Origin of the sequence: Microcella flavibacter (assembly GCF_012530535.1) — a bacterium.
Taxonomy (GTDB): Bacteria; Actinomycetota; Actinomycetes; order Actinomycetales; family Microbacteriaceae; genus Microcella; species Microcella flavibacter.
This window is the reverse complement of sequence record NZ_CP051299.1, coordinates 2,533,863-2,589,895: the sequence shown is the minus strand read 5'-3', so window position 1 is coordinate 2,589,895 and position 56,033 is coordinate 2,533,863. Positions and strand designations below refer to the sequence as shown.

At 72.4% G+C, this 56,033-nt stretch carries 55 protein-coding genes and 1 tRNA gene (2 of these 56 cut by a window edge); 34 read left to right on the top strand and 22 right to left on the bottom strand.

Annotation, left to right across the window (positions count from 1 at the left end; translation table 11 throughout):
* The 7 genes from HGB54_RS12360 to HGB54_RS12330 all read left to right on the top strand — a co-directional run.
* On the top strand, positions 1 to 357 hold the final stretch of the coding sequence (locus HGB54_RS12360) for a metal ABC transporter permease (RefSeq protein WP_168916678.1). The gene continues 510 nt to the left of window position 1, outside the view; 357 of the gene's 867 nt are visible here — the last part of the coding sequence; the start codon falls outside the window, past its left edge; it ends in the stop codon at positions 355 to 357.
* Positions 354 to 758 carry a Fur family transcriptional regulator gene (locus tag HGB54_RS12355; RefSeq protein WP_168916677.1) on the top strand — a complete coding sequence of 135 codons (405 nt, stop codon included), beginning with the start codon at positions 354 to 356 and terminating at the stop codon, positions 756 to 758. Before HGB54_RS12360 ends, HGB54_RS12355 begins: the two co-directional genes overlap by 4 nt.
* A 155-nt stretch (positions 759 to 913) precedes the next feature.
* Positions 914 to 1,150 carry a 50S ribosomal protein L28 gene (gene rpmB, locus HGB54_RS12350; protein WP_055857759.1) on the top strand — a complete coding sequence of 79 codons (237 nt, stop codon included), beginning with the start codon at positions 914 to 916 and terminating at the stop codon, positions 1,148 to 1,150.
* Positions 1,150 to 1,317, top strand: a complete 168-nt coding sequence (rpmG, locus tag HGB54_RS12345; protein WP_168916676.1) for a 50S ribosomal protein L33 — start codon at positions 1,150 to 1,152, stop codon at positions 1,315 to 1,317. Before rpmB ends, rpmG begins: the two co-directional genes overlap by 1 nt.
* A gap of 2 nt (positions 1,318 to 1,319) precedes the next feature.
* The gene (gene rpsN, locus HGB54_RS12340; RefSeq protein ID WP_168916675.1) at positions 1,320 to 1,625 is read left to right on the top strand and encodes a 30S ribosomal protein S14; all 306 of its coding nucleotides are present in this window, start codon (positions 1,320 to 1,322) and stop codon (positions 1,623 to 1,625) included.
* A gap of 212 nt (positions 1,626 to 1,837) precedes the next feature.
* Positions 1,838 to 2,125, top strand: coding sequence for an HU family DNA-binding protein (locus tag HGB54_RS12335; protein WP_168916674.1), 288 nt, complete (start codon positions 1,838 to 1,840; stop codon positions 2,123 to 2,125).
* Between the two features lie 235 nt (positions 2,126 to 2,360).
* Positions 2,361 to 4,403 (top strand): cytochrome c oxidase assembly protein, encoded by a 2,043-nt coding sequence (locus HGB54_RS12330; protein ID WP_228546038.1) that lies wholly within the window; start codon positions 2,361 to 2,363, stop codon positions 4,401 to 4,403.
* Here the strand turns inward: HGB54_RS12330 and HGB54_RS12325 are convergent.
* The gene (locus HGB54_RS12325; protein WP_168916672.1) at positions 4,384 to 5,334 is read right to left on the bottom strand and encodes a hypothetical protein; all 951 of its coding nucleotides are present in this window, start codon (positions 5,332 to 5,334) and stop codon (positions 4,384 to 4,386) included. The two genes, HGB54_RS12330 and HGB54_RS12325, sit on opposite strands and share 20 nt — an antisense overlap.
* Before the next feature lie 58 nt (positions 5,335 to 5,392).
* Here HGB54_RS12325 and HGB54_RS12320 point away from each other — a divergent pair, with 58 nt between their 5' ends.
* On the top strand, positions 5,393 to 6,718 hold the full coding sequence (locus tag HGB54_RS12320; RefSeq protein WP_168916671.1) for an ATP-dependent DNA helicase: 1,326 nt from the start codon (positions 5,393 to 5,395) through the stop codon (positions 6,716 to 6,718).
* A 28-nt stretch (positions 6,719 to 6,746) separates the two neighbouring features.
* Here the strand turns inward: HGB54_RS12320 and HGB54_RS12315 are convergent, their stop codons facing one another.
* Together HGB54_RS12315 and HGB54_RS12310 are read right to left on the bottom strand one after the other, a co-directional pair.
* On the bottom strand, positions 6,747 to 7,160 hold the full coding sequence (locus HGB54_RS12315) for a DUF4383 domain-containing protein (protein ID WP_168916670.1): 414 nt from the start codon (positions 7,158 to 7,160) through the stop codon (positions 6,747 to 6,749).
* A 58-nt stretch (positions 7,161 to 7,218) separates the two neighbouring features.
* Positions 7,219 to 7,292, bottom strand: a tRNA-Gly gene (locus tag HGB54_RS12310).
* Between the two features lie 171 nt (positions 7,293 to 7,463).
* On the opposite strand from HGB54_RS12310, the gene dcd reads away from it, so the two are divergent.
* Positions 7,464 to 8,048 (top strand): dCTP deaminase, encoded by a 585-nt coding sequence (dcd, locus tag HGB54_RS12305; protein ID WP_168916669.1) that lies wholly within the window; start codon positions 7,464 to 7,466, stop codon positions 8,046 to 8,048.
* Positions 8,049 to 8,105: 57 nt separating this feature from the next.
* Here dcd and HGB54_RS12300 read toward each other — a convergent pair whose 3' ends face one another.
* Positions 8,106 to 8,501 carry a response regulator transcription factor gene (locus HGB54_RS12300; protein WP_168916668.1) on the bottom strand — a complete coding sequence of 132 codons (396 nt, stop codon included), beginning with the start codon at positions 8,499 to 8,501 and terminating at the stop codon, positions 8,106 to 8,108.
* 86 nt (positions 8,502 to 8,587) lie between these two features.
* Between HGB54_RS12300 and HGB54_RS12295 the strand changes: the two genes are divergently transcribed.
* On the top strand, positions 8,588 to 10,627 hold the full coding sequence (locus HGB54_RS12295) for a sensor histidine kinase (protein WP_168916667.1): 2,040 nt from the start codon (positions 8,588 to 8,590) through the stop codon (positions 10,625 to 10,627).
* A gap of 41 nt (positions 10,628 to 10,668) precedes the next feature.
* Here the strand turns inward: HGB54_RS12295 and idi are convergent, their stop codons facing one another.
* A complete protein-coding gene (idi, locus tag HGB54_RS12290) occupies positions 10,669 to 11,223 on the bottom strand; it encodes an isopentenyl-diphosphate Delta-isomerase (RefSeq protein WP_168916666.1) in 555 nt (184 codons plus the stop codon).
* A gap of 22 nt (positions 11,224 to 11,245) precedes the next feature.
* Here idi and HGB54_RS12285 point away from each other — a divergent pair, with 22 nt between their 5' ends.
* From HGB54_RS12285 to treZ, 9 genes are all read left to right on the top strand, one after another.
* Positions 11,246 to 12,316 (top strand): polyprenyl synthetase family protein, encoded by a 1,071-nt coding sequence (locus HGB54_RS12285; protein WP_228545843.1) that lies wholly within the window; start codon positions 11,246 to 11,248, stop codon positions 12,314 to 12,316.
* On the top strand, positions 12,313 to 13,203 hold the full coding sequence (locus tag HGB54_RS12280; protein WP_168916664.1) for a phytoene/squalene synthase family protein: 891 nt from the start codon (positions 12,313 to 12,315) through the stop codon (positions 13,201 to 13,203). Before HGB54_RS12285 ends, HGB54_RS12280 begins: the two co-directional genes overlap by 4 nt.
* A complete protein-coding gene (gene crtI, locus HGB54_RS12275) occupies positions 13,200 to 14,774 on the top strand; it encodes a phytoene desaturase family protein (RefSeq protein ID WP_168916663.1) in 1,575 nt (524 codons plus the stop codon). The genes HGB54_RS12280 and crtI overlap by 4 nt, the downstream gene beginning before the upstream one ends.
* Entirely contained in the window at positions 14,771 to 15,127 is a 357-nt protein-coding gene (locus tag HGB54_RS12270) for a lycopene cyclase domain-containing protein (RefSeq protein WP_407663492.1), read from the top strand. Before crtI ends, HGB54_RS12270 begins: the two co-directional genes overlap by 4 nt.
* Entirely contained in the window at positions 15,124 to 15,441 is a 318-nt protein-coding gene (locus HGB54_RS12265) for a lycopene cyclase domain-containing protein (RefSeq protein WP_168916662.1), read from the top strand. Before HGB54_RS12270 ends, HGB54_RS12265 begins: the two co-directional genes overlap by 4 nt.
* Positions 15,438 to 16,301, top strand: coding sequence for a prenyltransferase (locus tag HGB54_RS12260; protein WP_168916661.1), 864 nt, complete (start codon positions 15,438 to 15,440; stop codon positions 16,299 to 16,301). The genes HGB54_RS12265 and HGB54_RS12260 overlap by 4 nt, the downstream gene beginning before the upstream one ends.
* A gap of 119 nt (positions 16,302 to 16,420) precedes the next feature.
* Positions 16,421 to 18,634, top strand: coding sequence for a glycogen debranching protein GlgX (gene glgX, locus HGB54_RS12255; protein ID WP_168916660.1), 2,214 nt, complete (start codon positions 16,421 to 16,423; stop codon positions 18,632 to 18,634).
* A complete protein-coding gene (gene treY, locus HGB54_RS12250; RefSeq protein WP_228545842.1) occupies positions 18,631 to 21,015 on the top strand; it encodes a malto-oligosyltrehalose synthase in 2,385 nt (794 codons plus the stop codon). Before glgX ends, treY begins: the two co-directional genes overlap by 4 nt.
* Positions 21,012 to 22,862: a malto-oligosyltrehalose trehalohydrolase gene (gene treZ, locus HGB54_RS12245; RefSeq protein ID WP_168916659.1), complete on the top strand. Its 1,851-nt coding sequence runs from the start codon at positions 21,012 to 21,014 to the stop codon at positions 22,860 to 22,862. Before treY ends, treZ begins: the two co-directional genes overlap by 4 nt.
* Before the next feature lie 22 nt (positions 22,863 to 22,884).
* On the opposite strand, the gene HGB54_RS12240 is transcribed toward treZ, so the two are convergent.
* Together HGB54_RS12240 and HGB54_RS12235 are read right to left on the bottom strand one after the other, a co-directional pair.
* Positions 22,885 to 23,385 carry a DUF2510 domain-containing protein gene (locus HGB54_RS12240; RefSeq protein ID WP_168916658.1) on the bottom strand — a complete coding sequence of 167 codons (501 nt, stop codon included), beginning with the start codon at positions 23,383 to 23,385 and terminating at the stop codon, positions 22,885 to 22,887.
* A gap of 46 nt (positions 23,386 to 23,431) precedes the next feature.
* The gene (locus tag HGB54_RS12235; protein WP_168914635.1) at positions 23,432 to 23,641 is read right to left on the bottom strand and encodes a hypothetical protein; all 210 of its coding nucleotides are present in this window, start codon (positions 23,639 to 23,641) and stop codon (positions 23,432 to 23,434) included.
* A gap of 8 nt (positions 23,642 to 23,649) precedes the next feature.
* Between HGB54_RS12235 and HGB54_RS12230 the strand changes: the two genes are divergently transcribed.
* Complete coding sequence (locus tag HGB54_RS12230) at positions 23,650 to 24,957, top strand: ATP-binding protein (protein WP_168916657.1); 1,308 nt, start codon at positions 23,650 to 23,652, stop codon at positions 24,955 to 24,957.
* A gap of 398 nt (positions 24,958 to 25,355) precedes the next feature.
* Here the strand turns inward: HGB54_RS12230 and HGB54_RS12225 are convergent, their stop codons facing one another.
* Complete coding sequence (locus HGB54_RS12225; protein WP_168916656.1) at positions 25,356 to 26,813, bottom strand: MFS transporter; 1,458 nt, start codon at positions 26,811 to 26,813, stop codon at positions 25,356 to 25,358.
* Between the two features lie 173 nt (positions 26,814 to 26,986).
* Here HGB54_RS12225 and dnaK point away from each other — a divergent pair, with 173 nt between their 5' ends.
* From dnaK to HGB54_RS12195, 6 genes are read left to right on the top strand one after another with little or no spacing between them, the layout of a single operon-like run.
* Positions 26,987 to 28,855 (top strand): molecular chaperone DnaK, encoded by a 1,869-nt coding sequence (gene dnaK, locus HGB54_RS12220; protein ID WP_168916655.1) that lies wholly within the window; start codon positions 26,987 to 26,989, stop codon positions 28,853 to 28,855.
* A 2-nt stretch (positions 28,856 to 28,857) separates the two neighbouring features.
* Positions 28,858 to 29,607: a nucleotide exchange factor GrpE gene (locus tag HGB54_RS12215; protein ID WP_168916654.1), complete on the top strand. Its 750-nt coding sequence runs from the start codon at positions 28,858 to 28,860 to the stop codon at positions 29,605 to 29,607.
* 8 nt (positions 29,608 to 29,615) lie between these two features.
* Positions 29,616 to 30,605, top strand: coding sequence for a DnaJ C-terminal domain-containing protein (locus HGB54_RS12210; protein WP_168916653.1), 990 nt, complete (start codon positions 29,616 to 29,618; stop codon positions 30,603 to 30,605).
* A 39-nt stretch (positions 30,606 to 30,644) separates the two neighbouring features.
* A complete protein-coding gene (locus HGB54_RS12205) occupies positions 30,645 to 31,061 on the top strand; it encodes a heat shock protein transcriptional repressor HspR (protein ID WP_168916652.1) in 417 nt (138 codons plus the stop codon).
* Positions 31,058 to 32,209 (top strand): class I SAM-dependent methyltransferase, encoded by a 1,152-nt coding sequence (locus HGB54_RS12200; protein WP_168916651.1) that lies wholly within the window; start codon positions 31,058 to 31,060, stop codon positions 32,207 to 32,209. The genes HGB54_RS12205 and HGB54_RS12200 overlap by 4 nt, the downstream gene beginning before the upstream one ends.
* Before the next feature lie 36 nt (positions 32,210 to 32,245).
* Positions 32,246 to 33,712, top strand: a complete 1,467-nt coding sequence (locus HGB54_RS12195; RefSeq protein WP_168916650.1) for a glycosyltransferase — start codon at positions 32,246 to 32,248, stop codon at positions 33,710 to 33,712.
* Positions 33,713 to 33,739: 27 nt separating this feature from the next.
* Here the strand turns inward: HGB54_RS12195 and HGB54_RS12190 are convergent, their stop codons facing one another.
* Entirely contained in the window at positions 33,740 to 34,414 is a 675-nt protein-coding gene (locus HGB54_RS12190) for an NADPH-dependent F420 reductase (protein ID WP_168916649.1), read from the bottom strand.
* A 91-nt stretch (positions 34,415 to 34,505) separates the two neighbouring features.
* Here HGB54_RS12190 and HGB54_RS12185 point away from each other — a divergent pair, with 91 nt between their 5' ends.
* The 5 genes from HGB54_RS12185 to HGB54_RS12165 all read left to right on the top strand — a co-directional run bounded on the left by HGB54_RS12185 (position 34,506) and on the right by HGB54_RS12165 (position 39,380).
* Entirely contained in the window at positions 34,506 to 35,210 is a 705-nt protein-coding gene (locus HGB54_RS12185) for a hypothetical protein (protein WP_168916648.1), read from the top strand.
* 141 nt (positions 35,211 to 35,351) lie between these two features.
* On the top strand, positions 35,352 to 37,520 hold the full coding sequence (locus HGB54_RS12180; protein ID WP_168916647.1) for an ATP-dependent Clp protease ATP-binding subunit: 2,169 nt from the start codon (positions 35,352 to 35,354) through the stop codon (positions 37,518 to 37,520).
* Between the two features lie 66 nt (positions 37,521 to 37,586).
* Positions 37,587 to 37,832, top strand: coding sequence for a hypothetical protein (locus HGB54_RS12175; RefSeq protein WP_168916646.1), 246 nt, complete (start codon positions 37,587 to 37,589; stop codon positions 37,830 to 37,832).
* Positions 37,829 to 38,242, top strand: a complete 414-nt coding sequence (locus tag HGB54_RS12170) for a type II toxin-antitoxin system VapC family toxin (protein WP_168916645.1) — start codon at positions 37,829 to 37,831, stop codon at positions 38,240 to 38,242. Before HGB54_RS12175 ends, HGB54_RS12170 begins: the two co-directional genes overlap by 4 nt.
* 58 nt (positions 38,243 to 38,300) lie before the next feature.
* On the top strand, positions 38,301 to 39,380 hold the full coding sequence (locus HGB54_RS12165; RefSeq protein WP_168916644.1) for a zinc-dependent alcohol dehydrogenase family protein: 1,080 nt from the start codon (positions 38,301 to 38,303) through the stop codon (positions 39,378 to 39,380).
* Between the two features lie 196 nt (positions 39,381 to 39,576).
* On the opposite strand, the gene HGB54_RS12160 is transcribed toward HGB54_RS12165, so the two are convergent.
* The 4 genes from HGB54_RS12160 to HGB54_RS12145 are packed head-to-tail and all read right to left on the bottom strand — an operon-like array spanning position 39,577 to position 43,587.
* Entirely contained in the window at positions 39,577 to 40,398 is an 822-nt protein-coding gene (locus HGB54_RS12160) for a fumarylacetoacetate hydrolase family protein (protein WP_168916643.1), read from the bottom strand.
* A 5-nt stretch (positions 40,399 to 40,403) separates the two neighbouring features.
* The gene (locus tag HGB54_RS12155) at positions 40,404 to 41,414 is read right to left on the bottom strand and encodes an LLM class F420-dependent oxidoreductase (protein ID WP_168916642.1); all 1,011 of its coding nucleotides are present in this window, start codon (positions 41,412 to 41,414) and stop codon (positions 40,404 to 40,406) included.
* A gap of 9 nt (positions 41,415 to 41,423) precedes the next feature.
* Positions 41,424 to 41,846 (bottom strand): PGPGW domain-containing protein, encoded by a 423-nt coding sequence (locus HGB54_RS12150; RefSeq protein ID WP_228545841.1) that lies wholly within the window; start codon positions 41,844 to 41,846, stop codon positions 41,424 to 41,426.
* Positions 41,847 to 41,880: 34 nt separating this feature from the next.
* On the bottom strand, positions 41,881 to 43,587 hold the full coding sequence (locus tag HGB54_RS12145) for a long-chain-fatty-acid--CoA ligase (RefSeq protein WP_168916640.1): 1,707 nt from the start codon (positions 43,585 to 43,587) through the stop codon (positions 41,881 to 41,883).
* A gap of 323 nt (positions 43,588 to 43,910) precedes the next feature.
* Between HGB54_RS12145 and erm the strand changes: the two genes are divergently transcribed.
* Both erm and HGB54_RS12135 read left to right on the top strand, forming a co-directional pair.
* Entirely contained in the window at positions 43,911 to 44,684 is a 774-nt protein-coding gene (gene erm / locus HGB54_RS12140; protein WP_407663505.1) for a 23S ribosomal RNA methyltransferase Erm, read from the top strand.
* 95 nt (positions 44,685 to 44,779) lie between these two features.
* A complete protein-coding gene (locus HGB54_RS12135) occupies positions 44,780 to 45,955 on the top strand; it encodes an AAA family ATPase (RefSeq protein WP_168916638.1) in 1,176 nt (391 codons plus the stop codon).
* A 4-nt stretch (positions 45,956 to 45,959) separates the two neighbouring features.
* Here HGB54_RS12135 and HGB54_RS12130 read toward each other — a convergent pair whose 3' ends face one another.
* From HGB54_RS12130 to HGB54_RS12100, 8 genes are all read right to left on the bottom strand, one after another.
* Positions 45,960 to 47,033 (bottom strand): threonine aldolase family protein, encoded by a 1,074-nt coding sequence (locus tag HGB54_RS12130; RefSeq protein ID WP_168916637.1) that lies wholly within the window; start codon positions 47,031 to 47,033, stop codon positions 45,960 to 45,962.
* 63 nt (positions 47,034 to 47,096) lie between these two features.
* Positions 47,097 to 47,684, bottom strand: coding sequence for a nitroreductase family protein (locus HGB54_RS12125; RefSeq protein ID WP_168916636.1), 588 nt, complete (start codon positions 47,682 to 47,684; stop codon positions 47,097 to 47,099).
* Positions 47,685 to 47,851: 167 nt separating this feature from the next.
* The gene (locus HGB54_RS12120; RefSeq protein WP_168916635.1) at positions 47,852 to 49,027 is read right to left on the bottom strand and encodes an ABC transporter permease; all 1,176 of its coding nucleotides are present in this window, start codon (positions 49,025 to 49,027) and stop codon (positions 47,852 to 47,854) included.
* The gene (locus tag HGB54_RS12115) at positions 49,027 to 49,908 is read right to left on the bottom strand and encodes an ABC transporter ATP-binding protein (protein WP_168916634.1); all 882 of its coding nucleotides are present in this window, start codon (positions 49,906 to 49,908) and stop codon (positions 49,027 to 49,029) included. Before HGB54_RS12115 ends, HGB54_RS12120 begins: the two co-directional genes overlap by 1 nt.
* Before the next feature lie 323 nt (positions 49,909 to 50,231).
* Positions 50,232 to 50,939 (bottom strand): response regulator, encoded by a 708-nt coding sequence (locus HGB54_RS12110; RefSeq protein WP_228545840.1) that lies wholly within the window; start codon positions 50,937 to 50,939, stop codon positions 50,232 to 50,234.
* Complete coding sequence (locus HGB54_RS12720; protein ID WP_228545839.1) at positions 50,936 to 52,330, bottom strand: sensor histidine kinase; 1,395 nt, start codon at positions 52,328 to 52,330, stop codon at positions 50,936 to 50,938. The genes HGB54_RS12110 and HGB54_RS12720 overlap by 4 nt, the downstream gene beginning before the upstream one ends.
* Positions 52,331 to 52,426: 96 nt before the next feature.
* Positions 52,427 to 53,077, bottom strand: coding sequence for an SDR family NAD(P)-dependent oxidoreductase (locus tag HGB54_RS12105; protein WP_168916633.1), 651 nt, complete (start codon positions 53,075 to 53,077; stop codon positions 52,427 to 52,429).
* Positions 53,074 to 54,531 carry a DUF6421 family protein gene (locus HGB54_RS12100; RefSeq protein WP_168916632.1) on the bottom strand — a complete coding sequence of 486 codons (1,458 nt, stop codon included), beginning with the start codon at positions 54,529 to 54,531 and terminating at the stop codon, positions 53,074 to 53,076. The genes HGB54_RS12105 and HGB54_RS12100 overlap by 4 nt, the downstream gene beginning before the upstream one ends.
* 190 nt (positions 54,532 to 54,721) lie before the next feature.
* Here HGB54_RS12100 and HGB54_RS12095 point away from each other — a divergent pair, with 190 nt between their 5' ends.
* Entirely contained in the window at positions 54,722 to 55,648 is a 927-nt protein-coding gene (locus HGB54_RS12095) for an AEC family transporter (protein WP_168916631.1), read from the top strand.
* A gap of 27 nt (positions 55,649 to 55,675) precedes the next feature.
* Here the strand turns inward: HGB54_RS12095 and HGB54_RS12090 are convergent, their stop codons facing one another.
* Positions 55,676 to 56,033, bottom strand: partial view of a DedA family protein gene (locus HGB54_RS12090; protein ID WP_228545838.1) — the 3' portion only. Its footprint extends 257 nt past the window's final position; the window shows 358 of its 615 coding nt (coding positions 258-615); the start codon falls outside the window, past its right edge — the gene reads right to left on this strand; its stop codon occupies positions 55,676 to 55,678.

Below are 56,033 nucleotides of genomic sequence, written 5' to 3'. Positions count from 1 at the left end.
CGCGGTGTCCCCGCGCGGACCCTCAGCATCGTCTTCATGATCCTGCTGGGTCTCGCCGTCGCGGTGTCCATCCAGGTGATCGGGGCGCTCCTCGTACTGGCGCTCCTCGTCACGCCGGCCGCCGCCGCTCTGCGCGTCTCCGCCTCCCCGGTGCTCGTTCCGGTGCTCAGCATGCTGTTCGGTCTCGTGTCCGCGGTGGGGGGCATCCTGCTGGCTCTCGGCGGATCCCTCCCCATCAGTCCGTACATCACCACGATCTCGTTCGCCATCTACCTCGTCTGCCGCGTCCTGGGCTATCGTCGCGGCGCGCGGAGCGCCGGCCGCCCAGCGGCGCCGCGTACCCTGGTCTCACCATGAAGCGGAACACCTGGCAGCGCGAGGCCGTGCGCACGGCCCTCGGCGAGTCGACCGGTTTCGTGAGCGCCCAGGCCCTGCACTCCTCGCTGCGGGAGGGCGGCTCGACGATCGGCCTCGCCACCGTCTACCGCGCGCTCACCGACCTCTCGGAGGAGGGCGAGGCCGACTCGCTCACCCAGGACGGCGAGGCGCTCTACCGCGCCTGCACCCCGGGCACGCACCACCACCACCTCATCTGCCGCACCTGCGGACTCACGGTCGAGATCGAGGCCCGCGCCGTCGAGGAGTGGGCGCGCAGCGTCGCCGCCGAGCACGGCTTCACGGCCGCTGAGCACGTCGTCGACGTCTTCGGTCTCTGCGCCGCCTGCAGCCGCGTTGCCGATTCGCCCGTCACGCCCTAAGCTGGGGGATTGTGCCGGGCGAGAGATCGCCCGCATTGTGCGCGCTCCGCCCCGTTCATCCCGCTACTCGAACGGAGCAGGCGGTGTCCGCGTGCCGACAAGTGACCTTGGGTGCGGCATTCGCCGCACGGTAGCCCTATCGAAATGAGGAAGCCATGGCAGCCGTCTGCCAGGTGACCGGAGCCGTTCCCGGCTTTGGCCACAACATCTCGCACTCGCACCGCCGCACCAAGCGCCGGTTCGACCCGAACATCCAGAAGAAGACGTACTTCGTGCCGTCGCTCCGCCGCAATGTCACGCTGACCCTGTCGGCCAAGGGCATCAAGGTGATCGACGCACGCGGTATCGAGTCCGTGGTCAAGGACCTCCTTGCGCGCGGGGAGAAGATCTAATGGCCAAGCAGCAGGACGTCCGTCCCATCATCAAGCTCCGGTCGACCGCCGGCACCGGGTACACCTACGTGACCCGCAAGAACCGCCGCAACGACCCCGACCGCCTCGTGCTGAAGAAGTACGACCCGGTCATCCGCAAGCACGTCGATTTCCGCGAGGAGCGCTAACCATGGCGAAGAAGAGCAAGATCGCTCGTAACGAGCAGCGCAAGGTCATCGTCGCGCGCTACGCGACCAAGCGCCTGGAGCTGAAGAAGGCCCTCGTCGACCCGAACGGCACCGACGAGTCCCGCGAGGCCGCCCGCCAGGGCCTGCAGAAGCTGCCCCGCAACGCCTCGCCCGTGCGCGTGCGCAACCGCGACGCGGTCGACGGCCGCCCCCGCGGTCACCTCAAGCAGTACGGCATCTCGCGCGTCCGCTTCCGCGACATGGCGCACCGCGGCGAGCTGCCCGGCATCACCAAGTCGAGCTGGTAGCACCGCACCACGTCTCGTCCCGAAGGGGCGTCTTCCGTCAGGGAGGCGCCCCTTCGGCGTTCCCGAAACCGACGATCCTGAGCGTTCCCGGCGCACCGTGCGCCGGAATGCCCGGAATCATGCGGAATCACTGCTAGTTTCGAGGCGGCTCGCGGCGCCCCTCGCCGATGTTGCCGCACCACTGAATGTTGTGAAGTCCGAGGAGGACCCCAATGGCTGACAAGTCCCTGAACCGTTCCGAGCTCGTCGCTGCCGTGGCCGCTGAGTCCGGCCTGAGCCAGGCCGACGTGAACCGCGTCGTCGACGGCCTGTTCTCGACCCTCTCGAGCTCGCTCGCGTCGGGCACCAAGGTCTCGATCCCGGGCTGGCTCTCGGTCGAGCGCACCGCTCGCGCCGCCCGCCAGGGCCGCAACCCGCAGACCGGCGAGGCCATCCAGATCGCCGCCTCGAACGGCGTCAAGATCTCGGCCGGCAGCAAGCTCAAGGCCGCTGTCAAGTAATTCCGACCACTGATGGTCCCCGCGACGGGGGCGGCTACCGGGCCGCCCCCGTCGCGGCGTTCCACCGGGCGGCGTCCGAGCTTCGCGCGGCTGCGGCCGGGCATCCCCTCGTTCGATGGTCAGGATGCTCGCCTACAGTGAGAGCGCCCTCCGCCCCGCCCACGCCAAGGAATCACCGGTGACCACGACCCGCCCCGCCCCCTCGGATCGCCCTGCGGCGCGACCGAACGCTGCCGTGCCCGCATCGCTGCGGTCGGGAGCGACCGGCCCGCTCGGCGTCGCCGCCCTCGTCATCGCGGCGGTGCTCGCCTCGCTCGTCGCCCTGGTGCTGGGCGGGGGAGCGGCCGCCCCCCTGCTCGCCGACCCGGGCGTCGTCGCCCGCTACGGCCTGCCGATCGCCAAGCTCGTCTCGAACCTGGCCGCGGCCGGCACGATCGGCTCCCTGCTGCTCGCCGTGCTCGCGCTGAGCCCGAAGCGCCCCGAGTTCGGCCGCGCGCTCGACATCGCCGCCGTCTCGGGCGCGCTGTGGACGCTCGCCACCGGGGCCACGGGCTACTTCTCGTTCCTGACCATCTACCTGCAGCCCTTCAGCCTCGATGCCGCCTTCGGCGAGCAGCTCGCCTTCTACTTCGGGGAGACGCCGCTCGGCCAGCCCTGGCTCATCACGACGATCATGGCCGCGGCGATCACGGTCGTCTGCTTCGCCGTGCGCGCGCCCGCGGTGCTGGCGGTCACGACCGTCGTCGCGGTGGCGGCTCTGTGGCCGGTCGCGCAGACGGGTCACGCGGGCGGCACCGCCGATCACGGGGACGCGACCACCGCCGTCTACCTGCACTCGGTCTTCGCCGCCGTCTGGGTGGGCGGGCTGCTCGCCCTCGTGCTGCTGCGCAGGGCGCTCGGCGACCGACTGCCGGTCGTGCTCGCCCGCTACTCCTCCATCGCGCTCGTCGCCTTCATCGTCGTCGCGACCTCGGGCGTCGTGAGCGCGCAGCTGCGCGTCGGTGGGTGGGAGGGCCTCGACTCGGCGTACGGCGCCGTCCTCATCGGGAAGGTCATGGCGCTGACCGTCCTCGCGGGCTTCGGCGCCGCGTACCGCCGCGTGCTGATCGCGCGCGTCGCCGACGATCGCCGCCCGCGCACCTCTTTCTGGACGATCGTCGTGGCAGAGCTCGCCGTCATGGGCATCGCCTCGGGGCTCGCGGCGGCGCTCGGCCGCACGCCGTCACCGGCGCCGGAGGTGCCCGCCGAGCAGCTCGCCGACCCGAGCCCCGCCGAGCTGCTCACCGGCTCTCCGCTGCCGCCCGCCTTCGAGCCCTGGCGCCTGCTGACCGAGTGGGACCTCAACCTGGTCTGGGCCCTCATCGTCGGCTTCGGCGCGTTCTTCTACCTCGCCGGCGTCTGGCGCCTGCACCGTCGCGGCGACGCCTGGCCCGTGCACCGCACGATCCTGTGGGTGCTCGGCATGGTCGCGCTGTTCCTCGTGACCTCGAGCGGCTTCGCCGTCTACGAGCGCTACCTGTTCAGCGTGCACATGCTCGGGCACATGATCCTCAGCATGGCCATACCGATCACCCTCGTGCTCGCGGCGCCCGTGACGCTCGCCGCGCGGGCGACCCGCGTGCGCAAGGACGGCTCGCGCGGCCCCCGCGAGTGGATCCTCGCGATCGTGCACTCGAAGCCGGTGGGCGTGCTCGGGCATCCCGTCGTCGCCTCGGTGATCTTCGCGGTCTCGCTCATCGCCTTCTACTACTCGCCGCTGTTCTCCTGGGCGGTCACCGACCATCTCGGCCACCAGTGGATGATCCTGCACTTCCTGCTCAGCGGCTTCCTCTTCGTCAACGCCCTCATCGGCGTCGACCCGGCGCCGTACCGCCCCGCGTACCCCGTGCGGCTGATGATCCTGCTCGCCACGATGGCCTTCCACGCCTTCTTCGGCCTCTCGCTCATCACCGGCACGAGCCTGCTGCTGCCCGAGTGGTTCGGCGCCATGGGACGCGAGTGGGGCGATGCGCCGCTGGCCGACCAGGTCACGGGCGGCGAGATCGCGTGGAGCGTCGGCGAGATCCCGACCCTCGCCCTCGCCATCCTCGTCGCGGTCATGTGGTCGCGCGACGACTCCCGCGAGACGAGACGGCGCGACCGGCAGGCCGACCGCGACGGCGACGCCGAGCTGCAGGCCTACAACGCGATGCTCGAGCAGCGCGCGGCACGATCGACGACGGTGGATGCCGCTGCCGGCGCCCCCGCGGGCGACGACCTCAGGCGGCCGGAGGCCTGATCTCGAGCTGCGGCGTCTCGCCCGAGAGGCTCAGCCGCGCGTCGATGCCCGCCGGAACGAGCGTGTCGAGCTGCTCGATCACCCCGTCGCGCAGTCGCTGCACCTCGGCCCGCAGGCGCATCGAGGCCTCGCCCTCCACCCGGTAGCCGTCGCCGTCGGCCGCGGCCGCGATCCGCAGGGCCGGTCCGAGCTCGAGGCTCCACTCGGGCTCGCCGAGCACGCGGTCGTCGATCTCGAACCCGTAGGGACAGCCGCGGGGCAGCAGCACGCGCTGCTCGGTGCACTGCTCGAGGAACCCGGTGACCTGCTGCTCGACGGCCCGCTCGAGGCGGGCGCTCGGGCGGCCGACGAGGGCGAGGGCCGCGCCGGCGCCCGCGCGCACCGACGCCGGCTCGGCGTCGAGCCAGGGGCTATCGAGCTGGGCGGTCACGCGCGCCGGCACGAAGGCCGTGACGGTCGTCGCGGCGCGGCCCTCGCCGCCCTCCGCCCCGGCCAGCTCGCGGCCGTTGACGATCGCGTCGGCGCCCGCGGGCGCGGTGAGGGCGACGCTCGCGAGCGGCGGCTCGACGAAGCGCCACCCAGTCGGGGTCGTGAAGGTGGCCGGCTCGACGACGAGGATGGCCGTCGTCACGTCGCGGCCCGCCTCGCCGTACTCGACGGCCACGGCGACCCGGCCGTCGGCGCGTGCCTCGGTCGCCCGCACGGCGGCGACCGTCGGGGCGCCGCTGTCGCCGAGCGGCATCGGGGCGTCGGTCGGCAGCCCGGCGAGCAGCCGCAGGCTCAGCGCGTCGTCGGCGGCGAGGGCCTCGAGGTACGCCTCAACATGCCGCTCGGGGGTGCGGGTGACGGCGGCCGTGACGGCCGCGCCGGAGGCGGCGAGGAGCGCCGAGAGGGCCACGACCCCTCCCCAGAGCATCCCTCGACGGCGCATGCCGCCAGCCTAGGTGCGCGGGGCGAGCACCCGCCGACGCCCTCGGTACGCTGGGGAGATGACGGCCCGCACGCAGCTGAGCGCCGAGCAGCTCGCGGTGCTCGGCCTCATCGAGTCGACGCGCGAGCACGTCTTCGTCACGGGCCGCGCGGGCACGGGCAAGTCGACGCTGCTGCAGACCTTCCTCGCCACGACCGAGCGCACCGTCGTCGTCAGCGCGCCGACCGGCGTCGCGGCGCTCAACGTCGGTGGGCAGACGATCCACTCGCTGTTCCGGCTGCCGATCGGCCTCATCGCCGATCAGGAGCTCGACCTCTCGCGCGAGCTGCGCACGCTGCTGCAGGGCGTCGACACCGTCGTCATCGACGAGGTCTCGATGGTGAGCGCCGACCTCATGGATGCGATCGACCGCCGCCTGCGCCAGGCCCGAGGCCGGCGGCACGAGGCCTTCGGCGGCGTGCAGGTCGTGCTCTTCGGCGACCCGTACCAGCTGGCGCCCGTTCCCGGCCGCGACGAGGGCGAGCGCGCGTACTACGCCGACCACTACCGCTCGATGTGGTTCTTCGACGCGGCCGTCTGGCAGGAGGCCGATCTGCGCATCGTCGAGCTGCAGACCATCCACCGCCAGCAGGACGAAGCGTTCCGCGCCATGCTCTCGGCCGTGCGCCACGGCGAGGTGACGCAGGAGATCGGCGGGGCGCTGAATCAGGCCGGGGCGCGGCGGGCGCCCTCGGAGGGCATTTTGACCCTCGCGACGACGAATGCGACCGTCACGCGCATCAATCAGGATGCCCTGCGCCGCCTGCCCGGCGCGCCCAGGACGGCGCGGGCCGACGTCGCGGGCGACTTCGGCACGAAGGGCGGCTACCCCGCCGACGAGGCGCTCGAGCTCAAGGTCGGCGCGCAGGTGATGTTCCTGCGCAACGACACCGGCGGCGACGGCCATCCGCGCTGGGTGAACGGCACGCTCGGCACGGTCGAACGCATCGGCAAGACCGTGTGGGTCGACGTCGACGGCGAAAGCCACGAGGTGCTGCCGGCCACGTGGGAGAAGTACAAGTACACCTACTCGGCGGCGCGCAAGCAGGTGACGAAGGACATCGTGGGGGAGTTCACGCAGTTCCCGCTGCGGCTGGCCTGGGCGGTCACCATCCACAAGTCTCAGGGCCAGACCTACGATGCGGCCGTCGTCGACCTCGGGCCGCGGGCCTTCGCGCCGGGGCAGGCCTATGTGGCGCTGTCGCGCATCCGCTCGATCGAGGGCCTCTACCTGACCCGGCCGATGCGGCCGAGCGACGTCATCGTCGACGACGACGTGCGGCGCTTCATGGCCGAGGCAGGGCCGGCCATCGACCGGGCCGTGGAGCCGCCCCAGGCGGGCTGAGCCGAGGGCGCCGCAGGCGCCGCAGGCCTCAGTGCGCGGCCGGGTCGTCCCGCGGGGGCCGGTCGGCGCCGAGCGCCGCGACGAGCAGCACGGCCGACACCGCGAACTGGATGAGCGAGTTGGTGCTCGTGATGGCGAGCACGTTGAACTCGGTGCCGATGAGGTAGAGCCCGCCGATGCCCGCCGCGAGCAGCAGCGTGCCGACGACGCCGTTCACGCGCCGCGAGGCGTCGAGCGAGCGCGTGGCGGGCACGATGAGCGCGGCGCCGGTCGCGAGCGTCAGGATGCCCTGCAGCGGGTTGACCGTCAGCGCGGCCACGAGCGCGACGCCCTCGGTGTCGGCGAGCGGCACCCCGATCGAGGCGATGAGCCCCGCGATGCCGAGCACGGCGAGCAGCCCGCCGATGACGAGCCCCGCGCGCCGGTTGGCCGAGTGCATCATGCGGGCGGCCTCCCCACGGTGCTCTGAGTCGACTCCGGCCGGGCGGCCGACGGGACAGTGGAGCGGATGACGGGAATCGAACCCGCGCTATCAGCTTGGGAAGCTGAAGTTCTACCATTGAACTACATCCGCACGCTGGAGCTGAGAGCGACGGTCATTGCCGACCATCGCCGCGACGCCAGTGCCGACGCCCGTCCCGGGCGGCGGAGAGCAGCACGGGTCGAGCGGTCGTTTCCAGCATACCCATCCGTCTCGGCCTCTGGCGCGGAGCACCACGTGCTCGCCCCTCGGTAGGGTGACCTCATGCTGCTGAGCGATCGCGATATCCGGGCCGAACTCGACAGCGGCCGCATCGGCCTCGACCCGCTCGACCTCGCGATGGTGCAGCCCTCGAGCGTCGACGTGCGGCTCGACTCGTTCTTCCGGCTGTTCGACAACCACAAGTACCCCTTCATCGACCCGGCGGCCGAGCAGCCGGAGCTGACCCGGCTGGTCGAGGCGAAGAGCGACGAGCCGTTCATCCTGCACCCGGGCGAGTTCGTGCTCGGCGCCACCTACGAGCAGGTGACGCTGCCCGACGACGTGGCCGCGCGCCTCGAGGGCAAGAGCTCGCTCGGCCGTCTCGGACTGCTGACCCACTCGACCGCAGGCTTCATCGACCCGGGCTTCACGGGTCACGTCACGCTCGAGCTCAGCAACGTCGCCACGCTGCCGATCAAGCTGTGGCCGGGCATGAAGATCGGCCAGCTGTGCTTCTTCCGGCTCAGCTCGCCGGCCGAGAACCCCTACGGAACGGGCCAGTACCTCAACCGGTACCAGGGTCAGCGCGGGCCGACGGCCTCGCGCTCGTGGCAGAACTTCCACCGCACCGAGATCGCCCCGCGCTAGCGGCGATCCCCTCCGCACGACGCGGCGGGGGGATGCTGCGCCCGCGCGCGACCGCGCTCAGGCCTGCGGAGCCTCCGCCGAGGCGCCCTCGCCCTCGAGCAGCGCGCCGATGCGCGTGATGAGCTCGCGCGAGCTGAACGGCTTGACGATGTACTCGTCGGCGCCGGCCGCGTAGGCGCGGTCGACGTCCTTCTGCTGCGAGCGCGCGGTGAGCATGAGCACCTTGATGTCGCGCTCGGGGTCGGCGTGGCGCACGAGCTCGCAGACGCGGATGCCGTCGAGCTTCGGCATCATCCAGTCGAGCACGATGAGATCGGGCCGCTCGGCGAGCGCGAGCTCGAGACCGAGCTCGCCGTCGGTGGCCGAGATGACGTCGTGCCCGGCGCCGCGCACGCGGTTCTCGAGCAGGAGCATCACATCGGGCTCGTCCTCCACGATCAGGATGCGTGCCATTGATTCCCCTCCAGCCTTCCCGGTCGTAGTCTCCTCCCAAGAGGTGGAGGGCGTTTCGCTTTTCATCCGCATGAGCGGAGGACATCGTGGGAACAGGGGGTCTCGCTACCGAGATCTGGTACTCCGGCCCCGTCGTCCGGCGTGTCGCGATCGTCAGCCTAATCCTCCTGACCGGTCTCGTCAGTTATGCGAGCGTCGCATTGCGTCCCGAGGGCGCCGTGATCGCGAGCTGGTGGCCGGCCGCCGGCGTCGCCGTGATCGCCGTGCTCGCTTCCCGAGGCTCGCGCATGGCGGCTACGGTCGGCATCTCCATCGTCGCGATGCTCGCCAATCTGCTGGTCGGCCGTGAGCTCGGTCTCACCGTCGGCTACGGCCTCGCCAACGCCGTCGAGGCCTACGTGGTCGCGCAGGTCGCCTCGCGCGGCGGGCCCGAGGCGCGGCTCGACGGCATCCGCGACGTCGGACGGCTGATGGTGGCGGTGATCGCCGGCGCCGCGAGCATGGCGGTCGTCGGCGCCGGCACGGCGGCGCTCGTCGTCGGTGCGGACCCGATCGCGACGTTCTTCTCCCTCGTCGCCTCCCACGGCAGCGCCCTGCTCGTCGTCACCCCGCTCGCGCTCGTCAGCCGTCGCCTTCGGCGCGGCACCCGACCGCTCGAGGTGGTGCTGCAGACGCTGAGCTTCATCGGCGTGATGCTGCTGGTGTTCTGGCCCGGCACCACGCTGCCGCTCGCCTTCCTGCCGCTCACGGCGCTGCTCTGGGCGGCGTTCCGGCTTCCGACGGTCGTCGTCGCGATCGAGCTCTTCCTCATGGCGGTGATGTCCATCCGCCTCACCAACATCGGCGGGGGCCCCTTCGCCGAGTACACCGCCCCAGACCCCGCGCTCGCCGTGCTCCTGCTGCAGACCTTCCTCGCCGTCTACGCGACCTCGGCGCTGTTCGTGTCGGCGGCGCGGAACGACTGGGGCGCGGCGGTCGTGCAGCTCAGCGCGCGCGAGGCGCTGCTGCGGCGCGGCATCGTCAGCTCCGAGACGGGCATCCTCATCGCCGAGGTGATCGACGGCGATCGTCTGCGCGTCGTCGGCGTCAACCCCACGGCGCTCGCGGCGCTCGGCCGGGACTCGATGCCGCCGACCTGGGCGGTGAGCGGCATCCGCATCAGCGAGAAGCACCCCGTGCTCGGACTGCCCGAGCTCGACGCCCTCATCGGCAAGGGGCGAAGCGGCCAGGTCGAGTTCGAGACGCAGGGCAGGCGCTTCGACGTCGACGTCGCCATCCACGAGGGCACGATCGGCGCGAGCGTCTTCACGGTCGTCTTCACCGACGTCACCCAGCGCGACGAGCGCGAGCGCCGCGCCCTCGACGCCGCCGAGCAGCTGCGCGACCTGAACCGGCAGAAGGACGACTTCATCTCCTCCGTCAGCCACGAGCTGCGCACGCCCGTCACGAGCATCCTCGGGTTCGCCGAGGATCTCGAGGATGCCCCGCTCGAGCCGCGCGAGCGGGTCGCCGCCGAGGTGATCGCCCGCAACGCGCGCCGCCTCGCCGACGTCATCGAGGACGTCCTCGAGCTCAGCAAGCTCAGCTCGGGGGCCGCGATCGCCCGCCCGGCCGCCGCGCTCGACCTGCGGCACGTGCTCGCCCTGTGCGTGCAGGACGCCGAGGGGCTCGCACCGACGCGTCGCCTCGAGATCCGGCTCGACGTGCCCGACACCCCCGTCGTCATCCGCACGGAGGCGCCCGCGCTCGCCCGCGTGCTGGCGAACCTGCTGTCGAACGCGGTGAAGTTCAGCGAGGACGGCGGACTCGTGGAGGTGTCGCTCGCGGCGCACGGGGACGGCTGGCGCGTGCGCATCGAGGACCACGGGATGGGCATCCCGCCGGATCAGCTCGCCCACGTCTGGGGCCGGTTCTCGCGGGTGCAGGACGACCGGCACCGCGACGTGCCGGGCACCGGGCTCGGCCTGCCGATCGTGCGCGAGCTCGTCGAGAAGCGGCTCGGCGGCGTCGTGCGCCTCGAGTCGGACGGCGTCTCGGGCACCACGGCCCTGCTCGACCTGCCCTCGGGCACGGCCGAGAACCCCGCACCGGCGGCGCCCGCCGCGCACCTCGCCGCCTCGGACTGAGGCCGCAGCACCGCGCGCGGGTGGCGGAGTGGCGGCGGGCCTCAGCCCTGCGGCACGGGGTGCGGTGCGGCGTAGTCGCCCTGCCAGGCGGCGAGCTGCCAGCCGAGCCAGGGGCTGTACGCGAAGGGCGTCGCGGCGACCGCGCCGCGCAGATCGGCCGGGTCGACCCACGCCCACTCGGCGACCTCGTCGGCGGCCGGCTGCGGCTCGCCCTCGGCGACGGCGGTGAAGACGGGGCAGATCTCGTTCTCGACGACGCCCGAGGCGTCGACCGCCCGGTAGCGGAAGTCGGGCAGCACCTCGGTGACCGCGCCGATGCGCAGCCCCAGCTCGCGCTCGGCGCGGCGCACGATCGCCTCCGCGAAATCCTCGCCGGGGGCGGGATGCCCGCAGAAGCTGTTCGTCCAGACGCCCGGCCAGGTCGCCTTCGACAGGGCCCGGCGCGTCACGAGCACGCGGCCGCGGGCGTCGAAGACGTGGCACGAGAAGGCCAGGTGCAGGGGCGTCTCGCGGGTGTGCACGGTCGCCTTGGGGGCCGTGCCGACGGGGGTGCCGTCGTCGGCGAGGAGGACGACGCTCTCGATGGTCTCAGTCATTGCTCGCGCTAGTCTCGGGGGGGTGGATCGACACGACCCGGTGAAGCTCGGCGCTGAGCGCGCGAGCCTGGTCGACGCTGTGCTGGAGCGCTTCTTCAGCCTATCCAAGAAGCGCGCCGCGCCCCTGGGCGACCACTACGTGCACCTCTGGGGCCTGCTCGAGCGCAACACCCAGGGCGGCAAGCGGTTCCGCCCCCGCATGGTCATGTCCGCCTACGCCGGCTTCGGGGGCGACGACATGGATGCCGCTGCCTACGTCGGCGCGAGCTTCGAGCTGCTGCACACCGCCCTGATCGTGCACGACGACGTGATCGATCGCGATTTCGTGCGGCGGGGCATCCCGAACATCTCGGGGGCCTACCGCGACCACGCCGTCGACCGCGGAGCGAGCGTCGAGATCGCCGAGCACCGCGGCGTCTCGGCCGCCGTCATCGCGGGCGACCTGGCCCTGTTCAACGCCTACCGCCTGATCGACCGCAGCGGCGTCGGCTCGCCCGTGCGCGAGCGCCTGCTCGACGTGCTCGACGAGGCGATGTTCGCGAGCGCCGCGGGCGAGCTCATCGACGTCGACTTCTCGATCGCACCGTGCCTGCCGCTCGTCGACGACATCATCACCATGGAGCGGCTCAAGACCGCGGTCTACTCGTTCGAGACGCCGCTGCAGGCCGGCGCCATCCTCGCCGGCGCGCCCGAGACCGCCGTCACGACGCTCGGCGAGTTCGGGCGCGAGATCGGCATCGCCTACCAGATCATCGACGACGTGCTCGGGGTCTTCGGCGAGGAGGAGGCGACCGGCAAGACGACGATCGGCGACCTGCGCGAGGGCAAGCGCACCGTCATGATCGCCTTCGCCTGCTCGACCCCGGCGTGTGCGCGGCTGCGCGACCTGATCGGCAAATCCGACCTCACGGGCGAGGAGGCGATGGAGGCCCGGCTGCTGCTGATCGAGTGCGGCGCGAAGGCCTTCGCCGAGGATCTGGCCCGGGGCTACGCGCACCGGGCCCTCGCGCGCCTGGCCGAGCCGTGCATCCCCGCCGCGCTGCGCGACGAGCTGCACCCCATCGCCGAGACCGTCCTGAAGAGAGTGCGATGAACCGCCTGGAGCTGTACGACCGCGTCGCCGACGAGGTCGCCGCCGTCGTGATCCACCGCTACTCCACCTCCTTCGGCCTCGCCTCGCGCCTGCTCGGCGCGGGCGTGCGCCAGCACGTTGAGAACATCTACGCCCTCGTGCGCGTCGCCGACGAGATCGTCGACGGCGGCGTCACCGATGCCGGGCTCGACCTCGCCGCCGCCGGCCGCTACCTCGACGAGTTCGAGGCCGACACGAACCAGGCGATGGAGAACGGCTACTCCACGAACATCGTCGTGCACGCCTTCGCCCGCACCGCGCGCGAGGTCGGCTTCGGCCGCGAGCTCACCGAGCCCTTCTTCCACTCGATGCGCATGGACCTCACCGACACCGAGCACGACCAGCAGAGCTTCGAGGAGTACGTCTACGGCTCGGCCGAGGTCGTCGGCCTCATGTGCCTCCGGGCCTTCGTGCAGGAACTCGACATGACCGACGCGCAGAATGAGCGCATGGTGCACGGCGCCCGCGCTCTCGGCGCCGCGTTCCAGAAGGTCAACTTCCTGCGCGATCTCTCGGCCGACTTCGAGTCGCTCGGGCGGAGCTACTTCCCCGGCGTGCGGGTCGACTCGTTCACCGAAGAGGAGAAGCACCGCTTGCTCGACGACATCGACGCCGATCTGCGCACCAGCGCCGCGGTCATCCCCGACCTGCCGGCCTCGAGCCGGCGCGCGGTCGCGCTCGCCCAGGGGCTCTTCGCCGAGCTGTCGGTGCGGCTGCGCCGCACCCCCGCCTCCGAGCTCGTGCGCGCGCGCGTGCGGGTGCCCGACGCGGTCAAGCTGCGCATCGCGGCCGGCGTGCTCGCCGGCCGCATCCCGAGCCCCCGCCCCGTCGCGGCGGTGACCGCGTGAGCCGCGCTCTCGTCATCGGCGGCGGCATCGCGGGCCTCGCGAGCGCCGCGCTGCTCGCCCGCGAGGGTCATCAGGTGACCCTCGTCGAGAAGCGCGACCAGCTCGGCGGGCGCGCCGGCTCGTGGGAGGCCGACGGGTTCCGCTTCGACACCGGGCCCAGCTGGTACCTCATGCCCGAGGTCTTCGACCACTTCTTCAAGCTCATGGGCACGAGCGCCGCCGAGCAGCTCGACCTCGTGCAGCTCGACCCCGGCTACCGCGTCATCACGCAGGGCTTCGAGGAGTGGACGGACATCGCCGCCTCGCGCGAGGAGAACGTGGCGCTGTTCGAATCGATCGAGAAGGGCGCGGGCCGCGAGCTCGAGCGCTACCTCGAGTCGGCGCTCGACACCTACGAGATGGCGAAGAAGCGGTTCCTCTACACGAGCTTCCAGTCGTTCGGCCCGCTGCTGACGAGCGACGTGCTGCGCCGCGCCCCCAAGCTCGTCGGCCTGCTGCTGCAGAACCTCGACGACTTCGTCGCCAAGCGCTTCACCGACCTGCGCCTGCGCCAGGTGCTCGGCTACCCGGCGGTGTTCCTCGGCTCCTCGCCCTTCGACACGCCCTCGATGTACCACCTCATGAGCCACCTCGACCTCGCCGACGGCGTGCTGTACCCGATGGGCGGGTTCACGACGCTCATCGACCGCATCCACCACGTCGCCGTCGAGCACGGCGTCGAGGTGCGCACCTCGGCGCCCGTCGCGCGCATCCTCGTCGACGAGGCCTCGGCCGAGGCCCGCGGCGTCGAGCTCGTCGGCGGCGAGACGATCGAGGCCGACATCGTCGTCTCGGCCGCCGACCTGCACCACACCGAGACCCGCCTGCTGCCCGAGCACCTGCAGACCTACCCCGAGAGCTACTGGCAGCCCCGCAACCCCGGCCCGAGCGCCCTGCTCATGTACCTGGGCGTCAAGGGCGAGCTGCCGAACCTCGAGCACCACACGCTGCTCTTCGCCGCCGACTGGCGCGAGAACTTCGAGGCCATCTTCGGCCCCGATGCGCGGATGCCCGAGCCGGCGTCGCTCTACATCTGCAAGCCGAGCGGCATCGATCCCTCGGTCGCCCCCGAGGGGCACGAGAACGTCTTCGTGCTCGTGCCGGCTCCGGCCGACCTCAAGTTCGGCCGCGGCGACGTCGGCGGCGACGGCGACACCCGGCTCGAGGCCTACGCCGACCGCATCATCGCGCAGATCGCGGAGTGGACGCGCACGCCCGACCTGGCCGAGCGCATCGTGCTGCGCCGCACCTACGGCCCCGGCGACTTCGCCGGCGACCTCAACGCCTGGCGCGGCAGCATGCTCGGCCCGGCGCACACGCTCAAGCAGAGCGCCTTCTTCCGCAGCGGCAACGTCTCGAAGAAGGTGCGCGGCCTCTACTACGCGGGCGCCTCGACCATCCCGGGCATCGGGCTGCCGATGTGCCTCATCAGCGCCGAGGTGCTCATCAAGCGCCTGCGCGGCGACACCTCGACGGGCCCGCTCCCCGAGCCCCTCGAGGCGAGCAGGCCGGCGGCGGCGCCCACGGCGTGATCGGCTTCAGCTACCTCATCGCCCTGCTCGTCTCGATCACGGGCATGGTGGTGCTCGATCGGCGGTTCGGGCTGTTCTTCTGGCGCGACGCGCGCCGGGCATCCATCGTGCTGCCCCTGGGCGTCGCCTTCTTCCTCGTCTGGGACGTGCTCGGCATCGCGCTCGGCATCTTCTTCCGGGGGCAGACGGAGTTCATGACCGGCGTGCTCGTCGGCACGGAGCTGCCGCTCGAGGAGGTCTTCTTCCTGACGCTGCTCTGCTACAACACGATGAACGCCTACGGGGCGGCCGTGCTGCTGCTCGAGCGGCGGCGGGCCCGACGCACCTCGATGGGAACAGGGGCGGCGGCGTGACGTACACCCTGCTCAACCTCGTGTTCCTCGCCGCGGTGGCGCTCGTCGCGCTCGCCGCGGTGCTCGCGCGGCGCTCGCCGGAGTGGCGGGCCGTCGGGGCGGCGGCCGTGCTGCTGCTGACCCTCACGGCGATCTTCGACAACGTCATCATCGGCACGGGCCTCGTCGACTACGACGACGCGCTCATCAGCGGGGTGCGCATCGGGCTCGCCCCCATCGAGGACTTCGCCTACACGGTCGCCGCCCTCGTGCTGCTGCCGGCGGTGTGGGAGCTGCTGCCGCGCCGCCGCACGCGCGATGATGGTTCCCCGTGAGCACCTTCTCCCAGCTCGTCCTGAGCTCGCGGCCCCTCAGCTGGATCAACACGGCCTTCCCCTTCGCCGCGGCGTACCTGCTCACCACCGGTCGCATCGACGCCACCCTCGTCATCGGCACGATCTTCTTCCTCGTGCCGTACAACCTCGCGATGTACGGCATCAACGACGTCTTCGACTACGAGAGCGACCTGCGCAACCCGCGCAAGGGCGGCGTGGAGGGGGCGCTGCTCGACCCGCGCATCCACCGCACGACGCTGTGGGCCGCGGCGATCAGCTGCGCGCCGTTCCTCGTCTACTTGAGCGTCGTCGGCGACCCGCTGTCGTGGCTCGTGCTCGCGATCAGCATGTTCGCCGTCGTCGCCTACTCGGCGAAGGGGCTGCGCTTCAAAGAGAAGCCCTTCCTCGACTCGCTCACCTCGAGCACGCACTTCGTGAGCCCCGCCGTCTACGCGCTCGTGCTCGCCGACGCGGCGTTCACGCCGGCGCTCTGGCTCATCCTCGTCTCGTTCTTCCTCTGGGGCGTCGCGAGCCACGCCTTCGGGGCGGTGCAGGACATCGTGGCGGACCGCGAGGGCGGCATCTCGTCGATCGCGACCGTCATCGGCGGCCGCGCGACCGTGCGCCTCGCCGTCGTCGCCTACGTGATCGCCGGGCTGCTGCTGCTCGGCACCGACTGGCCGGGGCCGATCGCGGCGCTCGCCGCCCTGCCCTACGCGATCAGCACGGCGCAGTGGTGGACCGTGCGCGACGAGGACGCCGAGAGCGCGAACCGGGGCTGGAAGCGGTTCCTCTGGTTCAACTTCCTCGCCGGCGCGCTCGTCACGATGCTGATGATCGCCTGGACGCTGCTGCGCTGAGACGGCCCCCGATCACGGCCCGCCGTCGCGCCCGCCGTAAGCTGGGCATCCCCCTCACGGCCGCGGGCGCCCGTGCCGCGGTCGCCCCTACGCTGTGAGGCGATCAGGGAGGCACCCCCATGCACACTTGGCCCGGAACCCCGTACCCGCTGGGTGCGACCTTCGACGGCAACGGCACCAACTTCGCCATCTTCAGCGAGGCGGCCGAGCGCGTCGACCTCTGCCTCATCGACATCGGTGCGGACGGCGAGCGCGTCGAGACCTGCGTCGAGCTCATCGAGGTCGACGCCTTCGTCTGGCACGCGTACCTGCCCACCGTGCAGCCCGGGCAGCTCTACGGCTTCCGCGTGCACGGCGTCAACGACCCCGCCACCGGTCGCCGCGCCAACCCCGCGAAGCTGCTGCTCGACCCCTACGCGAAGGCCGTCCACGGGCAGATCGACTGGGACGAGTCGCTGTTCCCGTATCACTTCGACGACCCCGAGAAGCAGAACGACCTCGACTCCGGCAAGCACGCCATGCTCGGCGTCGTGATCAACCCCTTCTTCGACTGGGCCGGCGACCGCCTGCCGCGCGTGCCGTACAGCCAGTCGGTCATCTACGAGGCGCACGTCAAGGGCCTCACCATGACCCACCCCGACATCCCCGAGGAGATCCGCGGCACCTACGCGGCCATCGGGCATCCCGCGATCGTCGACCACCTCAAGCGCATCGGCGTCACCGCCATCGAGCTCATGCCCGTGCACCAGTTCGTGCAGGACAAGCACCTCGTCGACCAGGGCCTCACCAACTACTGGGGCTACAACACCATCGGGTTCCTCGCCCCGCACAACTCGTACTCCTCCGCCGGCGACCGCGGTCAGCAGGTGCAGGAGTTCAAGAACATGGTGAAGTCGCTGCACGTCGCCGGCATCGAGGTCATCCTCGACGTGGTCTACAACCACACCGCCGAGGGCAACCACATGGGCCCGATCATCTCGTTCAAGGGCCTCGACAACGCCGCCTACTACCGGCTGATGGATGACGAGCCGCAGTACTACCGCGACTACACCGGCACGGGCAACAGCCTCAACGTGCGCCACCCGCACTCGCTGCAGCTGATCATGGACTCGCTGCGGTACTGGGTCACCGAGATGCACGTCGACGGGTTCCGCTTCGACCTCGCCGCGACGCTCGCGCGCGAGTTCTACGACGTCGACCGCCTGTCGACCTTCTTCGACCTCGTGCAGCAGGATCCGATCGTCTCGCAGGTGAAGCTCATCGCCGAGCCCTGGGACATCGGCCCCGGCGGCTACCAGGTCGGCAACTTCCCGCCCCTGTGGACGGAGTGGAACGGCAAGTACCGCGACACCGTGCGCGACTTCTGGCGCGGCGAGGAGGGCACGCTCGGCGAGTTCGCCGCCCGCATCACCGGCTCGGCCGACCTCTACGAGGCCGACGGCCGCCGCCCGGTCGCGAGCATCAACTTCGTCACCGCGCACGACGGCTTCACCATGCGCGACCTCGTCTCGTACAACGAGAAGCACAACGAGGCGAACGGCGAGGGCAACAACGACGGCGAGAGCCACAACCGCTCGTACAACATGGGCGTCGAGGGGCCGACCGACGACCCCATCGTGCTCGCGCTGCGGGCGCGCCAGGTGCGCAACTTCCTCGCGACGCTGCTGCTCAGCCAGGGCGTGCCCATGCTCGCCCACGGCGACGAGCTCGGCCGCACCCAGAAGGGCAACAACAACGTCTACGCCCACGACGACGCGCTCTCGTGGGTCGACTGGGAGCACGCCGACCAGTCGCTCATCGAGTTCGTCGGCTCGCTCGTGCGGCTGCGCCGCGAGCACCCGACCTTCCGCCGCACCCGCTACTTCGACGGCCGCCCCGCGCGCCGCAGCGAGGGCGAGCCCCTGCCCGACGCCGTCTGGCTGCGCCCCGACGGCACCGCGATGGACGACACCGACTGGGAGTCGGGCTTCGGCCGCACCGTCGGCGTCTTCCTCAACGGCCACGGCATCCGGGGGCGGGATGACCGCGGCGAGCCGATCGTCGACCGCCACTTCCTCGTCTACTACTCGGCCCACACCGAGCCGATCGAGGCGACGCTGCCGCCCGCCGAGTACGGCGCGCGCTGGGAGCGGCTCGTCGACACGAGCGGTCTCGGTGACGCGGCCGCCGTGCTGGAGGCCGGGGCATCCATGCAGCTCGAGGGCATCAGCCTCGTCGTGCTGCGCGAGCACCAGGTCGCCGAGCACACGGTGGACGACGCCGTGTCGCTGTCGATCTCGTCGCCGCCCGTCTCGACCGAGACCTCCTCGATCTCGGTGGTGACGCCCTCGTGAGCCCCACCGAGCTGCCCCGCTCCACGTACCGCCTGCAGGTGAGCGCCGACTTCACGCTCGAGCAGACGGCGGCGCTCGCCGACTACGTGCGCCTGCTCGGCGCCGACTGGCTGTACCTCTCGCCGCTGCTGCAGGCGACGCGCGACTCGACGCACGGCTACGACGTCACCGACCACGGCCGCGTCGACGAGCAGCGCGGCGGGGCCGAGGGCCTCGAGCGCGCGGCTGCCGCGGCGCGCGAGCACGGCATGGGGGTGCTCGTCGACACGGTACCGAACCACATGGGCGTCGCGGATCCGCGCCAGAACGGCTGGTGGTGGCAGCTGCTGCGCGACGGCCGCGAGGGCCGGATGGCCGAGGCCTTCGACGTCGACTGGGCCTTCGGGCAGGGTCGGCTGCGCATCCCGGTGCTGGGGGAGGAGCTGGAGCAGGTCGTCGCCGACGGGCAGGTCGTGCTCGGCGAGGACAGCGTGAGCGTCTACGGCACCGAGTACCCGCTCACCGCGGGCTCTGCCGATGACGTCGCCGACCGCGCCGCCGCCACGCACGACGAGCTGCTGGCCGTGCTCGGCCGCCAGCACTACGAGCTCGTGCACTGGACGCGCGCCGACGCCGACCTCAACTACCGCCGCTTCTTCGCCGTCAACACCCTCGCCGCCGTGCGCGTCGAGGTGCCGTGGGTGTTCGAGGAATCGCACGCCGAGATCGTGCGCTGGGTGCGCGAGGGGCTCGTGCAGGGCATCCGTGTCGACCACCCCGACGGCCTGCTCGACCCGGGCGGCTACCTCGACGACCTCGCCGCCGCCACCGGGCACGCCCCGGTGTGGGTCGAGAAGATCCTCGAGGGCGACGAGCAGCTGCCGGCCTTCTGGCAGGCCGCCGGCACCACCGGCTACGACGCCCTCGCCACCATCGACCGCGTGCTCGTCGACCCCGCCGGCCGGGGCGCGCTCGACGCGCTCGACGCCGCGCTGCGCGCCGAGGGCACGGATGCTCCCGCCGAGACCCTCGACTGGCACGCGCTCATCCGCCGCACCAAGCGGCGCATCGCCGACACCATCCTGCGCAGCGAGGTGCTGCGGCTCGAGCGCGAGCTGCCGCACCCCGTTCCCGACGCCGCCGACGCTCTCGCCGAGCTGCTCGCCTGCTTCCCGGTGTACCGCTCGTACCTGCCCGTGGGGGCCGAGCAGCTGGAGGCCTCGCTGACCGCCGCTCGGGCATCCCGCCCCGATCTGTCGGCCGCCTTCGACGCGCTCGCGCCCCTGCTCGGCGACGCCGCGCAGCCGGTGGCGCAGCGGTTCCAGCAGACGAGCGGCATGGTCATGGCGAAGGGCGTGGAGGACACGGCCTTCTACCGGGTCTCGCGCCTCGCCTCGCTCACCGAGGTGGGCGCCGACCCGGCCGAGTTCGCGGTCGACGTCGACGAGTTCCACCGTCGCCAGCTCGTGCGCCAGGGCGCCTACCCGGCCTCGCTCACGGCGCTGTCGACGCACGACACGAAGCGCGGGGAGGACACCCGGGCGCGCATCCACGTGCTCGCCGAGATCCCCCAGGCCTGGCAGACCCTGCTGGGCGAGCTGCGCGCCGCCGTGCCCCTCGGCGACGGCCCGTTCGAGAACCTGCTGTGGGAGTCGCTCGTCGGCGCCTGGCCGATCTCGGCCGACCGCGCCCACGCCTACGCCGAGAAGGCCTCGCGCGAGGCCGGCACCGCCACCACCTGGACGGCGCCCGACGAGGAGTTCGAGGCCCGCATGCACGCGGCGATCGACGCCGTGCTCGAGGAGGGCGGTGCGCTGCGCGCCCTCGTGGACGAGTTCGTCGGCGCCGTCGCCCCCGCGGGATGGTCGAACGGCCTCGCGGCGAAGCTGCTGCAGATCGCGACCCCCGGCGTGCCCGACGTGTACCAGGGCAGCGAGCTGTGGGAGACGAGCCTCGTCGACCCCGACAACCGCCGCCCCGTCGACTACGACGAGCGGCGCGCGCTGCTCACCCGCATCGACGGCGAGGCGCCCTCGGCGACCCCCGACTGGATGCCCGCCATCGACGACACCGCCGCGGCGAAGCTGCTCGTCACGAGCCGCGCCCTGCGCGTGCGCCGCGACCGGCCCGAGCTGTTCACCCGCTACGCCCCCCTGCCGGCACTCGGATCGGCCGCCGCCCACGCGATCGTGTTCGACCGCGGCGGCGCCGTCGCGGTCGCGACCCGCCTGCCGGTGGGTCTCGAGGCGGCCGGCGGCTGGGGCGACACCGTGATCGTGCTGCCGCAGCGCCCGGTGCTCGACGCCTTCACCGGGCGCCGCTACGACGGAGGCGAGCTGCGGCTGGCGGAGGTGCTCGACACCTACCCCGTCGCGCTGCTCGTCGAGGAGGAGACCGCATGACGTTCGAGACCACGACCGAGCCGACCGAGCCGAGCAACGAGCGCACCGCGCGCGACGCCCGCGTCTGGGCGCCGCGCGCCGGCGAGCTCGCGCTGCACCGCGTGCGATCCGAGGTCGTCGACCGCGTGCCGATGACCCGCGGCGACGACGACTGGTGGGTCGCCGAGGGGACGCTCGAGCCGGGCGACCGCTACGGGTTCCTCATCGATGGGGACGAGCATCCCCGCCCCGACCCCCGCTCGCGCCGCCAGCCCGAGGGCGTGCACGGGCTCAGCGCGCTCGATGAGCCCGCCGCCTTCGCCTGGCTCGACGAGGGGTGGCAGGGCCGGCAGCTCGCCGGCGCCGTCATCTACGAGATGCACATCGGCACCTACTCGCCCGAGGGCACCTTCGACGGCGCGATCGCCCGCCTCGACCACCTGGTCGAGCTCGGCGTCGACATGGTCGAGGTGCTGCCGGTCAACGGGTTCAACGGCACGCACAACTGGGGCTACGACGGCGTGCTGTGGTTCACCGTGCACGAGCAGTACGGCGGGCCCGAGGGCTACCGCCGCTTCGTCGACGCCTGCCACACGCGCGGCCTCGCGGTCGTGCAGGACGTCGTCTACAACCACCTCGGCCCCAGCGGCAACTACCTGCCGCTGTACGGCCCGTACCTGCGCGAAGGGACGGCGAACACCTGGGGCGACTCGGTGAACGTCGCCCACCCCGAGGTGCGGCGCTACGTGCTCGACAACCTCGCGATGTGGTTCGAGGACTTCCACGTCGACGGCCTGCGCCTCGACGCCGTGCACGCGCTCGTCGACGAGAGCCCCGTGCACATCCTGCAGTCGATGGCGGAGGAGACCGATGCCCGCTCGGCGCACCTCGGCCGGCCGCTGACGCTCATCGCCGAGAGCGACCTCAACGACCCGACGCTCATCCTGCCCCGCGAGGCGGGCGGCTACGGCCTCACCGCGCAGTGGAGCGACGACCACCACCACGCGATGCACGCGGCCGTCTCGGGCGAGTCGGCGGGCTATTACGCCGATTTCGCGACGCGGGATGCCCTGCGCACGACCACGACCGGCGGGTTCTTCCACGCCGGCACGTACTCCTCGTTCCGCGAGCGCGAGCACGGCAAGCCCATCCCGGCCGAGGTGCCGACCTGGAGGCTGGTGACGTTCGCGCAGGACCACGACCAGATCGGCAACCGCGCCGCGGGCGACCGGCTCTCGCAGGGCCTCACCGCCGACCGGCTCGCCGTCACCGCGGTGCTCAACCTCACCACCCCGTTCACGCCCATGCTCTTCATGGGCGAGGAGTGGGGCGCGACGACGCCCTGGCAGTTCTTCACGTCGCACCCCGAGCCCGAGCTCGGCAGGGCGACGGCGGAGGGCCGGCTCGCCGAGTTCGTGAAGATGGGCTGGGACGAGTCGGTCGTGCCCGACCCGCAGGCGCTCTCGACGTTCGAGAACTCGCGCCTCGACTGGAGCGAGCTCGAGGGCGACGAGCACGCGCGCCTGTTCCGCCTGCACCGGGCCCTCATCAAGCTGCGGCGCGAGTCGCCCGAGCTCACCGACGCCCGCTTCGCCCACACCGCGGCGACGACGACCGGTCCGTCAGCGGATGCTCCGCCGACGGCGTTCGAGATGCGCCGGGGCGCCGGGCTCACCGACCACGCCGCGGGTCTCGTCGCCGTCTGCGTCGCCTTCGACGAGCCGGCCGAGTTCGACTGGAAGCGCGAGGCGGGCGAGCGCCTGCTGCTGGCGACCTCGTCGAAGATCATGCTCGCCGCGGACGACGCGGTCGGCGTGAGCCGGCTCGTGCTGCCCGCCTGGTCGGCCGCGGTGGTGCGGCTGCGCTGAGCCCCGATGCCGTCGGCGCGGGCTACAGTCCGCCGCCGACGGCGATCGCGACGAGCAGCAGCACGGGCGCGAGGCCGAGCACGACGGCGATGCCGAGCGCGAGCGAGCTGATGCCGCGCCCGCCGAGCCGGGGCGCCCGCCGCAGCGCCCGCGCGGCGAAGACGGCGGTGATGATGGCGGCACTGGCCGAGATCATCAGGGCGAGCAGCACGACGCCGGTCGGCTCGAGCCCGGGAACCGGCAGCGCTCTCGCCGCCGCGAACTGCTGCAGCACGAAGCCCAGCAGCACCGCGATGATGCTCGCCCGCGCGCGAGCCGCATCCCGGTTCGGCCCCGGCCGCATCGACCGGGTGACCGCGGGGCTGAACGCCGAGAACGGGCCGGGCTCCTTCTCGGCGGGCCCGATGAGGTCCGAGCCGTCGAACCACCGCTCGTAACCGGGTCGCTCGGGGTCGGGCTGCCAGCCGGGGCGTACGCCGTCGGAGTCGCCCTCGTCGACGTCATCGGGGTACGGGATGCTCACCCGCTCATTCTCGCCGACCGTGTCTGGTCGCCCGCCGATACAGCTCCTACCGCGCGGCCGGCCCCGCCGGGTACTCGCCCCGCGCCGTGAGCTGCGCCGCGGCCGCACCGAGGTGCGCGAGGGTGAGCCCGAGCACCTGCGGACCGAACGAGACGCGCGCGATGCCGAGCGGGGCGAGGCGCTCGAGCGAGGGCGCACCGCGGCTGGGGGCGGAATCCCAGCGGAGCGCCGACCGGTCATCAGCATCCCCTGCCACGATGCGCCATGACCTCGATGCGCCTGCGCGACTACCAGCCCGCCGACATGGATGCCGTGCTGCGGCTGTGGGACGAGGTGCGCACCGAGGGGGTCGAGCCGGTCTACGCGCTCGCCGAGGTGCTCGCCTCGTGCGAGAAGGACCACGCGGTGGTCGCGGTGGACGGCGATCGGGTGCTCGGCGTCGCCGTCGCGCGCGCCGCACACGACCAGGGCTGGATCGTCTTCCTCGCCGTCACGGCCCCCGCCCGCGGCTCGGGCATCGCGGGCAAGCTGCTCGCGGCGCTCGAGCAGGGCATGGCCCCGCACGGCCTGACGAAGCTGTCGATCCTGGTGCCCGACGAGCAGCAGCAGATCGGCGCCCTGACTCGCGCCGGCTTCGCCGATCGGGCGCACCTCAGCTACTTCGAGCGCGAGATCCCGGTGAAGCAGCGCGAGCTGGCGGTGCTGCGCGACCTCGGCGGGCGCATCCTGCCCCGTGATCTGTGGGGGTCGATCGCGGGGATGCAGACCGAGAAGGAGCTGCTGGAGCGGCGCCTCGTGCTGCCGCTCGCCGACCCGGGCCTCGCCGACCGCTTCGGCGTGCAGGCGCCGCGGTCGATCGTGCTGTTCGGCCCTCCCGGCACCGGCAAGACGACGTTCGCGAAGGCGGTGGCCTCGCGGCTGCAGTGGCCGTTCGTCGAGGTGTTCCCCTCGCGGCTGGCGCACGGCCCGCAGGGGCTCGCGGGCGGGCTGCGCGAGACGTTCACGCGCATCGCCGAGCTCGATCACGTCATCGTCTTCATCGACGAGGTGGAGGAGATCGCGGGCCAGCGCGGCGGCGAGCCGCCCTCGGCCATGCAGGGCGTCACGAACGAGCTGCTGAAGATCATCCCGGCCTTCCGCGACTCCCCGGGCCGCCTGCTGATCTGCGCGACCAATTTCATCCGAGCGCTGGATGCCGCCTTCCTGCGCCACGGACGCTTCGACTACGTCATCCCGATCGGACTCCCCGACGCCGCCGCGCGCGAGGCCATCTGGGGCCGCTACATCCCCGAGCAGGCCGCGGCGTCGATCGACCTCGCGCTGCTCGTCGCGCGGACCGACGGCTACTCGCCCGCCGACATCGAGTTCGCCGCTCGCTCGGCCTCGCAGGCGGCGCTGGAGCAGTCGGTCTTCGGGGTCGCCTCCGTCGAGTGGGCGGACGGCCCGGCGGGGGCTCTCACGGGGCCGTCGACGGCGGACTACCTCGCGGCGATCGACCGCACGCGGGCGACGGTGTCGTCGACGGAGGCGTTCGAGTTCCGCGAGGACATCGCGGCGCTCGCGCGCACCTGACGCGGCCCCGCCGACCCGCGGCCCCGCCGACCCGCGGCGCCGGTCGCGCTCGCCGCGCGGCGCGCTGCGGGGGTGCTGTGGCGTGCGGCCGGCCCGGCGGCGCCCCGTGCCCCCCGTGCGCCCCAGCTTCGGCGACCGGTGCGGCCACAACACCTTCGGCCCTTCCACTCTGCAGGACGTCAACGACGTATCCTCGCGAAGATCCTGCAGAGTGGAAGGAGCTCGACGGTGAATGTCGAGTGCCCACCGTGGGCAATCGAGAGCGCCTCGTCGCGGTCGTCGTGTTCGAACCGCGCCTCACGCCGACTGCGCCGAGCGTGCCGCACGCCCAGCGCGCCCACCTCGCCCGGCGTGCAGCGCGGCCGCCGCCCGCCCGCCGCCGGCCCGCGGCCGCGCGCTTACTCGATGACGCTCTGCTTCGCCTTGACCGGCAGCATGAGCAGCAGGCCGGCGAGCAGCACGAGCACGATGCCGATGATGCCGAAGCGGGTGTCGCCGGTGGTGGCGACGAAGAGGCTGAAGAGCCCGGGGGCGAGGAACGACACGGCGCGGCCGGTCGTGGCGTAGAGGCCGAAGATCTCGCCCTCGCGGCCGGGAGGCGTGATGCGGGCGAGGAAGGAGCGGCTCGCGGCCTGCACCGGGCCGACGAAGAGCGTGAGGAACAGCCCGGCGATCCAGAAGCCCGTCTTCGCGTCGCCGATGAACAGCACCGCCGAGCCGGCGATGATGAGCCCGATGAGCGCGCCGATGATGACGCGCTTCGCGCCGAAGCGGTCGTCGATCCAGCCGCCGATGAAGGTGCCGATGCCGGCGAAGACGTTCGCGGCGACGGCGAAGTAGATGACCTCGGCCGAGGTGAACCCGAAGACCTGCGCCGCGATGATGGCGCCGAAGGTGAAGACCGCGGCGAGGCCGTCGCGGAAGACGGCGCTCGCGAGCAGGAAGAGCAGCACGTTCGGGCTCTTCTTCGCGAGGGTGCGCACCGTGCGCCAGAGATTCGCGTAGCTGCCGAAGAAGGAGACGTTGTTCGCGCGCTCCTGACGGGGGATCTCGGGCACCTTCCGCAGCACCGGGATGGCGAAGATCGCGAACCAGATCGCGGAGACGACGATCGCGAGGCGGATGTCGAGCGCCCCGCCGTCGGCGCCGAAGGGCACGTTGAGCAGCCCGTTGCCCGTCTCGCTGCCGAAGCTCTGGATGAACAGCACCAGCAGGATGATCAGCAGCACGATGCCGCCCACGTACCCCATGCCCCAGCCGAAGCCCGAGACGCGGCCGACGGTCGCCGGGGTCGAGACCTGCACGAGCATCGCGTTGTAGTTGACGCTCGCGAACTCGAAGAAGATGTTGCCGATCGCCAGCAGCGCGGCCCCGAGGTACAGGTACGCGGGCACGGGGGCCACGAAGAACATGGCGAGCATCGCCAGCACGACGAGGCCCGTGTTGATGGCGAGCCAGAACTTGCGGCGCCCCGATCCGTCGGAGCGCTGTCCGAGGATGGGCGCGAGCAGGGCGATCAGCACCCCCGCGATCGTGAGCGCCCCCGAGATGACGGTCGTGTTGGCGGCCTCCGCGGCGACGAGCGCAGCATCCCGCTCGTTCTCACCGGCGGCCGCGACGATCGCCGGATCGATGAAGAGCGAGCTGGCCAGGTAGGTGCTGAAGACGAAGGTGGTGACGACGGCGTTGAAGGATGCCGAGCCCCAGTCCCACAGCGCCCAGGCCCGCACCATGCTCTTCGGCACGGGCGTATCGGTCAGGGTCGCCTGCCCGATGGTGCCGACGGCACGGGTGTTGGAGACGCGCGGGACGGGCGGAACGCGGCCGACGCCGTCGTCGGTGGGCTCGGGGCTCATGGGCTCACGGTACCCGCGGGCGGTGAACAGCCGGTAGCACGACGCGCACCTGGGAATTGAGTCGATGCCGCTCAAGTTTCCGCCCCTCGACTTGACACGCATCGAGCGGGTCGGGAAACTTGATACTGCGCGGCTCAAGTTGCCGCGCCCCCGATCTTAGAAGGAGCAATCTCATGGCTCGTGCCGTCGGTATCGACCTCGGAACCACCAACTCCGTCGTCTCCGTCCTCGAAGGCGGTGAGCCCACCGTCATCGCGAACGCCGAGGGCTTCCGCACCACCCCCTCCGTCGTCGCCTTCACGAAGGACGGCGAGGTGCTCGTCGGCGAGACCGCCAAGCGCCAGGCCGTCACCAACGTCGACCGCACCATCGCGAGCGTCAAGCGCCACATGGGCACCGACTGGAAGCAGGCGGTGGACGACAAGAACTACACCCCGCAGGAGATCTCGGCCCGCATCCTCGCCAAGCTCAAGCGCGACGCCGAGCAGTACCTCGGCGAGCCGGTGACCGACGCCGTCATCACCGTGCCCGCGTACTTCAACGACGCCGAGCGCCAGGCCACCAAGGAGGCCGGCGAGATCTCGGGCCTCAACGTGCTGCGCATCATCAACGAGCCCACCGCGGCCGCGCTCGCCTACGGCCTCGACAAGGGCAGGGAGGACGAGCTCATCCTCGTCTTCGACCTCGGTGGCGGAACCTTCGACGTCAGCCTGCTCGAGGTGGGCAAGGACGACGACTTCTCGACCATCCAGGTGCGCTCGACCGCCGGTGACAACCGCCTCGGCGGCGACGACTGGGATTCCCGCGTCGTCGACTACCTGATCAAGCGCTTCAAGGACTCGACCGGCGTCGACGTCTCGAACGACAAGATCGCCAAGCAGCGCCTCAAGGAGGCCGCCGAGCAGGCGAAGAAGGAGCTCTCGGGCTCGACGAGCACGAACATCCAGCTGCCCTACCTCTCGCTCACCGAGAACGGCCCGGCGAACCTCGACGAGTCGCTCACCCGCGCCAAGTTCGAGGAGCTCACGAGCGACCTGCTCGACCGCACCAAGAAGCCCTTCGACGACGTCATCCGCGAGGCCGGCGTCAAGGTCTCCGACATCGCGCACGTCGTGCTCGTCGGCGGCTCGACCCGCATGCCCGCCGTCACCGAGCTCGTCAAGAAGCTCACCGGCGGCAAGGAGCCCAACAAGAGCGTGAACCCCGACGAGGTCGTCGCCGTGGGCGCCGCCCTGCAGGCCGGCGTGCTGAAGGGCGAGCGCAAGGACGTGCTGCTCATCGACGTCACCCCCCTGAGCCTCGGCATCGAGACCAAGGGCGGCATCATGACGAAGCTCATCGAGCGCAACACGGCCATCCCGACCAAGCGCAGCGAGACCTTCACCACGGCCGACGACAACCAGCCCTCGGTCGCGATCCAGGTCTTCCAGGGCGAGCGCGAGTTCACCCGCGACAACAAGAACCTCGGCACCTTCGAGCTCACCGGCATCGCGCCGGCCCCCCGCGGCATCCCTCAGGTGGAGGTCACCTTCGACATCGACGCGAACGGCATCGTGCACGTCTCGGCGAAGGACAAGGGCACCGGCAAGGAGCAGTCGATGACCATCACGGGCGGCTCGTCGCTCGGCAAGGAGGACATCGAGCGCATGGTGCGCGAGGCCGAGGAGCACGCGGCGGAGGACAAGCAGCGCCGCGAGGCGGCCGAGGTGCGCAACAACGCCGAGCAGCTCGCCTACTCGATCGACAAGCTCATCAAGGAGAACGAGGCCTCGCTGCCCGACGACGTCAAGGGCGAGGTGCAGGCCGATGTGGATGCCCTCAAGACGGCGCTCGCGGGTGACGACGACGCGGCCGTGAAGACCGCGTTCGACGCGCTCAACGCCTCGCAGTCGAAGCTCGGCGAGGCCATCTACGCCTCCTCGCAGGCCGCGGCCGCCGACGCGAGCGCGGAGGGCGCCGAGGGCTCCACCGGCGCGAAGGACGATGACGACGTCGTCGACGCCGAGATCGTGGACGACGAGGACGACAAGGACAAGAAGTAGTCATGGCTCGCAAGCGCAAGGACGACGATCGCAAACCGGTCATCAAGTCGCGCAAGTTCGTCGACCCCGAGACGGGGGAGACGCGCGACCTGCCGATCGACGACGTGACCGCGGCGAACGGCGAGGTGCCCGCGGGCGCCGAGCCGCTCGCCGAGGACGGCGCCGTGACCGACGCGGCCTCGGCCGAGGAGCTCATCGCGGCGGAGGACGCCGACGTCGAGACCTCCTCCTCGGCCGAGCCCCCGCCCGGGGCGGCCGCGGCCGCGAGCGCGCCGGCCGACGGCGCGAACGACCTCGACGCCGACATCGACCACATCCTCTCCGAGGCCGGGCAGCGCGAGATCGAGGAGTACCGCGACCGCGCCGCCCGCGCCGAGGCGGAGCTCGCGAACTTCCGCACCCGGGTCGAGCGCGACCGCGCGGCGAACCGCGAGGCGGTCATCGCCGAGGTCGTGCGCACGATGCTGCCGGCCATCGACGACCTCGATCGGGCATCCGCTCATGGCGACCTGGAGGACGGCCCGCTCGCGCTCGTCGCGCAGAAGCTGCGCTCCGGGTTCGAGAAGTACGGCCTGCGCCGCGTGGGCGAGGTGGGCGAGCCCTTCGACCCCAGCTTCCACGAGGCGCTCGTGCAGCTGCCGAAGCCCGACGTCACCGTCAACACCGTGGGCGACGTCATCGAGGTCGGCTACGCCCTCGGCGACCGCCTCGTGCGGGCGGCGAAGGTGGCCGTCTTCACGCCGGAGGGCTAGAGCGCCCGATGGCCAGCAACGACTGGTTCGAGAAGGACTTCTACGCGGTGCTCGGCCTGCCGAAGACCGCGACGGAGGCCGAGCTCAAGAAGAAGTACCGCACCCTCGCGCGGCAGTACCACCCCGATTCGAATGCGGGGGATGCTGCCGCCGAGGCGCGGTTCAAGGAGATCAGCGAGGCCTACTCGGTGCTCTCCGACGCCGAGCAGCGCGCCGAGTACGACCAGATCCGGGCCATGGGCTCGGGAGCCCGCTTCAGCGCAGGCGGCGCTCAGGGCGGCGGCTTCGACGACGTCTTCGGCGGCATGTTCGGCGGCGGAGCGCCCGGCGGGCGCCGCGCGCAGGCCGGCGGCTTCCCCGCCGGCGGCGGCTTCGAGGACATCTTCGGCGGTCTGTTCGGCGCCCAGGGCGGCACCGGCGGCCCGGCCGGCTTCGGCCGCGGGCCGCAGAAGGGCCGCGACCAGACGGCGCAGGTCTCGCTCGAGTTCATGACCGCCATCCAGGGCGACACCGTGCAGCTCGAGCGCTCGGGCGGGCGCCCGCTCTCCGTGAAGATCCCCGCGGGGGTCGCCGACGGGCAGAAGATCCGCCTGCGCGGCAAGGGCGAGCAGAGCATGACCGGCGGCGAGCCGGGCGACCTGGTGCTGACGGTGCAGGTGCGCCCGCATCCCGTGTTCCAGCGCGAGCACCTCAACCTGCGCGTCGACGTGCCCGTCACCTTTCACGAGGCGGCGCTCGGCGCGACGATCGAGGTGCCGACGCTCGGCGGCGAGCCCGTCAAGCTGCGCGTCGCGCCCGGCACCCCCAGCGGCCGCGTGCTGCGGGTCAAGGGCCGCGGCGTCGTCACGCCGAAGGGCACGGGCGACCTGCTCGCGACGGTGCAGGTGGCCGTTCCGAGCCACCTGAGCGCCGAGGCGAAGAAGAAGCTCGAGGAGTTCGCCGCGGCCCTGCCGGAGGAGAACCCCCGCGACGACCTGCTGGCGCGCGCCCGCGCGTAGCCGCTGACACCGAGACCGAGGAGGGGCAGGATGGCGAGCATGGATGAGCACAGCCCGCTGTTCGCGATCGCCGTCGCGGCCGAACTGGCCGGGATGCACCCCCAGACCCTGCGGCAGTACGACCGCCTCGGGCTCGTCTCGCCCACCCGCACCGCCGGGCAGAGCCGCCGCTACTCGATGCGCGACGTCGTGCAGCTGCGCGAGATCGCGCAGCTGAGCTCGGAGGGGCTCAACCTCGAGGGCATCCGCCGCATCCTCGAGCTCGAGAACGAGGTGACGAGCCTGCGCGAGCGCGTGCGCACGCTCGAGGCGGCGCTCGCCGACGAGATGCTCGCCCGCCCCGGCCGCCGCGTCTTCGCCGCCGGCTCGGAGGGCGAGGTCGTCAGCCTGCGCGCCGGCACCCGCACCCAGAAGGCCAATCAGCTCGTGGTGTGGCGCCCGCTGCGCCGCGGATGAGCGTCGATCCGGGCGCGTCCGCGCCCGCTCCTCCCTCCCCGCTCGAGTCCCTGCTCGCGGGCCTGCGCCGCGCCCCCGACGTCGACGACGCGACGCTCGTCGCCGTCGACGCGGCCGACCGGCACCTGCTCGACGCGGTGGCCGAGCGGGTGCGGCAGGATCCCCGGGCGCGGATCGCCGTGCTGGGCGACACCCACGGCGCGCTCACGCTCGGCCTGCTCGCCCTCGGGGCCGCGCGGGTGCACGTCTGGCAGGACTCGATCGTCGGGCGCGAGGCGCTGCAGGGCAACGCGGGGCGCGCGGCCCTCGAGGGCTTCGCCGTGCACGACGAGGCGGCGGATGCCGTGCGCGGGGCATCCCTCGTGCTCGCCCGCCTGCCGCGCGCGCTCGACGCCCTCGACGAGCTGGCCCGCGTCGTCGCCCGCGAGGCGGCGCCCGAGGTCGTGCTCGTCGCCGGCGGCATGATCAAGCACATGAGCCTGGGCATGAACGACGTGCTGAAGGCCTCGTTCGGCCGCATCGACGTGTCGCTGGCGCGGCAGAAGTCGCGGCTGCTGACCGCGCGCGAGCCGCGCTCCGGCGTGGCGCTGCGCGAGCCCGAGCGGGCGCACGAGGCCGAGCTGGGGCTCGAGATCGTCGCGGCGCCGGGGGCGTTCGCGGGGGCATCCCTCGATATCGGCACGCGCGCCCTGCTGGCGCAGCGGCACCGGATGCCCGCCTGGAGCACCGCGATCGACCTGGCCAGCGGCACCGGCGTCGTCGCCGCGCTGCTCGCCCGCGAGAACCCGGCCGGCCGCGTCATCGCGACCGACGTCTCGGCGGCGGCCGTGCGCTCGACCCGCCTGACCGCCGAGGCGAACGGCGTCGATGTCGAGGCGCGCTGGGCGGACGGGCTCGACGGGGTGCCGGAGGGCACGGCCGACCTCATCCTGCTCAACCCGCCGTTCCACGTGGGCGCCGCCGTGCACACGGGCATGGCCCGCCGGCTGTTCACCGAGGCGGCGCGCGTGCTGCGCCCCGGCGGCGAGCTGTGGTGCGTCTTCAACTCGCACCTGAAGTACACGCCCGAGCTCGAGCGCGTCATCGGCTCGACGCGGCAGGTCGCGCGCGACGCGAAGTTCACCGTGACGGCGTCGCGCCGCCGCTGAGCGCAGCCGACCGCCGCGCTCGCTAGCCTGAACCCCGTGCCCGAGCCGACCGCCGCGTTCCCCGCGGCCCACTACCTGATCGCGACGAGCCGGCTGAGGCCGGGGCTCGACGGCGGGTACACGGTCGCGACGCTCAGCCGGGCGCGGCTCTTCGCTGAGCGGGCCGGGGTGCGCGCGACGCTGCTCGCCTTCGACCTCGCGCCCGAGTCGGACGGGTTCCTCGAGGGGTTCCGGGCGATCGGGCTCGCCGATGACGGAACGCGGCTGCGGACGATCCTCGAGGCGGTGCGCGAGCATCCCGCGATCCTGCGCGAGGCGGCCGAGCTGGCGCCCGCGCCCGCCGACCCGGGGCCGGAGACCGGCACCCCCGACCCCGCCGACCTCGACGCGCGCGGCATCCCCTGGCGCATCCTCGTCCGCGACACCGAGGGCGCGATCACCCACACCGACTTCCTCGACGCCGAGGGCCGGCCGCTCTTCCGCCTGCCCTACATCTCGGGCCGCGCCGACTGGTGGCGCGCCGAGGTCGAGGTGCCCGTGCTCGCCGCCGATGGGCGCGAGCTCGGCCGGCTCGACGGGTTCCGCGGGCTGTACCGGGCGTGGATGCTGCACGTCGTGCGCGAGGCGGCCCGCTCCGACGAGACGGCCGGTCGGGCGCGGCTTCCCGTCGTCGCGATCGTCGAGGCCCGGCAGGTCGGGGAGCTCGTGACGGGCATCCCGGGCCTGACCGTCGTGCACACGGTGCACAGCGCCCATGTCGGCCCGCCGTACACGGCCGACGCGCCCATGGACGCGAGCTGGGCCGGCTGGATCGACACGATCGGCGACTACGACGCGGTCGCCTGGCTCACGCAGCGGCAGCGCGACGAGGTGCACGGGCGCTTCGGCGAGCACGTCGCGCGCTCGTTCGTCGTGCCGCACCCCGCCCAGCCGGCGCCCGGACCCGAGCTCGCGCGCGACCCGTTGCGCGCCGTCATGATCGCGCGGCTGGCCCCCGGCAAGCGGGTCGACCACGCGATCCGGGCGTGGCCGGCGGTGCTCGAGCGGCATCCGGATGCGCGGCTCGACGTCTACGGCGACGGGGCGCTGCGCGCCGAGCTCACCGCGCTCATCGCGGCGCTCGGGCTCGTCGACCGCGTCACGCTGCACGGCCACGACCCCGCCGCCCCGGAGCAGCTGCGCACCGCCGCCGCGCTCGTGCTCACGACGCTCTACGAGGGGCAGTCGCTCGTGCTGCTCGAGGCGGCCGCCCGCGGCTGCCCGGCGGTCAGCTACGACGCGCCCTACGGCCCCGGCGAGACCATCCAGGACGGCGTGACGGGGCGGCTCGTGCCCTCGGGCGACATCGCGGCGCTCGCCGAGGCGCTCGGCGACGTGCTGGGCGATGCGCAGGGCATCCAGCGGATGTCGACCGCCGCGCGCGCGTGGGCCGACGCGAACGGCCCCGAGCGGGCCGCCGCCCGGTGGGCGCAGCTGCTCGAGGCCGTGGTGCCGCGCGCCTGAGTCGGTGACGAGGGCGCCGGCGCGAGGTCACATGTCGCGGTAGCGCTTCGCCTCGGCGAGCTTCGCCTCGAGCTCGGCCGCCGTGAAGCGCGGACCGTAGGCGGGGGTGTCGCGCTGGATGCGCCAGCTGTCGGCGAGGGTTCCGCCGTCGTAGGGGTCGAAGCCGATCTCGTCGATGAGCGACGAGACGAGGCCCTTCGCGTTCTCGTCGTCGGAGTAGACGGCGAGCGCACGACGGTTCTCGGTGCCGCTCGGCTCGGCCTGCGCGGTGATGTCGTCGCTCGGGATGTGGTTGAACGCCTTGACGACGGTCGCGCCCGAGAAGTGCCGGGCGACGTACTCGGCGGTGGTCAGGGTCTCGTCGTCGAGCTCGGCGATCTGCCCGTCGCGCTGCGGGTAGTAGTTGTTGGTGTCGATCACGGTGCGGCCGGCGAGCAGCGGGGCCGGGATGCTCGGCACGGCCTTCAGCGGAATGGTCACGACGACCGTGTCGCCGGCCTGCGCCGCCTGCTCGACGGTGCCCGCGGTGACGGTGCCGCCGCCCCCGTGGGATGCCGTGGCGGCGTTGATCTCGCCGACGAGCTCCTCGAGGGTCTCGGGGCCGCGCGAGTTCGCGATCGTGATGTCGTGGCCCGCGTGCGCGAAGGCGCGCGCGAGCTGGGAGCCGATGTTGCCGGAGCCGATGATTCCGATTGCAGTCATGCGGGGGTCAATCGTCGAGCGGCCACGAGCATTCCCCGACAGACTGGGCGCTGAGGCGATTCGGAGCGGATCGCCGGGAGGAGTCCCGCGCATGACCGACCCGCAGGCCGGCGTCACGCCGCCCCCGAACCCCAACGCCGCGGCCGCGTCCGGCGCCCCGGGCGCGCCTCAGTACGGCGCCCCGCAGCACAACCCCTACGCGGCGACCCGACCGGTGCGCCCGCCCCTGACGCCGCGCGCGAGGGCCGGAGCCCTCATCGCGGGCGCGGTGGCGATGCTCATGGTCTCGATCGGCGGACCGCTCATCGGCATCCCCCTGCTGCTGCTCTTCATCGGACTGCTGTTCGCGACGATCGCGACCTCGATCGGCGGCGAGGCGCAGAACGTCCTCGACGAGGTGCTGAGCTTCGTCCCGACCGAGCTGCTCGTCGGGGTCGGGGTCGTGCTCGTGCTGCTGGGCATCGCCCTCATCGTCGGCGCGCTGTTCGTCAGCCGCGGGATCCTGCGCTCGCGAGGCCACGACAAGGCGTGGCCGATCACGTGGGCGGGTCTCGGCATCGCGGTGGTCGCGGGCAGCACCGTCTCGGGTCTCCTCTCGCTGCCGCTCCAGTTCGCCACCCAGGCCGTGCCCTCGTTCGGCGGTTCCGGCGAGATCGAAGCGGGTCTCGGGCTCCTCGTGATCGGTGTCAACGCCGTCGTGACGGCGGCGGTCGGCGCACTGTCGTGGTGGTGGATGGCGCACGTGATGCGGCCGGCGGGCCACGCGCCGGCCGACCCCGCCCAGCCGACGGCCTGAGCCGCGCGGCCCCCGACGCCCGCGCGTTCGCCGTGAGCGTGCGCGAGCCCTGGCGGAGCATCCCGCAACGGGCGTAAACTTGAGCCACCGCGGCTCAGGTTTGAGCACGGCTCGATGCACACCGAAGGAATCGGCACAATCATGGCGAACATGCAGGGCGCGCCCTCCAGCCAGGAGAAGCAGAAGTCCGCGCTGGAGAAGTACGGCGTCAACCTCACCGAGATCGCCCGCTCGGGCAAGCTCGACCCCGTGATCGGCCGCGACGCCGAGATCCGCCGGGTCAGCCAGGTGCTCAGCCGGCGCACGAAGAACAACCCCGTGCTCATCGGCGAGCCCGGCGTCGGCAAGACCGCCGTCGTCGAGGGCCTCGCCCAGCGCATCGTCGCGGGCGACGTGCCCGACTCGCTCAAGGACAAGCAGCTCGTCGGCCTCGACCTGGCCGCCCTCGTCGCCGGGGCCAAGTACCGCGGCGAGTTCGAGGAGCGCCTCAAGGCCGTGCTCAAGGAGATCGACGAGAGCGACGGCCGCGTCATCACCTTCATCGACGAGCTGCACACCCTCATGGGCGCGGGCGGCGGCGAGGGCTCGGTCGCGGCCGCCAACATGCTCAAGCCCATGCTCGCCCGCGGCGAGCTGCGCCTCATCGGCGCCACCACGCTCAACGAGTACCGCGAGTACATCGAGAAGGACGCCGCGCTCGAGCGCCGGTTCCAGCAGGTCTACGTCGGCGAGCCGAGCGTCGAGGACACGGTCGCGATCCTGCGCGGGCTCAAGGAGCGCTACGAGGCCCACCACAAGGTCGCGATCGCCGACAGCGCCCTCGTGGCCGCGGCATCCCTCAGCAACCGGTACATCACCAGCCGTCAGCTGCCCGACAAGGCCATCGACCTCGTCGACGAGGCCGCGAGCCGCCTGAAGATGGAGATCGAGTCGAGCCCCGTCGAGCTCGACGAGCTCAAGCGCGCCGTCACCCGCCTCGAGATCGAGGAGCTCGCCCTCAAGCGCGAGAAGGACGATGCCTCGAAGGCCCGCCTGGCGAAGCTGCGCGAGGAGCTGCGCGAGAAGACGGCGCAGCGGGATGCCCTCTCCACGCGCTGGGAGGCCGAGAAGCGCGGCCTCACCGCCGTCGGCGACCTCAAGACCGAGCTCAACTCGGCCCGCATCGAGCTCGACCGCGCCATGCGGGAGGGCCGGTACCAGGAGGCCTCGAAGCTCAACTACGAGGTCATCCCGCGCATCGAGCAGCAGATCGTCGAGGCCGAGACCGTCGAGGCCGGGCCGCGCATGGTCAACGACCAGGTGACCGACGGCGACATCGCGAGCGTCGTCGCGGCGTGGACGGGCATCCCCGTCGACAAGCTCACCCAGGGCGAGACCGAGAAGCTGCTGACCCTCGAGACCGAGCTCGGCAAGCGCATCATCGGCCAGAAGGACGCGGTCGCGGCCGTCAGCGAGGCCGTGCGCCGCACGCGAGCCGGCGTGAGCGACCCCGACCGGCCGACCGGCTCATTCCTCTTCCTCGGCCCGACGGGCGTCGGCAAGACCGAGCTCGCCAAGGCGCTCGCCGACTACCTCTTCGACGACGAGAAGGCGCTGCTGCGCATCGACATGAGCGAGTACGGGGAGAAGTTCAGCGTCTCCCGGCTGATCGGCGCCCCTCCGGGCTACGTCGGCTACGAGCAGGGTGGGCAGCTGACCGAGGCGGTCCGCCGACGCCCGTACTCGGTGATCCTGCTCGACGAGGTCGAGAAGGCGCATCCCGAGGTCTTCGACCTGCTGCTGCAGGTGCTCGACGACGGCCGCCTCACCGACGGGCAGGGCCGCACGGTCGACTTCCGCAACACGATCCTCGTGCTCACCTCGAACCTGGGTTCGCAGGCGCTCATCGACCCCGCCCTCGACTGGGAGGCGAAGTCGGCCGCCGTGCACGACATGGTGCGGCAGGCCTTCAAGCCCGAGTTCATCAACCGGCTCGACGACATCGTCATCTTCGCGCCGCTGAGCCTGGCCGACCTCGGCCAGATCGTCTCGCTGCAGGTCGACCGCCTCGAGCGCCGCCTCGCCGACCGACGGCTGCAGCTGGCGGTGACGCCGGATGCCCGCACCTGGCTCGCCGAGCGCGGCTACGACCCCGTGTACGGGGCGCGTCCGTTGCGCCGGCTCATGCAGCACGAGATCGACGACCAGCTCGCCCGCGCGCTGCTCGGCGGCAGCATCCAGGACGGCGACGTCGTGCGCGTCGACGTGCGCGAGGACGGCGAGAAGCTCGCCGTGACCCGCATGGAGGACGCCCCGGTCGCGGAGGCGTAGGGGGCCGCCGCACCGAGAGGGCGGATGGTGCATGCACAACTGCATGCGCCGGTGCATACTGGGTTCATGGTGGCTCTCCAGATCCGTGACGTCCCCGACTCCGTTCGCGACCTGCTGACGCAGGAGGCTCGGCGGCGCGACCAGTCGCTGCAGGCGTACCTCTCCGACGTGCTCGCGCGCGAGGCGGCGGCCGCGCGCAACCGCGGACTCATCGAGTCACTGCGGTCGAGCCCTCGGCCCGACGGCGCCAGCGCATCCGCCGAGGAGATCGTGGCCTCGCTCGCCGCCGAGCGCGCGGCGCGCGGCGCGTGATCGTCATCGACGCATCGGTGCTCGTCTCGCTCGTCGCGGGCGATCGGGATGCCGTCGACGCCGTCGTGCCGGCGCTCGAGCACGACGCCCACTGGGCGGCGCCGCCGCACGCGCGCATCGAAGCGGTGAGCGCGCTGCGCGGGATGGCACTGCGCCGGTCCGCGCTCCGCGACGAGCTGCCTCGGATGGTCGAGCGACTGCTCGACATCGAGCTCGATGTCTGGCCGACCGATCCGCTCCTGGGCCGCGTCGTGCAGCTCGTCGACAACGTCTCGGCCTACGACGCCGCGTACATCGCACTCGCGGAGGAGCTCTCGACGACGCTCGTGACGCTGGATCGGCGCCTCGCCGGCGTGCCGGGCATCCACTGCCGCGTTCTCGTTCCCGGAGGCGATGCCGCACCCGCGTAGCACCTCCCGAGGGTGCGCGACCCAGGGCGCGTTCACGCCCGGTCGGTACGGTGAGGGGATGCTCGCCACGATCATCCACGGCCCTCGCGACATCCGCCTCGAGGAGGTCGACGACCTCGTCCTCGCCTCCGGCACCGGCGAGGGAGGCGAGCCCGCGAGCGGGCGCGACGCCCTCGTGCGGGTCGTCGCGGCCTGCGTCTGCGGCAGCGACCTCTGGCCGTACCGAGGCGTCACCGAGACGAAGGAGCCGCGCCCGATCGGGCACGAGTTCGTCGGCGTCGTCGAGCAGATCGGCAAGGCCGTCACCGGCGTCGCCGTGGGCGAGTTCGTGATCGCCCCGTTCTACGACTGCGACATGACCTGCGCCAACTGCGCCAACGGCGTCAGCCCCTCCTGCCTCGACGGCAACTGGTGGGGCCGCCCCGACCGCGAGGGCTTCCCCACCGGCGGCGCCCAGGCCGAGCGCGTGCGCGTGCCCCACGCCGACGGCTCGCTCGTCGTCGTGCCCGGCCCGGTCCACGAGGCGCTCGTCCCGCACCTGCTCGCCCTCAGCGACGTCATGGGCACGGGCCACCACGCGGCCGTCTCCGCCGGCGTCGGCCCCGGCTCGACCGTCGCGGTCGTCGGCGACGGAGCCGTCGGCCTCTGCGCCGTCATCGCCGCGAAGCGCCTCGGCGCCGAGCGCATCGTCATCATGTCGCGCCACCCCGACCGGCAGGCGCTCGCCCGCCGCTTCGGCGCCACCGACGTCGTGGAGCAGCGCGGCGAGGAGGGCGTCGCCGCCGTGAGGGCGCTCGTCGATGGCATCGGTCCGGATGCCGCTCTCGAGTGCGTCGGCACCGCCGAGTCGATGGAGCAGGCCATCCTCAGCGCCCGCCCGGGCGGCATGGTCGGCTACGTCGGCGTGCCCCACGGCGGTGCGGAGCTGCCCATCCGCACCCTCTTCGGCACGAACGTCGGCGTCAACGGCGGCGTCGCCCCCGTGCGCAACTACGTCGAGGAGCTGCTGCCCGACGTGCTCTCGGGTGCGATCGAGCCCGGGCTCGTGTTCGACCTCGAGCTGCCGCTCGCCGAGGTGGCCGAGGCCTACGCGGCCATGGACGAGCGCCGCGCGACCAAGGTGCTGCTGCGGCCCTAGCCGGGCATCCCCTCGCCGGGTCTGCCGCCGGGCCTGCCCGCGAGGACGCGTCGGGAAACTCGGAAACGGTGACGCGGTCGGCCCGATTGCGCGGGATTCGCGGTCGATCGGGCCGCGGTTCCGAGACTTCCGACGCGAGAGTCCGCGCGCAGGCGGACACCTCCGCGCGCGCGACCCCGGTGCGACCCGAGGCCGCTCAGGCGGCCGGCACCTCCGCGACGATCGGGTTGCGCAGCTCGCCGAGGCCGTCGATCGCCACGACGACCTCCTCGCCGGGCGTCATCCACCGCCGCGGCGACCGCACCGAGCCGACCCCGCCGGGGGTGCCGGTCGCGATGATGTCGCCCGGGCGCAGCGGCGTGAACGTCGACACGTAGGCGATCAGTTCGGGCACGCCGAAGATCAGCTGGTCGAGCGTCGACGACTGCAGCCGCTCGCCGCCGAGCGTCAGCGTGATCGCCTGCGGGCCGAGCTCGCCGACCGCGTCGCGCGTGACGATCCACGGACCGACCGACCCCGAGGCCTCGAAGTTCTTGCCCGGCGTGAACTGCGCGGTGTGGCGCTGGAAGTCGCGCACCGAGCCGTCGTTGAGCAGCGTGTAGCCGAGCACGTGGTCGAGCGCGCGCTCCGCCGGGATCGCCCGGCCGCCCGAGCCGATGACGACGGCCAGCTCGGCCTCGTAATCGAGCCGGTGCGAGACCGCGGGGACGACGATCGGCGCGCCCGGCCCCACGAGCGAGTCGGGGTAGCGGGTGAAGATGACGGGGTGGGAGGGGAGATCCCGCCCGGTCTCGGCCACGTGGTCGCGGTAGTTGAGCCCGACGCAGAGGATCTTCGTGTCGGGCAGCGTCGGCGCGAGCAGGGTGACGTCGGTGAGCGGGATGCTGCGCTCGAGCATCCCCTCGCCCGCCGCGGCCGTCTCGGCCAGCGTCAGCGGTCGCTCGCTCGTGAGCGCCACGGAGCCCTCGACCCGCGCCCACCGCTCGCGCCCGCCCTCGGAGATGCGCGCGACGATCACGGCGCTCAGCCCTGCGCCAGCGCGGGCACGACCTCGCGCTCGAACAGCTCGATGCCGCTGGAGTCGTAGGCGGCCTCGGGGAAGTACAGGATCGCGTACGTCATGCCGAGCGCCTCCATCGCGTGCAGTCGCTCGACGACCTGCTCGGGCGTGCCGGCGAGGCCGGTGCCGTCGCGCAGGTCGCGCACGGCGCCCGCGGCCTTCTCGGCGCCGATGTGCGGGGTGAGGCGGGCCTCGATCGCGTCGACGCGCTGCGCGACCTCGGCGGCGTCGCGTCCGATGACGATGTTGTAGTTCGACGAGCGGGTGATGGCGTCGAAGTCGGTGCCGAGGCGCTCGCAGTGCCCGCGCAGGATCTCGCTCTTGCGGGTGAACTCGTCGGGGCTGCCGGCGAAGTTCGTGTACTGGCCGTACTGCGCGGCGATGCGCAGGGTGACCTTCTCGCCGCCGCCGGCGATCCAGAGCGGGATGGCGGGCGTGCCGTCGGCGCCGCGCTGCGGGGGCTGCGGCTGCAGGATCGCGCCGTCCACCTGGTAGTAGCGCCCGTCCAGGGTCGCCGTGCCCTCGCGCCAGGCCTGGCTCATGATCTGCACGCCCTCGTCGAGCATCCGCAGCCGGTCGCCGATCTCGGGGAACCCGTAGCCGTAGGCGTTCCACTCGTGCTCGTACCAGCCGCCGCCGATGCCCATCTCGGTGCGCCCGCCCGAGACGTGGTCGACCGTCGCGGCGACCTTCGCCAGGTGCATCGGGTTGCGGTAGCCCATGCACGTGCACATCTGGCCGAGGCGCACGCGGTCGGTGACGGCGGCGAAGGCGGCCATGAGCGTCCAGGCCTCGTGGGTGGCCTGATCGGTCGGCACCGGCACGGTGTGGAAGTGGTCGTAGACCCAGATCGACTCCCACGGCCCGGCATCGGCGTGCTGGGCCAGACGCTTCATCACCGCCCAGTGCTCGCTCGAGTCGATGTCGACGAGGTCGTGGCGCCAGCCCTGAGGGATGAAGAGTCCGAATCGCATGGCGCCAGCCTAGGACGGGGTGCCGCGCGACCCTCCGGTCGGATGCTGGGAAGGCGCCTCGGTCGTCGTGCGGGCCGCGCGCCGAGCATCCCGTCGGGCCTTCGCCGCGGCCGCGGCGCGCTTGGCGAGCTCGACGCCCTGCTGGTTGAGCTTCTTCGCCTTCTCGTTCTCGGTGCCGAGGACGGCGAGGCCGCCGAGGGCGATGAGGGCGCCCGGGCCGGGCAGCGGCATGAGCACGACGCCGAGTCCGACGGTCGTGCCGCCGACCACTTTCACGCCCGTGCGGTAGACCTTGTCGACGCCGGGCCGCTGGCGGATCGCCTCGCGCGCGGCGCTCGCCGTGGCGCGCACGGGGCCGGCCTTCGCGGCGCGGTCGCCCGCGGCGTACCCGGGGTCGTCGGGGTGCAGGATGCGCGGCTCGGAGTCGGTCACCCCTCCAGCGTGCGCGCTCGGGCTTGGAGCTCGCTCAGCGCGCGGCCGCCTCCGCCTGCAGCTGCTCGCGCACCTCGCGGCGCAGCACCTTGCCGATGAGCGACACCGGGAGGGCATCCAGCACCGTGAACCGGCGGGGCACCTTGTAGGCGGCGAGGCTCTTCTTGGCGTGCTCGCGCAGGGCCTCGACGTCGAGGGCCGCGCCCTCGGCGAGCACGACCGCGGCGACGAGCTCCTCGCCGCCCTGCGGCGATTCGAGGCCGACGACGGCCGCGCTCTCGATGCTGGGATGGGCGGCGAGCACCTGCTCGACCTCGCTCGGGGCGACGTTGAAGCCGCCCGTGATGACGAGCTCCTTGATGCGGTCGACGATCGTGATGAAGCCGTCGGGTGAGACGGTCACGATGTCGCCCGTGCGCAGCCAGCCGCCGTCGAGCAGGGTCGCGGCGGTCTCGTCCGGCTTGTTCCAGTAGCCCTGGAACACCTGCGGCCCGTGCAGCAGCAGCTCGCCCTCCTCGTCGAACCCGCGGTCGATCGAGGTGTCGTCGGGGTCGACGACGCGGATCGTCGTGCTCGGGAACGGTACGCCGACCGTGCCGGGGCGTCGGCTCGGGCCGATCGGGTTGCCGACGGCGACGGGCGACGACTCGGTCATGCCGTAGCCCTCGACGAGCAGGCCGCCGGTCGCCGCCTCCCATGTCTCGACGGTGCTGACGGGCAGGCTCATGGCGCCCGAGATGGCGAAGCGGATGCCGTCGAGGCTCACGCCCTTCTCCGCCGCACCCGAGGCGAGCCGCTGGTAGATGGGCGGCACGGCGGGCAGGAAGGTCGCCGGCGTGCGGCGCATGACCTCGAGCACGAGCTCGACGGTGAACTTGGGAAGCAGCACCAGGCGCGCCCCGATGCTCATCGCGAAGGTGAGGCACAGCGTGAGGCCGTAGGCGTGGAACATCGGCAGCGCCGCGTAGACGACCTCCTCGCCCTCGGCGAGGCCCGGCACCCAGGCCCCGCCCTGCGCGGCGTTGGCGCGCAGGTTGCGGTGGGTCAGGATGGCGCCCTTCGGGCGGCCCGTGGTGCCGCTGGTGTACTGCAGGGCTGCCACATCGTCGAGAACGGGGCGGGGATGCCCGGCCGCGAGCCGCGCACCGCGCTCGAGCGCGGCCCAGGCCACGGCCCCCGAGGGCAGCCCGCCCGAGGTGAGCGCCGCGCGCGAGGTGCGCGCCTTCGCGATCGGCAGCCGGAGCATGGCGCGCGTGCCGAGCGGCATCGAGCGCGTCATGTCGACGCCGACGATCGTGGTGATGCCGAGCTCGTCGGCGAAGCTGCGCACGGTCGCGGCCGTGTTGTCCCAGACGATGGCGACGCGGGCGCCGTGATCCTCGAACTGGTGCTTGAGCTCGTCGGCCGTGTAGAGCGGGTTGTGCTCGACGACGATGGCGCCGAGGCGCAGCACCGCGTAGAAGGCGATGACGTGCTCGGGGCAGTTCGGCAGCACGATGGCGACGCGGTCGCCGTGACCGACCCCGCGCGCGGCGAGCTCCCCGGAGACCCGGTCGATGCGCTGCCCGAGCTGGGCGTAGGTGACGGTCTCGCCGAAGAAGTCGAGCGCCGCGTTCGGGCCGTAGCGCGTCACCGAGGCGTCCATCATGTCGACGAGCGTCTGGGTGGGGGGCTCGATGTCGTGCGGCACGCCCTCGGCGTACTGGTCGAGCCAGGGGCGGTTCTCGAAGACAGAGGACATGAGGGCATTCTGTCGAGTCGAGCCGGGAGGGCGCCCGGGTGGAGTTCCGCTCACCGGCGGTGCTAGCGTCGTGGCCATCATGGATTACACGACGTTGATCCGGTGGTGCCGCCGCTAACGGCGAGCGCGACCCTCCCTCTCGAAGTCCGACCGCGACCATTGTCGCGGTGTTCCTCCGTGCTCGACCGTTCTCCCGGTCATCGCCGGCGCAGCCTCTGAGTGCTGCCCGGCTTCTTCTGAGCAATGGAGCACCCGTGTCTCGACGACCCGCATCATCGTCCCCGCGCCCGTACACCGGGAGCCCGTCCACCCCGCCCTCCTCCATCCCCCGCGCAGGCCACCCGCCGAGCCGGCGCCACGATCTCGGCCAGAACGACCTCGTCGACGCGCGCACCATCCGCGCCGTCGTCGACGCGGTCGCCGCGACGCGGGGCCCGATCGTCGAGCTCGCCGCCGGCACCGGCCGCCTGACGACCCCGCTCGCGGATCTCAGGCGGTCGCTCACGGCGATCGAGCTCGACCCACGCCGCGTCGATGCCCTCCGCTCGCGCCTGCCCGACGCCGTCCGCATCGTGCACGGCGATCTCCTGACGGCCGCGCTCCCCAGAGCGCCTCACGTCGTCGTCGGCAATCTGCCGTTCCACCTGACGACCGCGGCCCTGCGGCGACTGCTCGCCGCCGAGCACTGGACGACCGCGGTGCTCATCATGCAGTGGGAGGCCGCGCGGCGACGAGCCGGCATCGGCGGAGGCAGTCAGCTCACAGCGCAGTGGTCGCCGTGGTTCTCCTTCCGCGTCGACCGCCGCATCCCCTCGACGGCGTTCCGCCCGCGACCGGCAGTGGATGCTGCGCTCCTGCTCGTCGACCGCCGACGTACCCCGATCGTGCCGTCCCCCGAGCGCGTCGCCTACCAGCGCTGGGTCGGTGCGGTCTTCTCCGTGCCGGGGTCGGCGACGCTCGCGCTCGCGCGGGTGGACGGCACGCCGCGCCGCGCGGCGAGGCAGCGGTGCCGGCGCGCGGGGATCGACGCCGAGCGCGCGGTCTCGCGCATCACCGCCGAGCAGTGGGGTGCCCTGTGGGCGAGTCGCCCTCGCTAGTTCCGCCGAGCGCGTTCGATCGTCGTCGCCCTTCGCTCTCGAGGGTTATCTACATAAATCTAACCAAAAGTGCAGATTGCGCTAGATTTATGTACATGGAATCCGCACTGAACCCCTTCTCCCCGGGATCCGGCTTGCGTCCGCCCGCTCTCGTCGGGCGGCAAGCAGAAATCGATGCTTTCGATCTCCTCGTGGCGAGAACTCGCGGACGGCGCGCCAGCCGGGGTCTCGTTCTGCACGGTCTTCGGGGGGTCGGCAAAACCGTGCTGCTGAATTCGTTCCGAGACCAGGCTGAGCGCGCTGACTGGTTCATCGTCGAGATCGAAGGACGTTCGGAAGCGAGTGGGCGACAAGCGGTGCGGCAGAGGCTCGCGCGCTCGCTGGTGCTGTCGGCGAGAAAGCTGCAGCGCGGCAAGTCGATCTCCGAGGCGGTGTCGTCGGCGCTGGGCACTGTGAAATCGTTCGGCATCTCCCTCGCCGGCCCCACGCTGCAGTTCGACGTTCCTGCGGCGAACGGACGAGCGGACTCCGGCCGCTTGGATGTCGATCTCGAGGAGCTAGTGGAGGATCTCGCCCCCGCCTTGAGCGCGGCGTCAAGCGCGTTCGCGATCTTCGTCGACGAGATGCAGGACCTCGATCCGGAGCTGCTGGCCGCGCTTCTCGCTGTTCAGCATCGCGCCGGTCAACGCGGTTGGCCTTTCTATGTCATCGGAGCGGGCCTCCCGTCGCTTCCCGCCGCCTTGAGCGCGAGCAAGTCGTACGCGGAGAGGCTGTACAGCTACCGCGCGATCACGGCGCTCGACGAAGCGGCGTCAATTGCGGCGTTGTCGGAGCCGGCGCGTGAGCGGGGAGTGCGCTTCGACACTCGGGCCCTCTCGAAGATCGTGAACGCAGCCGGCGGCTATCCGTACTTCCTGCAGACCTACGGGCAGGCTGTGTGGGACATCGCGAGCGATCGCCTCATCACCGAAGCCGATGCCGAAGACGCGATCGTCGCCGGTACCGCCGAACTCGACATGGGGTTCTTCCCGGCGCGATGGGAGCGCGCGACGCGGTCCGAGCGTGATTATCTGCGCGCGATGAGCGAGAGCGGAGACGCACCGGTCAGGAGCGCTATCGTCGCCGAGCGGATGGGAGTCCCGCCGTCGCGGCTCAGCCCGTCCCGTCAGAGCTTGATCGAGAAGGGGATCATTTACGCCCCCGACCGAGGGCTGGTGGCCTTCACTGTTCCCCACATGGCGCAGTTCGTACTTCGCCAGCGCGAAGAGTGAGTCGCTAGCGGGTCAGCTCCTCGCGCACGACCGCGAGGAACGCGTCGATGTCGGCCTCGGTGGTGTCGAAGGCGCACATCCAGCGCACCTCGCCGGCGGCGCGATCCCAGTCGTAGAAGCGGAAGCGCTCGCGGATCCGGTCGGCGGCGTCGTTGGGGAGGAGCGCGAACACCGCGTTGGCCTGGGTCGCCTGGCTGAAGCCGAGCGACTCGGCGGGCACGGCGCCCTCGGCGAGCATCCCCTCGAGGCCGGCCCGCAGGCGTGCGGCCATGGCGTTGGCGTGCGACGCCGAGCGGATGCCCAGCCCGTCGTCGAACAGCGTCAGCAGCTGCGCCGAGATGAAGCGCATCTTGCTCGCGAGCTGCATGCTCATCTTGCGCAGGTAGACGAGCCCCTCGACGCGCGAGGGGTCGAGCACGACGATCGCCTCGGCGCCGAGCAGGCCGTTCTTGGTGCCGCCGAGCGAGAGCACGTCGACGCCCGCGTCGGCGGTGAAGGCGCGCAGGCTCGTGCCGAGGGCGGCGGCGGCGTTCCAGACGCGGGCGCCGTCGAGGTGCAGGGCCATGCCGCGGGCGTGCGCGTGGTCGGCGAGGGCGCGCACCTCGTCCGGCGTGTAGACGGTGCCGACCTCGGTGGTGTTGGTGATGCTCACGGCGAGCGGCTGCGCGCGGTGCTCGTCGCCCCAGCCGAAGGCCTCCGTGTCGACGAGCTCGGGCGTCAGCTTGCCGTCGGGCGTCGGCACCGTGAAGAGCTTGAGTCCGCTGACGCGCTCGGGCGCCCCGCCCTCGTCGGTGTGGATGTGCGCGGTGCCGCTCGCGATCACGGCGCCCCAGCGCGGCATGAGCGCCGTGAGGGCGAGCACGTTCGCGCCCGTGCCGTTGAACACCGGGAACACCTCGGCCTGCTCGCCGAACTCGGCCTTCACGACCTCGGCGAGGCGGGCCGTGTACTGGTCCTCGCCGTAGGCGATCTGGTGGCCCTCGTTGGCCGCGGCCAGAGCCTGCAGCACCTCGGGGTGCACCCCCGCGTAGTTGTCGCTGGCGAAGCCCCGGTACGTGGTGTCATGAAGTCGCGTCACGCGCTCATTCTCCCACCGCGCGGCGGGCGGGGCGCGCGTCGGGTGCGGTTCGGGATGCCCGGCTCAGCGCCCGTCGAGCACCACGAGCTCGGCGCGCTCGAGGCGCGTGCGCGGGGCGGTCTCGCGCTCGCGCAGGGCCTCGTGCAGAGCATCCGCATCGCCGAGGGCGCCGACCGCGCTCACCGTCACCAGCTGCAGGCCCGCGTCGAGGCCGAGCGCGGTGTGCAGCCCCGCCGCGTCGAGCCCGGCCATCTGGTGCACGAGCAGCCCCTCGGCGTGCGCCTGCACGCTGAGATGCGCCATCGCCTGGCCGAGGTCGTGCAGGGCGAGGGCGCGCGGGCGGCCGTCGGCGCCGACGGGCTCGATGAGGCCGGCGACGAGCAGCGGCGCGTGCTGCGCCCAGTCGCGGTTGAAGCCGACGAGGTGCTCGACGATCGTGTCGAAGGCCGAGGATCCGCGGCGGGCGACGACGAAGCGCCAGGGCTGCGAGTTGTTCGCCGAGGGGCTCCAGCGGGCGGCCTCGAGCATCGAGGCGATCGCGGACTCGTCGACGGCGGGCGAGCCGGCGAAGGCGCGGGTGCTCCAGCGCTCGGCGAGCACGTCGAGGATGGGGGCCGCGGTCTCGGCCCGGCGGGTGGTGGTGAGGCTCATGTCGTCGCTCCAGGGTGCGCGGGTGATGTCGCTCGCGATGCGCCCGGGAACGAGGAACGGCGCCGCTTCCGCGACGCCGCACCCGGGCCAACGGCGCCACCGCGCCCGGCATTCCCGACGACGGCGGCCGGGCGCGCCCGCACCCGACCGCCGCCGACCTCTCCGGCTCAGCCCTTGAGGGCCTCGCCGAGCTTGACGCGGCCGCCCGTGCGCAGCAGCGAGTTCTGGTAGATCCGGGCCCCGAGGGCGACCACGAGCGCGGTCGACACGACGAGCACCACGAGCGAGAGCAGGGGCTCCCACCACTGGGCCTCTCCGAGGAACACGCGCATGGGCATCCCGACCGGGGCCGAGAACGGCACGTACGACATGATCGTCAGCACCAGCTCGTTCTCGTAGAAGAAGATGACCAGGAAGTACGGCACCATCACGAGGTAGATGAGCGGGGCGAGCACCGCACCGGTGTCCTCCATGCGACTGACGAGGGATGCCGCAGCCGCGTACATCGAGGCCAGCAGCACGAACCCGATGGCGAAGAAGACCAGGAACCAGAGCACCGAGGGGCCCAGGTCGCTCAGCAGTACGTCCTGCCCGATCACCATGAGGCCGACCGCGGCGAGCACGGCGATCGCCACGATCTGACCCAGCGCGAGCACGGAGTTGCCGAGCACCTTGCCCGCCAGCAGCGCTCGGGCCGGCACAGCCGAGAGCAGGATCTCGACGATGCGGGTCTGTTTCTCCTCCACCACGCTCTGCGCGATCGTGCCGCCGAAGGTGCTCGCGGCGAAGAGGAACAGCAGCCCGAAGCCGAAGGCCACGAGGTAGCCGAACACGTTCTCGGCCGGGGCGGGATCGAGCAGCCGCACCTCGGGCACGATCGACAGCGCCTGCAGCAGGCCGCCGGGCGCCGATTCGAGCGCGACGACCTCGACGGTCGGGCCGCCCTCGACGGGGTTCTCGACGGGGACGACGGCGGCGTCGACCTCGCCCTCCTCGACGAGCGCCTCGGCCTCGGCGAGCGAGCCGACGTCGGTGACCTCGTAGCCCTCGACCTCGTCGAAGACCGACGCGACGCCGCCGACCGCGGCCACGGGCGTCGTGTCGTCGCCCGCCGTGCGGCTGACGATGCCGCTCACGACGATGGAGGCGAGCACCGCGACGAGCAGGATCACCGTCGAGATGATGAACGACTTCGACCGGATGCGGCTGCTGATCTCGCGGCCGGCGACGAGGCCGACGGCGCTGGTGAAGCCGAGCTTCGGCGCGGCGGCGTTGCGGGCCTCGCGCTGCTCGGCGGCGCTCGGGCGGCCGGAGGGCTGCGGGCGGTTCTGCGTGGTGGTCATCACTGCACGACCTCTCGGAAGATCTCGGTCAGGGTGGGGCGGCGGGGCGCGAAGCGGTGCACCGCGCCGCGGCGGGCCGCGTGCTGCAGCACCGACTGGGCGCCGGCGGGCTCGGCCTCGAAGAGCACGTAGCCGCCGTCGAACTCGACGACGTCGACCTCGGGCAGCTCGCGCACCCACGCGGCGTCGTCGGCGACCTGCAGCTCGTACTGCTTGCCGGCGTTCGCCTCGCGCAGCTCATCGCGGGTGCCCGCGGCGCGGATGCGGCCGCCGGCGATGACGACGATGTCGTCGCAGAGGCGCTCGACCACGTCGAGCTGGTGGCTGGAGAACAGCACGGGCACGCCGCGGGCGGCCCGCTCGGAGAGCACCCCGAGCACCGTCTCGACGGCCATCGGGTCGAGGCCCGAGAAGGGCTCGTCGAGCACGAGCACGTCCGGGTCGTGCACGAGGGCGGCGGCGATCTGCGCGCGCTGCTGGTTGCCGAGCGAGAGCTTCTCGATCGGCTCGTCCCGGCGCTCGGTCAGCTCGAGGCGGTCGATGAGCTCGTCGGCCTTCGTCGCGGCGTCGCCCGCGCGCAGGCCGCGCAGCCGGGCGAGGTAGACGAGCTGCTCGTGCACCTTCATCTTCGGGTACAGGCCGCGCTCCTCCGGCATGTAGCCGAAGCGACGGCGGTCGTCCGCGGTGAGCGGCCGGCCGTCGAGCGACACCGTGCCGCTGTCGGCGGCGAGCACGCCGAGCATGATGCGCATGGTCGTCGTCTTGCCGGCGCCGTTGCCCCCGACGAACCCCGTCAGCCGGCCCTCGCCGACCGTGAAGCTCACCGAGTCCAGTGCGCGGCGCTCGCCGAAGTGCTTGGTCACGTCGCTGATCTCGAGCATGGATGCCCCTTCCGTCGGGTACCACGGTAGGCAGCGCGGGTGCGCGCGGGCATCCGCCTGACGGGTGGTCGTGCGGTGCGGGGCTCCCCCTCGCGGGGGAGGCGGGCGGGGGTGCGGCGGGGCGGCACGGATCGGTGTCGCTCGGCAGTGCGGGCTGGTCCGGCCGCGGTCGGCGCTCAGGTGTGCACGAATGCAGGACTCCTCCGGCGCGTCGATCCGCATGACGCGGCGACACGCCGGAGTGCGTCGCAGAAGTCCTGCATTCGCGCACGGTCGATGGCTGCGGCGGCACCGGGCCGCACCGGGAGCCGGCGCGGGTCGGCCTACGCCGCGTCGCCCGGAACGGCCACGCCGTTCTCGTAGGCGAAGACCACCGCGTGCACGCGGTCGCGCAGCCCGAGCTTCAGCAGCACCTTCGAGACGTGGGTCTTCACGGTCGCCTCGCCGAGCCAGAGCTCGGCGGCGAGCTCGGCGTTGCTGCGACCGCGGGCGAGCAGGCGCAGCACCTCGGCCTCGCGCTCGGTGAGGTCGTGCAGGCGCGCGTCGGCGGGCCGCGCGGCCTCGCGCTCGCTCGTGGCGCGCTCGATCACCCGGCGGGTCACGTCGGGGGCGAGCAGGGCATCGCCCGCCGCGACGACCTGCACGGCGTCGACGAGCTTCTCGGGGCTCGCGTTCTTCAGCAGGAACCCGCTGGCCCCCGCGTCGAGCGCGGCGAACAGGTAGTCGTCGCGGTCGAAGGTGGTGAGAACGAGCACGCCGGGGCCGGTCGCGGCGCTGCCGGGAGCATCCCGCACCGCTCGGGCGGACCGCTCGGCGACGATGCGGCGCGTGGCCTCGAGGCCGTCCATGCCGGGCATCTGCACGTCCATGCAGACGACGTCGGGGGCGAGCTCGGCGGCGCGGAGGATCGCCTCGGCGCCATCGCGGGCCTCGCCGACGACCTCGATGCCGGGCTCCGACTCGAGGATGGTGCGGAAGCCCATGCGCACGAGGTCGTGGTCGTCGACGAGCAGCACGCGGATGGCGGTCACGAGGCGGCCCCGGTGCGCACGTCCTCGGCGGGGACGGCGGGCGCGGCCGGCTCCGCCACGACGAGCGGCACGGATGCCCGCACGAGGTAGCCGCCGCGGCTGCGCGGCCCGGCCTCGAGCGTGCCGCCGATGGCGGCGAGGCGCTCGCGCATGCCCACCTGCCCGAGCCCGCCCCCCGAGCCGGATCCGGCGGCCGAGCCCGCGCGCGCCGCGGGCCGCGCCCCGCGCGCCCCCACCCCGGTGTCGGCGACCTCGAGCTCGACGGCCCGCTCGGTGTAGCGCAGGCGCACGTCGAGCGCGGCCGAGGCGCCGGCGTGCTTGAGGCTGTTGGTGACGGCCTCGCGGGCGACCCGGTATAGCGTCGTGTCGATGAGGGGCGAGAGGGCGACGGGCTCGCCGACGACGGTCAGCGCGGCGACGCGGCCGGTGCCGCGCACCTCCTCGACGAGCGACTCGAGCTGCGCGGTGCCGCGCGTGCTGGGGCCGTCCTCGGCGGTGCCGTCGACCTCGTCGGCGCGGCGCAGGGTCGACACGAGCCGGTGCAGCTCGTCGACGGCCTGCCGCGCCGAGCCCTCGATGGCCTCGAGGGAGCGCCCGGCCGCGGCGGCGGCATCGGGGCGGCCGCCGGCGAGCGCGCGGCGGGCGGCCCCCGCCTGGATGCCCATGACCGAGACGTGGTGCGCGACGACGTCGTGCAGCTCGCGCCCGATGCGCACCCGGTCGAGGGCGACGGCCTGCTCGGCCGTGCGCTCCCGCTCGCGGGCGAGCTCCTCGGTGCTCGCCTTCAGCTCGGCGCGCTCGCGCGCGGCGTGCCACGCGCGGTCGCCGAAGGCCCAGGCGCCGGCGAAGTAGAGCACGTTGGTGAGCACCGAGATGAGGCCGAAGGCGACGCCGGGGGCGATGAGGCCGATGCCGGCGTCCTCGTCGACCATCGAGGTGTCAAAGGCGGCCTGCGTGGTCGACCAGAACAGCCAGCCGAACATGCCGTTGACGATCACGATGCGGCCGATGAGGGCGGCCCGGCGGGTGCGGCTCCACGCGCCGATCGAGTACATCGCCGAGAAGAGCGCGATGTTGCTGAACAGCACCTCGGGCACCTCGGCCGTGATGCCGAGGAAGTAGACGACCGAGATGACGACGGTGACCGTGATCGGGGCGAAGCGGCGCCAGACGAGCGGGCCCGAGAACCCGATGATCATGAGCGCGGCCTCCCACGGCTCGGGCGGGGCGGCCTCGCCGAAGAAGCCCGCCGAGGCGTAGAGCCACACGGCGAAGGCGCCGCCCGCCGCGATGCCGAGGGCGAGCAGCGCGTCGGCGCGCATGCCGGCGCGGCCCGGCCGGGGCCGGCGCCAGTGGCCGTCGGAGTCGAGATCGAGGTCGGCGGAGGTCACCTCAGCACGGTAGCCGCCGGGGCGCCCGCGCGGCATCCGTCGCGCGACGGATCCGCGGCCGTGGGAGCGGTGCGGACGCCCCGGACCCCGCCGCGCCTACTCCTCGACGACCTTCCCGTCGCCGAGAGATACGAGCGCCCCGTTGAGCTGCGCGTGCGGCAGCTCCCACAGCGCCGCGATGCTCTCGGCGAGCGCGTCGACCACGCCCTCGTCATCGAGCGAGCGCACGACGAAGGTGATCGCGGCCGTCGGCGTGCCCTTCACGCGCCAGCCCGTCGCGAGCGCGGCCATCCACGTCTCGACGGCCGCCTTGAGGGTGACGTAGTTGGCCATGCCCCAGCGCGGTTCGGCGACGGATGCACTGCTCACGGCGACCAGGCGGCCCGCGCTCGACGCGCTGAGGTCGTCGCGCAGCTCGCGGCTCGCGACCCGCAGGGTGGTGAGCACGCGGCGCTCGAGCCACTCCCAGTCGGCCTCGCCCGCGCCGCCGCGCCAGCCGCCGACGAGGTGCACGAGGCCGTCGACCCCGCCCCACCGGGCTCGGACATCCGCCGCGAGTGCGGCGACGGCATCCTGATCGGCCAGATCGATCGCGTGCGTCTCGGCCGCCGCGACGCCCGACAGCGATGCCGCGCGCGAGCCGAGCGCGACGACGTGCGCGCCGCCCGCGGTGAGGGCCGCGCAGACCGCGCGCCCGGCGGTGCCGCCCGCGCCGGCGACGAGGATCGTGCGGCCCTCGGCGGTCACGCGGTGCGCCCGGTGATGCCGGCGGTGGATTCGATCACGACGCCCATCTTCTTCTGCAGCGCCTCGAAGAACATCGACAGCGGGAACTCGTCGTCCATCACGAGATCCGTCCAGCCCTTGAGCGGGCCCTCGAGCACCTCGCGCGGCAGGCCGGCCGCCCACGTCGAGGCGGGGTGCGGGGTGAGGGTCGACGAGACGAGCGCGTAGGCGGCGAGCCAGTGCGCGCCCTTCGGGCGGTCGATCGAGGCCCAGTACAGGTCGTTGATCGCGTCGCTGAGGGCGACGACGACGTCGGGAACGGCATCCCAGTCGATGGCGAGCCGGGTGTCCGTCCAGTGCAGCACGCCCTTCTGGTGCATCCAGGCGAACAGCAGCTGGCCGCCGACCGCGTCGTAGTTGCGCACGCGCGTGCCGGTGATCGAGAAGCGGAAGATGCGGTCGAAGATGATCGCGTACTGCACGAGCTGGGCGTGCTCGCGCGTGACGGCGTCGGTCGCCTCGTCCCGCTGCAGGCGCACGGCCTCGCGGAACGCGGTGAGGTCGCAGCGCATCTCCTCGAGGGAGTAGAGGAAGAACGGCATGCGCTGCTTGATCATGAAGGGGTCGAAGGGCAGGTCGCCGCGCATGTGGGTGCGGTCGTGGATCATGTCCCACATCACGAAGGTGCGCTCGGCGAGCTGCTGATCCTCGAGCAGCCGGGCGGCGCCCTCGGGCAGCTCGAGCTTGGTGATCTCGGCGGCCGCGCGCACGACCCGGCGGTATCGGGCCGCCTCGCGGTCGGCGAAGATCGCGCCCCAGGTGAAGGTCGGCAGGGCGGCGGGCGTGCCCGCGGGAGCGCCCTCGGGAACGCGCGGGGTCACGGCCACCGACTCGGGGAACAGCACGGCCGAGTTGGTGTCGTAGCCGGGCGTGAAGCCGGCGAACCGCAGCCCCAGGTACAGCGGGTTCGCGTACTCGCCGGCCTCGAGCTCGGCGATGAAGTCGGGCCAGATGACCTCGATCACGACGGCCTCGATGAGGCGGTCGGTCGAGCCGTTCTGCGTGTACATCGGGAACACCACGAGGTGCGCGGCGCCGTCGCGGCGGTCGGCGGCGGGCGCGAAGGCGGCGAGCGCGTCGTAGAAGTCGGGCACGCCGAACCCGCCGTCGCGCCAGGTCTCGAAATCGGCGACGGCGGCGAGCAGGTAGTCGCGATCGTGCGGGATGCGCGGCGCGAAGTGCCGCAGGGCGTCGACGATCACGGCGACGTGACGGGCGGCCTCGGCGTGGGCATCCCGCTCGGGGATCGAGCCGTCCTTCACCTGGTGGGGTCGGATCGCGAGCGCGGCCTGCTCGAGGCGCCCCCAGGCGGGGTCGGCGACGATCTCGACGGCGGTGATCGGGCGGGCGTCCTCGACGACCTCGGGCTCGCCGATGATGGTGCGGGCGCCGGTGGTGCGGGCGGTGTCGGTCATGGATCCCTCCTTCGTCGAGTTCGGCCGCGTGCGCGGCGATCCGAGCCTACGCAGGAGACGTGGACGGAGGGTTGTGGTCAGCGCATGAAAACTGCGTGCACGCAGGATTCTGCGCTCGTATCCGCCGCCGACAGTCGGCGAGCGGTCCGCCCGGTCCGCTGCTCGCACGCGGAGGCGCGAGACTGGGCGGATGGCCGGAGTGCTCACGGGGTTCGCGATCATCGGCGCGATCGTGGCCATCGGCTACCTCGTCGGCCGGCTGCGGGTGCTGCCCGCGGGCAGCGACACCGCGCTCGGGCGCGCGGCCTTCTTCGTGTTCTCGCCGGCGCTGCTGTTCACCGTTCTCGCCGACGCCGACGTCGGGCAGCTCTTCTCGGCGCTGCTGCCCGTCTCGGCGGCCGCCGCGGTGCTCTGCCTCGTGGCCTACGCGCTCGTCGCGCGGCTGGTATGGCGGCGCGGGGCGGCGGAATCCACCATCGGGGCCCTGGGGTCGAGCTACACGAACGCCAACAACATCGGTCTGCCGCTCGCGGCGTACGTGCTGGGGGATCCGGCGCTCTCGGCCCCGGTCATCCTGCTGCAGCTCGTCGTTATCGCGCCGATCGCGCTCACCGTGCTCGACGTCTCGACGAGCGGCCGGCTCTCGCTCGGGCGGGTGCTGACGCAGCCGTTCCGCAGCCCGCTCATCATCGGCTCGCTGCTCGGCGTCGTCATCGCGGTGACGGGCGTCGAGCTGCCCGACCCGGTGGTGGAGCCGTTCCGCCTGCTCGGCGGCGCCGCCGTGCCGATCGTGCTGTTCGTGCTCGGCCTCTCGCTCACGGGTCAGCGCGTGCTCGAACCCGGATCGGGCCGGCGCGACGTGCTGCTCGCGACCGGGCTCAAGATCGTCGTCATGCCGATCGTCGCCTGGATCGTCGGCGCCTACGTCGTCGGCCTCGAGGGCGCCGAGCTCTTCACCGTCGTCACCCTCGCGGCGCTGCCCGCGGGCCAGAACGTGTTCCAGTACGCGCAGCGCTACGACCGGGCGGTCGTCGTCGCCCGCGACACGGTGCTCATCACGACGGCGCTCTCGGTGCCCGCGCTCGTGGTGGTGGCAGCGCTCCTCGCGCCGCGCTGACCGCCCGCGATCCCTCGGGACCGCTCGTTACCGCTCGGCGGCGCGACGGCGACGGCGGATGCGCAGCACCGCGATCACGAGCACCGCGATGACGACGATCACGACGATCGCGCGCGAGTACGTGCCCATGAACTGCTCCACGACCGTCCAGTTCTCGCCGAGGACGAAGCCGAGCACGACGAAGAGGCTGTTCCACAGGCCGGAGCCGAGGGTCGTCAGCAGCAGGAACAGCGGCAGCGGCATGCGGTCGACGCCCGCGGGGATGGAGACGAGGCTGCGCACGATGGGCACGAAGCGCCCCGTGAAGACGGCGGTCTTGCCGTGACGGTGGAACCACGCCATGGCCTTGTCGACGTCCTCGCCGCTCATGAGCGGCACTTTCTCG

Coding starts and splice junctions, on each gene's coding strand:
- HGB54_RS12355 (WP_168916677.1), top strand. CDS start 354: ATGAAGCGGAACACCTGGCAGCGCGAGGCCGTGCGCACGGCCCTCGGC.
- rpmB (WP_055857759.1), top strand. CDS start 914: ATGGCAGCCGTCTGCCAGGTGACCGGAGCCGTTCCCGGCTTTGGCCAC.
- rpmG (WP_168916676.1), top strand. CDS start 1,150: ATGGCCAAGCAGCAGGACGTCCGTCCCATCATCAAGCTCCGGTCGACC.
- rpsN (WP_168916675.1), top strand. CDS start 1,320: ATGGCGAAGAAGAGCAAGATCGCTCGTAACGAGCAGCGCAAGGTCATC.
- HGB54_RS12335 (WP_168916674.1), top strand. CDS start 1,838: ATGGCTGACAAGTCCCTGAACCGTTCCGAGCTCGTCGCTGCCGTGGCC.
- HGB54_RS12325 (WP_168916672.1), bottom strand. CDS start 5,334: ATGCGCCGTCGAGGGATGCTCTGGGGAGGGGTCGTGGCCCTCTCGGCG.
- HGB54_RS12320 (WP_168916671.1), top strand. CDS start 5,393: ATGACGGCCCGCACGCAGCTGAGCGCCGAGCAGCTCGCGGTGCTCGGC.
- HGB54_RS12315 (WP_168916670.1), bottom strand. CDS start 7,160: ATGATGCACTCGGCCAACCGGCGCGCGGGGCTCGTCATCGGCGGGCTG.
- dcd (WP_168916669.1), top strand. CDS start 7,464: ATGCTGCTGAGCGATCGCGATATCCGGGCCGAACTCGACAGCGGCCGC.
- HGB54_RS12300 (WP_168916668.1), bottom strand. CDS start 8,501: ATGGCACGCATCCTGATCGTGGAGGACGAGCCCGATGTGATGCTCCTG.
- idi (WP_168916666.1), bottom strand. CDS start 11,223: ATGACTGAGACCATCGAGAGCGTCGTCCTCCTCGCCGACGACGGCACC.
- HGB54_RS12280 (WP_168916664.1), top strand. CDS start 12,313: ATGAACCGCCTGGAGCTGTACGACCGCGTCGCCGACGAGGTCGCCGCC.
- glgX (WP_168916660.1), top strand. CDS start 16,421: ATGCACACTTGGCCCGGAACCCCGTACCCGCTGGGTGCGACCTTCGAC.
- treZ (WP_168916659.1), top strand. CDS start 21,012: ATGACGTTCGAGACCACGACCGAGCCGACCGAGCCGAGCAACGAGCGC.
- HGB54_RS12230 (WP_168916657.1), top strand. CDS start 23,650: ATGACCTCGATGCGCCTGCGCGACTACCAGCCCGCCGACATGGATGCC.
- HGB54_RS12225 (WP_168916656.1), bottom strand. CDS start 26,813: ATGAGCCCCGAGCCCACCGACGACGGCGTCGGCCGCGTTCCGCCCGTC.
- dnaK (WP_168916655.1), top strand. CDS start 26,987: ATGGCTCGTGCCGTCGGTATCGACCTCGGAACCACCAACTCCGTCGTC.
- HGB54_RS12215 (WP_168916654.1), top strand. CDS start 28,858: ATGGCTCGCAAGCGCAAGGACGACGATCGCAAACCGGTCATCAAGTCG.
- HGB54_RS12210 (WP_168916653.1), top strand. CDS start 29,616: ATGGCCAGCAACGACTGGTTCGAGAAGGACTTCTACGCGGTGCTCGGC.
- HGB54_RS12205 (WP_168916652.1), top strand. CDS start 30,645: ATGGATGAGCACAGCCCGCTGTTCGCGATCGCCGTCGCGGCCGAACTG.
- HGB54_RS12200 (WP_168916651.1), top strand. CDS start 31,058: ATGAGCGTCGATCCGGGCGCGTCCGCGCCCGCTCCTCCCTCCCCGCTC.
- HGB54_RS12190 (WP_168916649.1), bottom strand. CDS start 34,414: ATGACTGCAATCGGAATCATCGGCTCCGGCAACATCGGCTCCCAGCTC.
- HGB54_RS12185 (WP_168916648.1), top strand. CDS start 34,506: ATGACCGACCCGCAGGCCGGCGTCACGCCGCCCCCGAACCCCAACGCC.
- HGB54_RS12180 (WP_168916647.1), top strand. CDS start 35,352: ATGGCGAACATGCAGGGCGCGCCCTCCAGCCAGGAGAAGCAGAAGTCC.
- HGB54_RS12175 (WP_168916646.1), top strand. CDS start 37,587: ATGGTGGCTCTCCAGATCCGTGACGTCCCCGACTCCGTTCGCGACCTG.
- HGB54_RS12165 (WP_168916644.1), top strand. CDS start 38,301: ATGCTCGCCACGATCATCCACGGCCCTCGCGACATCCGCCTCGAGGAG.
- HGB54_RS12155 (WP_168916642.1), bottom strand. CDS start 41,414: ATGCGATTCGGACTCTTCATCCCTCAGGGCTGGCGCCACGACCTCGTC.
- HGB54_RS12145 (WP_168916640.1), bottom strand. CDS start 43,587: ATGTCCTCTGTCTTCGAGAACCGCCCCTGGCTCGACCAGTACGCCGAG.
- HGB54_RS12135 (WP_168916638.1), top strand. CDS start 44,780: ATGGAATCCGCACTGAACCCCTTCTCCCCGGGATCCGGCTTGCGTCCG.
- HGB54_RS12125 (WP_168916636.1), bottom strand. CDS start 47,684: ATGAGCCTCACCACCACCCGCCGGGCCGAGACCGCGGCCCCCATCCTC.
- HGB54_RS12120 (WP_168916635.1), bottom strand. CDS start 49,027: ATGACCACCACGCAGAACCGCCCGCAGCCCTCCGGCCGCCCGAGCGCC.
- HGB54_RS12115 (WP_168916634.1), bottom strand. CDS start 49,908: ATGCTCGAGATCAGCGACGTGACCAAGCACTTCGGCGAGCGCCGCGCA.
- HGB54_RS12100 (WP_168916632.1), bottom strand. CDS start 54,531: ATGACCGACACCGCCCGCACCACCGGCGCCCGCACCATCATCGGCGAG.
- HGB54_RS12095 (WP_168916631.1), top strand. CDS start 54,722: ATGGCCGGAGTGCTCACGGGGTTCGCGATCATCGGCGCGATCGTGGCC.